At 33.8% G+C, this 57671-nt stretch carries 46 protein-coding genes, 15 tRNA genes, 1 rRNA gene and 4 pseudogenes (1 of these 66 running past the window's edge); 52 read left to right on the top strand and 14 right to left on the bottom strand.

The features are described 5' to 3' along the window. Nucleotides 1–160 precede the first annotated feature (160 nt). From rrf to GHC26_RS13560, 15 genes are all read left to right on the top strand, one after another. A 5S ribosomal RNA gene (gene rrf, locus GHC26_RS13490) occupies nucleotides 161–276 on the top strand. Between the two features lie 82 nt (nucleotides 277–358). Beyond that, a tRNA-Asn gene (locus GHC26_RS13495) sits at nucleotides 359–433 on the top strand. 1 nt (nucleotide 434) lies between these two features. Next, nucleotides 435–526 (top strand) — tRNA-Ser (locus GHC26_RS13500). A gap of 14 nt (nucleotides 527–540) precedes the next feature. Continuing rightward, nucleotides 541–615 (top strand) — tRNA-Glu (locus tag GHC26_RS13505). 4 nt (nucleotides 616–619) lie between these two features. Beyond that, nucleotides 620–695: transfer RNA gene (locus GHC26_RS13510), tRNA-Val, on the top strand. Between the two features lie 100 nt (nucleotides 696–795). Further along, nucleotides 796–872 (top strand) — tRNA-Met (locus GHC26_RS13515). An 84-nt stretch (nucleotides 873–956) separates the two neighbouring features. Further along, nucleotides 957–1033, top strand: a tRNA-Asp gene (locus GHC26_RS13520). Between the two features lie 16 nt (nucleotides 1034–1049). Then, nucleotides 1050–1125, top strand: a tRNA-Phe gene (locus tag GHC26_RS13525). Nucleotides 1126–1179: 54 nt separating this feature from the next. After that, nucleotides 1180–1264 (top strand) — tRNA-Tyr (locus tag GHC26_RS13530). 10 nt (nucleotides 1265–1274) lie between these two features. After that, nucleotides 1275–1348, top strand: a tRNA-Trp gene (locus tag GHC26_RS13535). A 12-nt stretch (nucleotides 1349–1360) separates the two neighbouring features. Continuing rightward, nucleotides 1361–1436: transfer RNA gene (locus GHC26_RS13540), tRNA-His, on the top strand. A 12-nt stretch (nucleotides 1437–1448) separates the two neighbouring features. After that, nucleotides 1449–1523: transfer RNA gene (locus GHC26_RS13545), tRNA-Gln, on the top strand. Between the two features lie 4 nt (nucleotides 1524–1527). Further along, nucleotides 1528–1602: transfer RNA gene (locus GHC26_RS13550), tRNA-Gly, on the top strand. Nucleotides 1603–1614: 12 nt separating this feature from the next. Beyond that, nucleotides 1615–1688 (top strand) — tRNA-Cys (locus GHC26_RS13555). A gap of 7 nt (nucleotides 1689–1695) precedes the next feature. Further along, a tRNA-Leu gene (locus tag GHC26_RS13560) sits at nucleotides 1696–1777 on the top strand. 667 nt (nucleotides 1778–2444) lie between these two features. Here the strand turns inward: GHC26_RS13560 and GHC26_RS13565 are convergent. After that, nucleotides 2445–2951, bottom strand: a complete 507-nt coding sequence (locus GHC26_RS13565) for a hypothetical protein (protein ID WP_163971797.1) — start codon at nucleotides 2949–2951, stop codon at nucleotides 2445–2447. 212 nt (nucleotides 2952–3163) lie between these two features. On the opposite strand from GHC26_RS13565, the gene GHC26_RS13570 reads away from it, so the two are divergent. From GHC26_RS13570 to GHC26_RS13610, 9 genes are all read left to right on the top strand, one after another. Continuing rightward, a complete protein-coding gene (locus tag GHC26_RS13570; protein ID WP_163971798.1) occupies nucleotides 3164–3373 on the top strand; it encodes a hypothetical protein in 210 nt (69 codons plus the stop codon). Nucleotides 3374–3875: 502 nt separating this feature from the next. Further along, a complete protein-coding gene (locus GHC26_RS13575) occupies nucleotides 3876–4235 on the top strand; it encodes a uracil-DNA glycosylase family protein (RefSeq protein WP_226376942.1) in 360 nt (119 codons plus the stop codon). A gap of 526 nt (nucleotides 4236–4761) precedes the next feature. Beyond that, nucleotides 4762–5181, top strand: a complete 420-nt coding sequence (locus GHC26_RS13580; protein ID WP_163971799.1) for a DUF6997 domain-containing protein — start codon at nucleotides 4762–4764, stop codon at nucleotides 5179–5181. A gap of 467 nt (nucleotides 5182–5648) precedes the next feature. After that, nucleotides 5649–7337, top strand: a complete 1689-nt coding sequence (locus GHC26_RS13585) for an ATP-binding protein (RefSeq protein ID WP_163971800.1) — start codon at nucleotides 5649–5651, stop codon at nucleotides 7335–7337. Between the two features lie 10 nt (nucleotides 7338–7347). Further along, the gene (locus GHC26_RS13590; RefSeq protein ID WP_163971801.1) at nucleotides 7348–8919 is read left to right on the top strand and encodes a hypothetical protein; all 1572 of its coding nucleotides are present in this window, start codon (nucleotides 7348–7350) and stop codon (nucleotides 8917–8919) included. A 4-nt stretch (nucleotides 8920–8923) separates the two neighbouring features. Continuing rightward, nucleotides 8924–14038, top strand: coding sequence for an FtsK/SpoIIIE domain-containing protein (locus GHC26_RS13595; RefSeq protein ID WP_226376943.1), 5115 nt, complete (start codon nucleotides 8924–8926; stop codon nucleotides 14036–14038). Nucleotides 14039–14152: 114 nt separating this feature from the next. Further along, a complete protein-coding gene (locus GHC26_RS13600; protein ID WP_163971802.1) occupies nucleotides 14153–15031 on the top strand; it encodes a DUF4007 family protein in 879 nt (292 codons plus the stop codon). Then, complete coding sequence (locus GHC26_RS13605; RefSeq protein ID WP_163971803.1) at nucleotides 15028–18471, top strand: hypothetical protein; 3444 nt, start codon at nucleotides 15028–15030, stop codon at nucleotides 18469–18471. The genes GHC26_RS13600 and GHC26_RS13605 overlap by 4 nt, the downstream gene beginning before the upstream one ends. 10 nt (nucleotides 18472–18481) lie before the next feature. Further along, nucleotides 18482–19282, top strand: coding sequence for a hypothetical protein (locus GHC26_RS13610; protein ID WP_226376944.1), 801 nt, complete (start codon nucleotides 18482–18484; stop codon nucleotides 19280–19282). A 140-nt stretch (nucleotides 19283–19422) separates the two neighbouring features. Here the strand turns inward: GHC26_RS13610 and GHC26_RS13615 are convergent. The 4 genes and pseudogenes from GHC26_RS13615 to GHC26_RS13630 form a co-directional block, all read right to left on the bottom strand. Beyond that, nucleotides 19423–19701: pseudogene (locus GHC26_RS13615) on the bottom strand (transposase domain-containing protein); the annotation flags it as partial. Nucleotides 19702–19755: 54 nt separating this feature from the next. After that, nucleotides 19756–19920: pseudogene (locus tag GHC26_RS13620) on the bottom strand (transposase domain-containing protein); the annotation flags it as partial. A 246-nt stretch (nucleotides 19921–20166) separates the two neighbouring features. Continuing rightward, nucleotides 20167–20400, bottom strand: coding sequence for a hypothetical protein (locus GHC26_RS13625; RefSeq protein ID WP_163971805.1), 234 nt, complete (start codon nucleotides 20398–20400; stop codon nucleotides 20167–20169). 107 nt (nucleotides 20401–20507) lie between these two features. After that, nucleotides 20508–21011: pseudogene (locus GHC26_RS13630) on the bottom strand (ATP-binding protein); the annotation flags it as partial. A gap of 395 nt (nucleotides 21012–21406) precedes the next feature. On the opposite strand from GHC26_RS13630, the gene GHC26_RS15965 reads away from it, so the two are divergent. The 8 genes from GHC26_RS15965 to GHC26_RS13665 all read left to right on the top strand — a co-directional run bounded on the left by GHC26_RS15965 (nucleotide 21407) and on the right by GHC26_RS13665 (nucleotide 28118). Further along, nucleotides 21407–21874, top strand: coding sequence for a hypothetical protein (locus tag GHC26_RS15965; RefSeq protein WP_264175961.1), 468 nt, complete (start codon nucleotides 21407–21409; stop codon nucleotides 21872–21874). A gap of 98 nt (nucleotides 21875–21972) precedes the next feature. Further along, the gene (locus GHC26_RS15970; protein WP_226376947.1) at nucleotides 21973–23010 is read left to right on the top strand and encodes an ATP-dependent nuclease; all 1038 of its coding nucleotides are present in this window, start codon (nucleotides 21973–21975) and stop codon (nucleotides 23008–23010) included. Nucleotides 23011–23300: 290 nt separating this feature from the next. Further along, complete coding sequence (locus GHC26_RS13640) at nucleotides 23301–23915, top strand: DUF1643 domain-containing protein (protein ID WP_163971806.1); 615 nt, start codon at nucleotides 23301–23303, stop codon at nucleotides 23913–23915. Between the two features lie 116 nt (nucleotides 23916–24031). Further along, nucleotides 24032–24110, top strand: a tRNA-Leu gene (locus tag GHC26_RS13645). Nucleotides 24111–24275: 165 nt separating this feature from the next. Further along, nucleotides 24276–25265, top strand: coding sequence for a tyrosine-type recombinase/integrase (locus tag GHC26_RS13650; protein WP_163971807.1), 990 nt, complete (start codon nucleotides 24276–24278; stop codon nucleotides 25263–25265). Nucleotides 25266–25278: 13 nt separating this feature from the next. Further along, nucleotides 25279–25527: a hypothetical protein gene (locus GHC26_RS13655; RefSeq protein WP_163971808.1), complete on the top strand. Its 249-nt coding sequence runs from the start codon at nucleotides 25279–25281 to the stop codon at nucleotides 25525–25527. A 182-nt stretch (nucleotides 25528–25709) separates the two neighbouring features. After that, nucleotides 25710–26513, top strand: a complete 804-nt coding sequence (locus GHC26_RS13660; protein ID WP_163971809.1) for a hypothetical protein — start codon at nucleotides 25710–25712, stop codon at nucleotides 26511–26513. Nucleotides 26514–26648: 135 nt separating this feature from the next. Next, nucleotides 26649–28118 (top strand): ApeA N-terminal domain 1-containing protein, encoded by a 1470-nt coding sequence (locus tag GHC26_RS13665; RefSeq protein WP_163971810.1) that lies wholly within the window; start codon nucleotides 26649–26651, stop codon nucleotides 28116–28118. A 62-nt stretch (nucleotides 28119–28180) separates the two neighbouring features. On the opposite strand, the gene GHC26_RS13670 is transcribed toward GHC26_RS13665, so the two are convergent. Then, the gene (locus GHC26_RS13670; RefSeq protein WP_163971811.1) at nucleotides 28181–29107 is read right to left on the bottom strand and encodes a hypothetical protein; all 927 of its coding nucleotides are present in this window, start codon (nucleotides 29105–29107) and stop codon (nucleotides 28181–28183) included. Nucleotides 29108–29614: 507 nt separating this feature from the next. Here GHC26_RS13670 and GHC26_RS13675 point away from each other — a divergent pair. Continuing rightward, on the top strand, nucleotides 29615–30352 hold the full coding sequence (locus GHC26_RS13675) for a hypothetical protein (protein WP_163971812.1): 738 nt from the start codon (nucleotides 29615–29617) through the stop codon (nucleotides 30350–30352). A gap of 427 nt (nucleotides 30353–30779) precedes the next feature. On the opposite strand, the gene GHC26_RS13680 is transcribed toward GHC26_RS13675, so the two are convergent. Next, a complete protein-coding gene (locus tag GHC26_RS13680; RefSeq protein ID WP_163971813.1) occupies nucleotides 30780–31349 on the bottom strand; it encodes a recombinase family protein in 570 nt (189 codons plus the stop codon). A 1065-nt stretch (nucleotides 31350–32414) separates the two neighbouring features. Here GHC26_RS13680 and GHC26_RS13685 point away from each other — a divergent pair. The 8 genes and pseudogenes from GHC26_RS13685 (at nucleotide 32415) to GHC26_RS13720 (ending at nucleotide 36749) form a co-directional block, all read left to right on the top strand. Then, nucleotides 32415–32663 (top strand): helix-turn-helix domain-containing protein, encoded by a 249-nt coding sequence (locus GHC26_RS13685; RefSeq protein ID WP_163971814.1) that lies wholly within the window; start codon nucleotides 32415–32417, stop codon nucleotides 32661–32663. A 17-nt stretch (nucleotides 32664–32680) separates the two neighbouring features. Continuing rightward, the gene (locus tag GHC26_RS13690; protein ID WP_163971815.1) at nucleotides 32681–33082 is read left to right on the top strand and encodes a hypothetical protein; all 402 of its coding nucleotides are present in this window, start codon (nucleotides 32681–32683) and stop codon (nucleotides 33080–33082) included. Nucleotides 33083–33096: 14 nt separating this feature from the next. Further along, complete coding sequence (locus GHC26_RS13695; protein WP_163971816.1) at nucleotides 33097–33555, top strand: phBC6A51 family helix-turn-helix protein; 459 nt, start codon at nucleotides 33097–33099, stop codon at nucleotides 33553–33555. A 25-nt stretch (nucleotides 33556–33580) separates the two neighbouring features. Then, on the top strand, nucleotides 33581–34156 hold the full coding sequence (locus tag GHC26_RS13700; RefSeq protein ID WP_163971817.1) for a hypothetical protein: 576 nt from the start codon (nucleotides 33581–33583) through the stop codon (nucleotides 34154–34156). Nucleotides 34157–34341: 185 nt separating this feature from the next. Then, nucleotides 34342–35148: pseudogene (locus tag GHC26_RS13705) on the top strand (major capsid protein); the annotation flags it as partial. A 156-nt stretch (nucleotides 35149–35304) separates the two neighbouring features. Then, the gene (locus tag GHC26_RS13710; RefSeq protein ID WP_163971818.1) at nucleotides 35305–35514 is read left to right on the top strand and encodes a hypothetical protein; all 210 of its coding nucleotides are present in this window, start codon (nucleotides 35305–35307) and stop codon (nucleotides 35512–35514) included. A 117-nt stretch (nucleotides 35515–35631) separates the two neighbouring features. Continuing rightward, entirely contained in the window at nucleotides 35632–35991 is a 360-nt protein-coding gene (locus GHC26_RS13715) for a hypothetical protein (protein ID WP_163971819.1), read from the top strand. A gap of 119 nt (nucleotides 35992–36110) precedes the next feature. Continuing rightward, the gene (locus GHC26_RS13720) at nucleotides 36111–36749 is read left to right on the top strand and encodes an HNH endonuclease (protein WP_163971820.1); all 639 of its coding nucleotides are present in this window, start codon (nucleotides 36111–36113) and stop codon (nucleotides 36747–36749) included. A gap of 41 nt (nucleotides 36750–36790) precedes the next feature. On the opposite strand, the gene GHC26_RS13725 is transcribed toward GHC26_RS13720, so the two are convergent. Continuing rightward, nucleotides 36791–37483: a hypothetical protein gene (locus tag GHC26_RS13725; RefSeq protein WP_163971821.1), complete on the bottom strand. Its 693-nt coding sequence runs from the start codon at nucleotides 37481–37483 to the stop codon at nucleotides 36791–36793. Between the two features lie 906 nt (nucleotides 37484–38389). Here GHC26_RS13725 and GHC26_RS13730 point away from each other — a divergent pair. Then, a complete protein-coding gene (locus GHC26_RS13730; protein WP_163971822.1) occupies nucleotides 38390–38866 on the top strand; it encodes a PAS domain-containing protein in 477 nt (158 codons plus the stop codon). Nucleotides 38867–39007: 141 nt separating this feature from the next. Here GHC26_RS13730 and GHC26_RS15800 read toward each other — a convergent pair whose 3' ends face one another. From GHC26_RS15800 to GHC26_RS13740, 3 genes are read right to left on the bottom strand one after another with little or no spacing between them, the layout of a single operon-like run. Continuing rightward, nucleotides 39008–39364: a hypothetical protein gene (locus tag GHC26_RS15800; protein WP_205599227.1), complete on the bottom strand. Its 357-nt coding sequence runs from the start codon at nucleotides 39362–39364 to the stop codon at nucleotides 39008–39010. A 20-nt stretch (nucleotides 39365–39384) separates the two neighbouring features. Then, nucleotides 39385–40359, bottom strand: a complete 975-nt coding sequence (locus GHC26_RS13735; protein WP_205599228.1) for a hypothetical protein — start codon at nucleotides 40357–40359, stop codon at nucleotides 39385–39387. After that, entirely contained in the window at nucleotides 40360–40875 is a 516-nt protein-coding gene (locus tag GHC26_RS13740; protein WP_226376945.1) for a coiled-coil domain-containing protein, read from the bottom strand. It abuts the gene before it with no gap. 254 nt (nucleotides 40876–41129) lie between these two features. On the opposite strand from GHC26_RS13740, the gene GHC26_RS13745 reads away from it, so the two are divergent. Together GHC26_RS13745 and GHC26_RS13750 are read left to right on the top strand one after the other, a co-directional pair. Then, nucleotides 41130–41741 carry a DUF1795 domain-containing protein gene (locus GHC26_RS13745; protein ID WP_163971824.1) on the top strand — a complete coding sequence of 204 codons (612 nt, stop codon included), beginning with the start codon at nucleotides 41130–41132 and terminating at the stop codon, nucleotides 41739–41741. Between the two features lie 1061 nt (nucleotides 41742–42802). Continuing rightward, nucleotides 42803–43351, top strand: a complete 549-nt coding sequence (locus tag GHC26_RS13750) for a DUF6155 family protein (protein ID WP_163971825.1) — start codon at nucleotides 42803–42805, stop codon at nucleotides 43349–43351. A gap of 80 nt (nucleotides 43352–43431) precedes the next feature. On the opposite strand, the gene GHC26_RS13755 is transcribed toward GHC26_RS13750, so the two are convergent. Further along, on the bottom strand, nucleotides 43432–44055 hold the full coding sequence (locus tag GHC26_RS13755) for a TetR/AcrR family transcriptional regulator (protein WP_163971826.1): 624 nt from the start codon (nucleotides 44053–44055) through the stop codon (nucleotides 43432–43434). 184 nt (nucleotides 44056–44239) lie between these two features. Here GHC26_RS13755 and GHC26_RS13760 point away from each other — a divergent pair, with 184 nt between their 5' ends. Continuing rightward, nucleotides 44240–44995: an SDR family NAD(P)-dependent oxidoreductase gene (locus tag GHC26_RS13760; RefSeq protein ID WP_163971827.1), complete on the top strand. Its 756-nt coding sequence runs from the start codon at nucleotides 44240–44242 to the stop codon at nucleotides 44993–44995. Nucleotides 44996–45153: 158 nt separating this feature from the next. Here GHC26_RS13760 and GHC26_RS13765 read toward each other — a convergent pair whose 3' ends face one another. Then, entirely contained in the window at nucleotides 45154–46536 is a 1383-nt protein-coding gene (locus GHC26_RS13765) for a DHA2 family efflux MFS transporter permease subunit (protein WP_163971828.1), read from the bottom strand. Nucleotides 46537–46921: 385 nt separating this feature from the next. Here GHC26_RS13765 and GHC26_RS13770 point away from each other — a divergent pair, with 385 nt between their 5' ends. Further along, nucleotides 46922–47272 carry a DUF2200 domain-containing protein gene (locus GHC26_RS13770; protein ID WP_163971829.1) on the top strand — a complete coding sequence of 117 codons (351 nt, stop codon included), beginning with the start codon at nucleotides 46922–46924 and terminating at the stop codon, nucleotides 47270–47272. A 299-nt stretch (nucleotides 47273–47571) separates the two neighbouring features. On the opposite strand, the gene pheA is transcribed toward GHC26_RS13770, so the two are convergent. After that, the gene (gene pheA / locus GHC26_RS13775) at nucleotides 47572–48405 is read right to left on the bottom strand and encodes a prephenate dehydratase (protein WP_163971830.1); all 834 of its coding nucleotides are present in this window, start codon (nucleotides 48403–48405) and stop codon (nucleotides 47572–47574) included. Nucleotides 48406–48952: 547 nt separating this feature from the next. Here pheA and GHC26_RS13780 point away from each other — a divergent pair. The 6 genes from GHC26_RS13780 to GHC26_RS13805 form a co-directional block, all read left to right on the top strand. Next, complete coding sequence (locus GHC26_RS13780) at nucleotides 48953–49975, top strand: ATP-grasp domain-containing protein (protein ID WP_163971831.1); 1023 nt, start codon at nucleotides 48953–48955, stop codon at nucleotides 49973–49975. A gap of 47 nt (nucleotides 49976–50022) precedes the next feature. Further along, a complete protein-coding gene (gene murJ, locus GHC26_RS13785) occupies nucleotides 50023–51540 on the top strand; it encodes a murein biosynthesis integral membrane protein MurJ (protein WP_163971832.1) in 1518 nt (505 codons plus the stop codon). A gap of 267 nt (nucleotides 51541–51807) precedes the next feature. Then, a complete protein-coding gene (sfsA, locus tag GHC26_RS13790) occupies nucleotides 51808–52509 on the top strand; it encodes a DNA/RNA nuclease SfsA (RefSeq protein WP_163971833.1) in 702 nt (233 codons plus the stop codon). A 373-nt stretch (nucleotides 52510–52882) separates the two neighbouring features. Further along, nucleotides 52883–54556: a thiamine pyrophosphate-binding protein gene (locus tag GHC26_RS13795; RefSeq protein WP_163971834.1), complete on the top strand. Its 1674-nt coding sequence runs from the start codon at nucleotides 52883–52885 to the stop codon at nucleotides 54554–54556. A 789-nt stretch (nucleotides 54557–55345) separates the two neighbouring features. After that, complete coding sequence (locus GHC26_RS13800) at nucleotides 55346–56518, top strand: Glu/Leu/Phe/Val family dehydrogenase (RefSeq protein WP_163971835.1); 1173 nt, start codon at nucleotides 55346–55348, stop codon at nucleotides 56516–56518. A gap of 605 nt (nucleotides 56519–57123) precedes the next feature. Beyond that, a protein-coding gene (locus GHC26_RS13805; RefSeq protein WP_163971836.1) for an ABC transporter substrate-binding protein crosses the window boundary here: on the top strand, nucleotides 57124–57671 show its 5' portion. The gene runs 442 nt beyond the window's last position; the window shows 548 of its 990 coding nt (coding positions 1–548); the start codon lies at nucleotides 57124–57126; the stop codon falls past the right edge of the window.

Genomic DNA, 57671 nt, shown 5'->3' on the forward strand with positions numbered 1-57671 from the left:
CGAGGACTTAACTATCTATTTAGTTGTTTCGTTGATACAAGACTCTTATTTAGTTTTTAGGGTATAAATTAAATACATATATTTAATTTATACTTGATTTCTCCTTGAAATTGTATATACTATTTCTTGGTAAGAAAATCAAGATGATTTAAATAAAATGCCTGGTAGCAATAGCGGAGAGGTCACACCTGTTCCCATTCCGAACACAGAAGTTAAGCTCTCCAGCGCCGATGGTAGTTGGGACTTTGTCCCTGCAAGAGTAGGACGCCGCCAGGCTTAATTACTTTCTTTCATTCCAATAACAAGGTGAGCACAAAAGTATTAGAACATAACATAATTATATACTCATTATGACTATTCCACAGTAGCTCAGTGGTAGAGCAATCGGCTGTTAACCGATCGGTCGTAGGTTCGAATCCTACCTGTGGAGCCATGGAGAGCTGTCCGAGTGGTCGAAGGAGCACGATTGGAAATCGTGTAGGCCGCTACCGCGGCCTCGAGGGTTCGAATCCCTCGCTCTCCGCCATCTTTTAAGTGTTTGGCCCGTTGGTCAAGTGGTTAAGACACCGCCCTTTCACGGCGGTAACACGGGTTCGAATCCCGTACGGGTCACCAATATGGAGGATTAGCTCAGCTGGGAGAGCACTTGCCTTACAAGCAAGGGGTCGCAGGTTCGAGCCCTGCATCCTCCACCATTAGTTATTTATAATAATTTGATAAAAATCCTTGCATCATGAAGGGAAATATCATAAAATAGTAAATGTCGCACTCACTAGTTAGCGATCTGAATTATATCGCGGGGTGGAGCAGTCTGGTAGCTCGTCGGGCTCATAACCCGAAGGTCGCAAGTTCAAATCTTGCCCCCGCAACCAATTTTAGTTCAATTAACAACATCGATATCATTTCCTTGCTAATTGAGGGTTAGTAATACTTGTAGAGTGCAACCAATTTATATTGGTCTGGTAGTTCAGTTGGTTAGAATGCCTGCCTGTCACGCAGGAGGTCGCGGGTTCGAGTCCCGTCCAGACCGCCACTTTAAATAACTTTACGGCTCGGTAGCTCAGTCGGTAGAGCAACGGACTGAAAATCCGTGTGTCGGCGGTTCGATTCCGTCCCGAGCCACCATTTATCGGAACGAAAAAGTGTTTTAATGAATATACTAATTTAGTAATTTTATATGGAGGGGTAGCGAAGTGGCTAAACGCGGCGGACTGTAAATCCGCTCCCTCAGGGTTCGGGAGTTCGAATCTCTCCCCCTCCACCATATATTAAGTAGGGGTATAGTTTAATGGTAAAACGAAGGTCTCCAAAACCTTTGATGTGGGTTCGATTCCTACTACCCCTGCCATTTTCTATTATGGCGGTCGTGGCGAAGTGGTTAACGCACCGGATTGTGGCTCCGGCATTCGTGGGTTCGATCCCCACCGGTCGCCCCATATATTATATATTGGGCTATAGCCAAGCGGTAAGGCATCGGGTTTTGATCCCGTGTATCCCAGGTTCGAATCCTGGTAGCCCAGCCATTACGCGGAAGTAGTTCAGTGGTAGAACACCACCTTGCCAAGGTGGGGGTCGCGGGTTCGAATCCCGTCTTCCGCTCCATTTTATTTGTGCGGCGGTATAGCCAAGTGGTAAGGCAGAGGTCTGCAAAACCTTTATCACCGGTTCGAATCCGGTTACCGCCTCCAACTATCTGCCGGTGTGGCGGAATTGGCAGACGCGCACGACTCAAAATCGTGTTCCTTCGGGAGTGTCGGTTCGACCCCGACCACCGGTATCTTTAGATGAAAACGAGTTTATTTTAAAAACGATAAAACACTCACAAATGTTGATACATCAATGTTTGTGGGTGTTTTTTGATTTCGTAGGAAAAAGGGTGGAAAAGGTAGGATTTGAATTTGTTTTGCACATTTTTTACACAATATAGTTTGATTTGCAAATGGATCAGATTGAAGTGAGAATTTCAGAATTAAAAAACCTCACAATCAAAGATATATGTTTATAGCAGTCACTTATATCGAGTTAGGATTAGACAAAAATATGGAGTTATATAGGATCTATTTATTGTTTGTCATACGTTAGTCCACGTTAATACTGCTTTTCAGGTAAAATCATGTTGTGGACCATAGCCAGGAGAGGAGCGCTTCATATATCCCGAAGTCGTGCTAGTGTCGTTTGGATTTTGTTACCTACCCCACAGTGTAGTGAAGCATTAGTGAAGCAGGGGACTGACACCGATAACCAGATTAATAATACTTATCCAAGTTTTTCTTGAAATTTGGCTAGTTAGCCTGCCCTATACTCTATATGTCTAATTGACTGGGGTATGCTTTGCGCCTCATAGTCATCCGTTATCGGAAGTCTAAAAAGGTGCAGACAGTTACAGTCCACAACCACTAAAAATACTTGATTAATTTCATTATATATAATTCAACATTACCTCTCTATTCATTATAATCGCATAAGCACGATCCACAATCACACTTTATACCTTTACATTTCTTGCAAATATTATGAGTCTCCGTATTAATCGGTGCCTTACAATTATGACATCCAGTTCTCCTGTATTTAATTTTTATTTGGTCTTCTGATTTATAGTAATCTTTGTAAGTTATATCTATCCATTGTTTTAAAATAGAATCATTGACTTCTTTCAGCACATAATCAAATAATTCTTCTTTTGGCATACTACTGACCTTAATTTTATATTCATTTGTAGAGCCCGGATAAATATCACTAACAAACGCAAATAAACTACTCTTATTGTTAAAATACTTCTGCATAACTGTATTATTAGTTATATGACCAATTACTTCTTCATTATGAATAATATCGTATTCATTGTTATTAGTATTTAGCTTTAGTTCTAAGTAATCTACTAAATTTAATTTTTCGGCTACATCTACGTTGAAGTCTCTTGTAATAATTATATAACTGTCAGATTGAGTCATTTTACTGCTCCTTTATAATAGATTTATGTTGCACCTTAGACGATGCAACTATTCAACCAGGAAATACCGGAAACTTCATTTTTTATGTTCTAATACATTACCATCCATAACAAATATTAAATGATTATTCAATAATTAATCAATCAATATATTACATTAATTTTATTGTGATAGAATAATAAAAAAGATGGTTAATAAAAGGTGGTCTTGTTATGGCGTTATTGAAATTAGGTCAAGATGTCTATGTTGTACATCTAATGTATGTATTAAAAGGAAAGCTAGTTAAACACCATGAAGGCAAAAGGTGGTACTTATCTGTTAAATATAGTTCCTTAAATGAATATATTCAACCTAAAGAGTGTATAGGAGAATTTGGAAGGCATATCTTTTTATCTTTGGAAGCCGCTGCTAATGTTACGTGACAATAGTATGTACCGTGGAAAGGAAATTCCATTATATTGTAGCAAGTGTGGCGGTGTTATAAGCGATTGGTTTGATTGTAGGGTGTTCGAGCAACCAAGTGACTATTTTAGAGTTGATACTTTGTGTTAGCTAAGATTTTAAGGGTTAATACTCGGGCTATTTATAGAAATCATATTTATTATTATCTCTCGATGATTCTCCTATCTTTATTTACTGAAAATTTTCTGGGTTGTAACATCCTTGATGGATCATATTAAGTTCATCAAGAATCAACCACTCTTTATTCTTATATTACTTCCTGTATGCCTGACTTCCAGTTTTGTTATTTCGATTGTTATCGTGTTAGATTAAAAATAAATTTATTTTTCACGAGTGGTAGCCAACAATTTCTTATACTCGATCGACCATTTAAGGTAAGGGTTTCGTCTTTAAATTATGCTATCATATAATCACGCATCTAGATTATTCTTCCTAGAATTCAGTACAAAGGGAGTTTTTTATATGAATAAGATGGTTCCAATAGTTGAACAAAAATTAGCTTTTTATCAAAATATTACTACCGGTGCTGATAAGTGGCTTAGTGATTATTTAAAGGCTAACAATCTACACATCCTAACTAGGTTCCTCAAAAACAAAGAACTTGTAACCAACTTCTTTAAACAAGTTTATTCCGAATTGCAACCTCGAATAGTATTGTGTGGCATTAATCCCGGAAGATATGGTGCAGGTAAAACAGGTGTGCCGTTTCTTGATTATCTTTCCCTTTCTGAGTTTTTCCAAAATATAAAAAGTACGGATCATGAACGAAGTGCTCAGTTTGTCTATAAGGTAATTCAAACCTATGGTAAGCGGGTAGAATAGATTATAATAGGATTTCAAAGAGAATCATGGAAAGATATAATCCCTAAAAGTTTTATAAAACTAAGAAATTGTGATTAGTCCTCCGTCGTGGGCTGACCATATTAGTTAATTTACACCATATACTACCAGCAATTGAACTTAAAGAAATAATGATAATAAGTGTGAGGTGGTGGAACAAATGGCGACTAAAATAGACGTTTTTGATAACGCAATTAAACAGTTAAAAAAGTAGCGTTCTGGCCTATATGGTCCGTTATCTTTTCAAGACTATTTAACAGAAAATGGTATAGAAAAATTAAGAGCTCCTGATTATATATCTGTGGATGGATGGGAAAGGTTACATTCTAGTTTGAAGAGTAATAACTGTATGGTGTTAAGATTAGGTAAATCTCCAACCGGAAAAGGTACACAATTTGCATTAGTTAAAGTAGAGGGGAAATGAAAAGATTTCTTTTTATTTGATAGGGATATTTTTAAAGAAGACCCTATTAAGTACAAACCAGGATCTAACATTGTAAATAAACTTTTGCCGTATAAAATAATACCCTCACTAACAGAAAGTTCCTTAGTAAATTTAGGTTTATCGTCAGGGTTATTAAGTGCTGCATTAAGTCTAGATACAAACAAAAGTATTTCAGCACCAGCAACTTCTAATTCAACATTTACCTTTCATTTTAAGCCGCACTCGACTATACAAAAGGAAGTCATACATAATAATGGGCAAGTTGAGATTGATGCTTTGTTTGTCGAAAAAAGATTGGGGAAAGACATATTATTTGTTTTAGAAGCTAAAATTGACCGTAACTCTAATTCACTATCCTCATTATCAAAGCATAAGTTGCTATACCCTATCCTAGCACTAGCACCAAATACTCCTGAACATATTGAGATTGTTCCTGTTTATCTGAAAATAAATCATAAAAAAGAAAGATTCTATACTCTATAATGTTGTGGAGTGTGAAGTACCAGACCCTAGGAAAATAACATTGAGCTATGATGATTTAAAAGTGAAAAATTATTCAGCATATATTCTTGAAAAATAACGGAAATGTAGGAAGAGGTGTGAAAGTACCGTTAAAAACCCTCATATTAGCATAGGACATGATTTGTTTCTCTTTTTTTCATAAATGAAATATATTGAATTTACATTGCTATTGTAATAAGTGCTCAGATGAAATATGTGTAGCTCGCTTTGATTAGATTATATTTTGTGGATAGGTAAGAGGGACAATATTTTTTTAGTGCAAGGTATCTAAAACTTAATGATTATAATTATTACATATTGAAAATCTCTACTTAAGCAAAAAATTCCTGTTTTATAGGTGTAAATGTAATAGTCTAGTGTGTATAATGAAAATAACAACAATACTGGTATAATCTGAATTTTTAAATAATAATTAAGGGAGAGTTTTTATGAGTGAGAATCCGTTTGTTACTTATCTAGATCAATTTAATGTTTTATCACCGAACCATGCGAAAATATATGATGAGTATACGCATGATGATTCTTCTCAAGAATATAACTTTAACTTCACCATTCCTACTAAAGTTGAACAATTTTTATTAGATGTTTTTACAAATAGTCCAAGAAGTATCATTCTAACTGGTAATGCAGGTGATGGAAAGACTAGATTATGCAGGAGGGTTCATGATGCTTTCTCAAGTGAACCACTTAAAGATTGGCCAAATGAAGGTATTGTAGAAGTTCCATTCTCTCATGGCAGAATTAGAATATTGAAAGATTTATCTGAATTAAAAGATGACATAATTTTCCGTGAGTTATCAAGATTGCAAAATTATATAAATACTAATCATACTGAAAATACATATTATTTAATTGCAGCAAACGAAGGGAAACTTACAAAGTTTCTTTCTAGAAATAATGAATTTCAGGAATTAGGTAAGGAAGTGAAATTGCGCTTTGAATCACATCTAAATAATACAGATGATTTTAGTATTATTAACTTATTAGATGTTACTTCCTCTGTTTATGTTGAACGTGTGTTAGAAGAGTGGAATAAAGAAGAGAATTGGACCCCATGTAATGGCTGTGCAAAAAAGAACCGTTGTGTTATATACCATAACCATATTAAGACATCGAGAAAAGATGTACAGAAAAAACTAGTTGAACAATATAGACTATTAGATTTTCTAGAAACTCATATCACGATGCGTGAAATGTTAATTCATATTAGTTATATGCTTACTGGCGGATATACTTGCAAAGATATTCGTGATGCAGATTGGAGAGAACTTGAAGACCAGACTAAGAAAGTTTACTATCAAAACTTTTATGGTCTTGAAGCTCATAAAGATGCTTTTAATGAAATGTATGCTTTAAAGGTATTCAAAACTTTAGATCCTGGAAATTACTCTCATTCAAGAATCGATGACTTTATTATAAATGGGGATATCTCTGGTGATTCCTCCTTAGCAAAAACACATGAAGAATTATTTAATAATGAATTAGATTTGCAATTTGGCTTCTTTAGTAAAAGGTTAAGAATCTACCGTGATCATAATAAGGATAATTCGGACACTTTTATTTCCGAATGGATTCATAAATTGCGAAGAAAAGTATTTTTTGAAGTGACAGATGGAGAACTAATTGATACGAATCAATTACTACCATTTGAGTATGTAAGTGAATATAGTTCTATGTTTAATAATCAACAAAAACAAACGCATATAAAAAGGGGTTTAATTAACGGACTTAATAGAGCATTTTCTAATCGTTTAGTTAAAAATGGCAAAAGTTTATATGCGACAACAGAAAATCTTATGATCTATGATTCCTATAGGAATAAACAGGTGAAAATAGAAGAAGAGGAAGAACGTAAAGACATTGATTATATACCGTCAAGATTTGTTTTAAATGTAGATGAAAAAAAGTTGACTTTGAATTTATCTTTATTTGAGTATTTAATTCGGTTAAACGGTGGCGGAACGCATAATATTTTACAGCAAGAAGTGGACATCCTTATTGAGACATTTAAGAATGAACTAATAAAGGATAGTGAACCTGAAGAGTATACATTGAATTTATTAAGATTGGATAAGCGTTTAGGACTATTTATAGAAGATGAAATCGATTTACCATAGGGGGATAAAAATGGCGAAAAAGGCTACAGAAAATAATGTTGAAAAGTTTTCCTCGCAGCTTTCGGCAAAAATATGGGGACATCGTTTTACTGATGGCCAAAGAGGTCCTGAATATGTTCTAGAATTCTTAAATGTATTAGTAGGAGCTGATTATAATTTAGGATCTGAAAAGTACTTAAGAAATAAGTCACTAGGTTTACGTAGGTTCATTTTTGAGGGAGTTAAGGAAGGTAGTAAAAGAAGTATAGTTAAATTAGAGACTGATGAAAGACAAAAGCTAATCGAAACTATACAAGATGAAAATAGTCTAGATGCAATTCAAGAATTCTTGAGAAATCTTGAAGTACCCTTATATGATGGGAGAGGGAAAGCTGCAGATCGGTCTTGGTATGCTAGAACATTGTATCCACTACACGAAGCATTGTTATATTTTGAAGTGAGAAAAAAAGGCGATGATACGGCATACGAAAGAAATTTCTTTGCACGTGGTGGCGAATTATATTTTTTGATGCTTTACTATGGGACAGAAAAAAACTTAGAAACTAGAGAAAAGATAGAAAGAAGGTTTCGAAAGTTACTCACAAAAAATGTCCCTATTGAAAAAATAGTGACTTCTATAAATGAAGCATTAGATTATAATAGCACAATAACTTCAGAAAGACCTGCTTATTTGTATCAAACTGAAGAGGCAAAGGGTGAAACACCTTATTTACCAGTATTAGACCACCCCTTTTATAAACAATTTGCAGAGGAGTTAGCAACTTTAATTGATAACGACATTGATATTTATGAATTATTTCCTTTACTAACGAGCCTTATTACATTCCAATTAATGAGATACATGTATGATCGCGCAAAGGTTTCGAATGAACAGAAAATCGATTTCTTCTTTGATTGTATTGATGGACAAGAACAACAAATTTTAAAGTTGGCTTCTAGCTCATTCCAAAAAAATGATTTGCTTATTAAAGATAAATTTGAAAAATCATTTAAAAGTAATTTTGAGGAAAAATTGAGTGATATAAACGATATTGAAGAAGAACTGACAAAGTGGAAGGAGAAACCTCACGATTTTTTATCACTAATGGGATTAACTAGGCTACAGAGCAGGAAAAAAACCGTAGAAAGAGCATTACAACAATGCAATAGCCAAGAGGATATAAGAGGTAAGCTATATAATACGGTTAAAGATGTTGTATCGGATCAACTTAAAAGACACCAATTAAGTATCATTAAAATACTTGTTAGAGATGGTGGTTTAGGTGGATATAGAACCGGAACAAAATATCGTTATTTTATGTCGGATAATTTCCTGCAAACACTGGTCTATATTAATGTAGGACCAGGTGAAACGAAAGAATTTAGCGATTTTCTAGAAAGTTTGTATCAAAAGTATAATATTATAATCGGTGAAAAGGCTGCTCGTGACAACGGCCTTTACGAAAAGTCAAGTATAAATATCAGTTATTATCAAAAAAATGAACAAGCGTTAAGAGAGAAGCTCAAGAAAAATGGACTTTTAATCGAATATTCAGATGCAACCGCAATGATTAGAAATCCTTACGGTGCTTCGGAGGTGTAATGCTTTGAATAGTGACAAGTTATTAAGTGAATGGTTAATAAGTTTAATTGAAGATCATTTAGCAACACAAAGTAAAGACAATGCTGAAAAGGTCTTTATGAAAATAAGTGGACTTACTAATGAAAATATAAGTGAACTACTAACAAACATTGCTCAAAATTTTAGTAAGCTAGATGATTACTATAAAGTTAAAATAAGAACTATTACTCAAATGGATGGATATGAGGAATTTTCATATCAAGAACATGAGACAAGTACTTGGTTAAGAAATAACACTAAGCATGGGGAAGCGCTTATATTAATTATAAATGAGATGACACCTGAGGCTCAGAGCCTAGATAATCTGTTCACTATCGATGAATCATATTTGTTAAAGAAACAAAGTTTAGAGATATTGTACAATGTAATATCAGAGCTTGGTAGTATAGCAAGTCAAGAGATAGAAAATATTCAGACTTTTTTAGAAATGACTAATAAGGTTTTCGAACCTCAATTAAGAAATATCTTAAATTTTGTTACTAAAATACTTGAAGATGAATCTCCATCAGTAATTGATAGGATTCAACAAAACTTACCATCTCTAAATTTATTTGTTGATAAGAAATTAATGATTAATAAATCGAGTTTAAAACGTTTGAGAGATAATTTTGATCTTGCTAATTTGCAAAATAATGACCCGGAAAAATTACTAAATAACCTATACCAATTCCTAGAAGAAGAAGAAAAAGGTGATTTTTATAGTGAGATATGGCAGAAGACAAATCCAGATAAACTAAGGTCGCAGGTTATTTCATTTATTAACCAACAAGATAAAGAGTTACTAAATTATGATTATGAGGATATAATTAATATCTTTAAGTTTAAAAAGAAAGTTAAATTAACAGACCAAGTGAAAGAGGTTTATGATCAATCTGAAAATTTAACAGAAGAACAAGATAACAAATTTCAAGCTGGCATGGAAGAAATTGAAGCTCAAGAAGACCCCGATGCTATGCAAGAATTTTTAGAGGAGTTTGAACCAATGTTAAACCAAACTCCGGGGCTCACCAGAAAAATTTCGAGACTTATTGAGAAAAAAAGACATCCATCAGAATATGAAGACATAACCTATGCTTTGTTATATGAGTCGTTTACTTTAATAGATGACAATTTAGAGATTGAAGAGAACCTGGCAAATTCACTTTTTAAAGTTAGTGTTGTAAATTCAAAAATAACTGAAACTGCTTGGCAACTTATCGTACTCTACATGAAAAATATAAATAAAGTAGTATCAAATATATCATTTGATGAAACTTCTTTACCAAATCCAGATACGTCAGTAAGGAACTCAGAGGTAACCTTTAATATTGAATTAATTGTTAACGAGGATGTAATCGATAGTAAAAAGTTTAAAATAAACTCTTTGGAGACATTACAAACAATTGATTTAATTGATACGGTAAAAGATAAAGGTGTAGTTCCATATATTAAAACACTAGATGAAAATGAAGTTGAAATTGAGGATATAAGGCAGTTTGTGCTTACTAATGTGCGCTATTATTTTGAAAATGATGAGTATCAGATGAAAGATCACTACGAAAAATTTAAATCTTTTATTGATTACTATAAGAATATATTAGTGAGTATTATTGAGGATGGTATATTCTCGATTAATGTGCAGGAATATGAGGGAAAACTTAAAGAACTATTAGGTAATATATATGAATCAGTATCTATAAACAAACATATATATTTTGCATTTAACTTAATAGGTTCTATAGATGAATTTAGTGATAGCGAACTGCAGAATGATTTGCCTGTAGGAAGAATATTAACCGTTTTAAACCCTATAAGGCTTTTAGCTTATATTAAAAGGTTTGAAAAAGTCTCCGATCAAATTGAGGACTGGTTTAAGAGAGCTACTAAAAACAATTTGGATGTTGAAAAAGTAGAGGAATATTTACTTTACACGAATAATGCTACAGAAAAGTTAGCACCTAGATATTTTAGCATAGATGGTGATCCGTCGTTTTTATTGGAAAATAGTGAGCTTATGGGTGAAGGGGAATTTGTATTAAGTTCACGTCCTCCTGAAAATGTAGATCACTTATCAAAAGAACTTTCCAAAGAATTAGTTAAAGTGGTTAGAAATTATTTGGAAGTATATCCCTATTCTAAAGACGGGCTAGATATTTTATTCTTACACTGTCAAAGTGCCGATATTATAACTGAAGCCATAAAAAATTTATTTAGACAGACGAAAATAAATAAATTGAAAATAACCATTCACTCTGAACAGGCAGCAGTTATTCATAATAAGATTAACAAATGGATTGTTCATCAAGAAGAATATACCAAACCAGAGCACCTTAAATTGTTTCCAAAACTAGAAATAAACGTTATATCAGGTAGTAGAGTTAGTGAAATTAAAGAAGAGTCAGAACGACATATGATGGATGCAGATTTGGTAATTCTACTTGATTATTTTGGTCAAACAAATCAAATAAATTATCAGCTTGAAAAAATCAAACCAAATGTATCACAAGATTGGTTGGCAACTACATATAAGGAACCCTTAAAACAAGATGAAATGGTTAAACGGATCCCATATGTTAGTGAACATCTACCAGATATCTTACAAAACTTTTATCAGCTTCAATATACGGTGAATTCTAATGCTATGCCTGCTCCAGAAGAATTACATGTTTTACAAAACTTAATTTCAATAAACAAAAAATCTAATGAACAAATTATTGATTTTATGCATGATAACTTCAATTGGGCAATGATTATGGACCGATATTTAGATAAATCTTTATTACAAAAGACCTCGTCTAAAGCGCAAATTATTCAATATAAATCAAAAGCTGGATATAATAAAGAATTTAAACTAATTCTTTCTTCATCAAAATATATTAGAAAGTTAAGCGAGAAATCAGAGGACTATGAGTATTACGATAGGTTTACAAGAAAGTTAACATCAATTTTGATGAATGAAGATATTAAGAAAGACAAAATTGTTGATGCAGTAAATAATGTTAAAGAGATTTCCGGGGGATTGGTTTTAAAAGTTTTAGGAGCTGGTAAATTTTCGCATGAAATGTTAGCGACTCACTTATCTACTGTACGAAGAACAAAAGACGAATCGTCCCAATTACAAGCCTGGTCAGCTTGTGATGAGTTACCATGGTTTAGCGGGAATAAGCGTCGCCCTGATCTTGTTTTGACTACATTATTTGAAAAAGATAATAATTTAACAATTAATTTTGATTTGATTGAATTGAAATTTATTACTCACAGTATTTTAGAAAAAGAAAGATTTGATGCTGTCAAACAAATTAAGGCTGGAGAAAGCCTATATAACAAGTTATTTAAGTTTGATTCTCATCATACTGATGCTGAATTTTGGCGGGAAGAGTTAGTACACTACTTTGTAGAAAGGGGAGCCTATACCCCAGAGCATGCTAACCTACTAAAGAAATTGCAGCATGTTAATGTAGAAGATATAAAAGTGAAAATTTCAGCCTCTATAGATGTTTATTGTTATACTTCTAATCTAACCGACACATCTATTGAAAAGATTGCTGATGGTGTATATTTAGATATACTTGATGAAAGATACAATAACTATATTTTTAATCGCTCATTTATACTTGAACGCTTAGGTGCTAAAGAGGAGCATACTCCTGATTATGAAGAAGTTATATTAGACGATAAGAAGGCGAAACAGAATATTTTAGAACAAATGGTTACTGCCGACGCTCAAACAGAGAATTCTTCTACATATAAAGAAGAAAATAATGTTCATAGTGGTGAAGAAACAAAGAAAACAACCAGTGAGAAAGATATACAGAATTCCAAAAAGGAAATGGAACCTGGTAGTACAGATATGGAAAAAGATGATGTAGATAACTACTCAAAAGGCCAGGAGAGTTCTGGTGACAAGGAAGAAGATAAGAAAGACAAAGAACTAGAGGCTCATTTAGAAAACTTTAGTGAATATCCAGAAAAAATTGCACTAAAAGAATTGTTATTAGAGTACGAAGGCAATGATGACGATATAAGGTCTGTTATAAATGAATATATTAGAAAGTTAAAACACAACTTTAACCAAAACGGAATTCATTTGCGAATACCGGAACACAATGCTATTGCTGGTTCAAGTGTCATTAGGCTTTACTTAGATTATCCAAGTGATGTTCCTTTTAAGAAAATCACATCAAAAATTAAAGATATACAAGTTTGGCTAGGGTTAAATGAAACTCCAATCATTAACATTGATAAAAAAGGTAGCTACATCGATATAAGTAGAGAAAAGCCTGACACTATATATTTTGAGAAATTTATGGAAATGGTAAGAGAGCAAAAGAATGAGGAAATTAAAGAAACAAACTTGATTGCTCCTTTAGGGCTAGACCCTTTAAATCAAGTAATCAGTGTTGATTTAGCAGATTCAATTACCCCTCACCTACTTGTTGGGGGTACTACTGGTAGTGGTAAAAGTGTTACTTTAAATTCAATTATCTTAGGTATAATGTGCTTATATCAACCAGAATATGTTAATTTTATTTTCATTGACCCGAAACAAGTAGAGTTTAATTTTTATCAAAATAAATCACATACTACAAAAGTCGTAAATGAAATTGAAGCTGCTGTAGAGGAGTTAGAAAACACTGTTGAAGAAATGGAACGTCGCTATACAATAATGAATGAAGAATATGTTAGTAACTTATCAGACTATATTAAATTAACAAAGAATGTATTACCTAGGATTGTTATTGTTTTCGATGAGTTTGCTGATTTTATGTCTCAGGATAAGGAAACAGCCAAAAGGGTAGAGACAGCTATTCAGCGCCTAGGTCAAAAAGCAAGAGCTGCAGGTATACATTTGATTATTTGTACTCAAAATCCTAAAGCTGAGATTATCAATACCAAAATTAGAAGTAATCTCCCTGCTCGTCTAGCATTAAGGGCCACTGATGCAACAGCCTCAACCATTATTTTAGATGAAAATGGTGCAGAAAAGTTAGGTGGCAAGGGTGACTTTTTAGCGAAATTAGGTACCTCACCTATTCGGGGTAAAAGTCCATTTTTAACATTAGATGTAAAAAGGGCTTTATTAAAGTATTTTGAGAAATAATATAAAAGCCACCTAGGTTGTCTTATCTAGGTGGCTTATTTTATGCTATACTATTACTGGAGAACTTCTTCCAGTAATAAATTGAAATTCAATAGTTTCGGAAGGATGAATGAAATGGGTTATGGTCAACATCAAAGCTTTTATTTGCGAGATCGTTGGTTAAGTAAAGCAATAAAACCGTTAAAAACAGATGAGAGATTCTTTTATGATAAAGATGCTTTTGAGAAGATTGGATTAGGTAAAAACATGGTTCAATCATTAAGATTTTGGGTCGTTGCAACAGGAATTATTGAAGAAAAATTTAATGATAAACGAAAAAAAGTTCATCACCTTACAAGATTTGGGAAAATATTGGATACATATGATAAATTTATCCAATTTAATGAAACAGCTTCTATTATTCATTATCATCTAGTTAAGGAAAAGGAACCAAGTACAGTTTGGTATTGGTTTTTTAATGAATTAACAGAAAAGAGTATTTCTAAAGAAGAATTATTTGATTTATTTGTTAACTGGGTTAACTCTAAAGAGGAGAAAACTATTTCAGAGAGGTCATTAAAAAGAGATATTGACTGTCTTATTAAGTTATATACTTCAGGACAAAAAACTGATGATCCAGAGGAAGTTATTCAAAGTCCAATTAATAAAATACAATTACTTAAAGAAAATAAAGGAATTGTGTTCAAAACACATCCAGAAGTTGAACAGATTGGGCTGCCAGCTTTAATGTACTCTCTATTAGATTACAAAAAAAATAATAATGTTGATAGTATAACAGTTTCAGAAATCACTTACCAAAAAGGGTTATGGGGTAAAGTATTTAATATGAAGAGAAGTGAAATAATTGATGCTTTAACCATATTGTCAACCCACTCTAAGTATCCAATTAAATTCGTGCGCACAAACAACCTTGATACAGTACATTTACCTAACGTTTCGCCATTAGACTTTATAGAATTTGAATATAAGAGAAAGTTGGAGGCCTTAGTATGATTACATTAGAAGATAATTCTTTTACTTCTAGTATTAATATTAAATTTGATTTAGGAAAAAAGGAATTTATAGATAGATACTTACCAACTCCTTCACATGCTGAATCGTTATACGGACTATTAAAAGGCTTTAATAGTGAAGTGGAAAGTCACTCTCACATTATAATTGGGGCATATGGTACAGGAAAGTCCTTGTTAGGTACATTGATAGGTGGAATTGTTTCGAAAAACATAGATTCAAAAACACTATCGGTCTTATCTAAGAAGTTTAAAAATGTAGATGATAACATTTATAATGAACTTCAGAAAGTAAAGGAAAATAATAAAAAGTATATTCCTGTAGTGTTAAATGGTCACGAAGGTACTTTTAGGCAAGCGATCATATCTGCAATAATACGAGCCTTACAAAAAAACGGGATTAACATCACTGTTCCCGGTATGATAACAAATATCTTAGGTACAGTGGAAACATGGAGAAGGGATTTCCCAGAAACGTTTAAAAACTTCAATTTTAAATTACAACAAAGCAATAAAGAATTTGACGTATGGAAATCCAATATCCTTGCTCATAGTAATAAAGAAATAGAATGGTTTAAAGATATCTTTCCAAGTTTAACTTCCGGAGCCCAGTTTGTTATTGATTATAATGAGGATTTTGTTGGGCAAATTATTCATGTTTTAGACGAATTAAATAAAAAGAACATAGGGTTATTTATTATTTACGATGAATTTGGTAGATTTCTACAAAGTATGGGGTCAAATGAAATTTATCGAACAATGCAAGATCTTCAAGATATTGCTGAATTGTCTAATCATTACTCTGGTATGTTCCAACAGTTGTTTATTACGCATAAAAATTTAAGACACTATTTTACTAGGCATAATGAAGAATACCAAAGTGAGTTTCAAAGGATTGAGAAAAGATTTAAACTTTATCATATTGATAGTGACAGGAATACCTTTGTTAGGTTAACCGAATCATTACTATCGAAACAAAACATGAACTATAGATCTTTGGATTATGAGCATACAGTAACAATGATCAGGAAGTATCCTTTATTCCCCGATTTAAATCAAGTAGAAATAGAGGAATTGGTAATAAAAGGAGCTTACCCAATTCACCCTGTAACAGTATACCTATTACCACATTTGTCAAACATGTTTGCACAAAATGAAAGAACATTATTTACATTTTTAGAGAGTAACGAAGAAGGCGGGTTAAAGCATCATTTAGAAAATTCGAAAAGATACTATCTACCATACAAATTGTTTGACTACTTCTTTTCGGATTCACATCACGAAGATTTCAATAAAGATTCTATTAAAATAATGGAAGTCTACAATCGATTGATCCGTAAAGTTCCAATGTTAGCAACAAACAACCCTGACTCTATACCAAGAAATATAGTGAAATTTATTACGTTATGGAGTTTGTCTGGACTAAATTCTCAATTCAAATTGACTAGTGACTTTTTATCATTTGCTTTTGGGATGGGTTTACTCGAATTAGAAGTTATTTTAGATGAAATGAGTAAAGTGAAAATTATAAGATTTAACAGAAGGCTTGGTTATTGGGAGTTATATGAAGGTAGCTCTCTAAATTTAGATGAAGTAATTGAAAATGATGTAGAGAATTCCACTGACTCAAGAACAGCCAAATTGAGAATACTTGAAAAAAATTTGAATAATAAGTTCTACCTACCCAATAATTACAATGACGAAAAAAGTATGACAAGGTTTGCGTCTGTAAACTTTGTCTTTAGTGGAGAAATTATTGATAACTCTTTCGATAGTGATGAAACTAGAAAAAGAAAAGGTGCAGATGCGCTCATTAACTATGTTTTACTTGAGGATCCACTTCAATACGAAGATGTAATTAAGAGGGTTCAAAACTGGGAGGACAGTAATTCTCTTTTTTGTATTTCTACAAAATCACTTGAAAATATAAATTGGTATTTATTAGCGCATAAAGAAATTAATAATAGGCTAAATGATATAGAGTTTTTAAGCCAGGACCCTTTATTAAAAGAAGAATTATTAACAAAACTTGAAGATATAGAATATGAGATTCAAAAATTTATTGAAGTCTTTACTAAATTTGATGAAAGCCTAACTTGGTATCATAGTACCCGAGTGTATAAGATAAATAATAGCATAGTTCTTGAGCGGTACCTTTCTGATTTAATGTATAACATTTATCCTAAAACTCCTGAAATAAAAAATGATTCTTTTAATAGACGAAAAATTAATAACGTTCAATTAACTGCTGGACAAAAGGTAATTAGCCATTTAATAGAATATCCATTTGATGACGTTATTGGAATAGACGGTAAAGGACCTGAGTATCTTGTTTTTGCAACAGTTTTCAAGAATAATGGTGTTAATATACAGAACTTAGATAGTATTAAATCTAAGAATTTGTCTAATTTGAGAAATGAATTAGTAACCTATATTAATAAAAATACTACAGGGACACTAAAAGAATTAGTAGATATATTATCGGAGTCTCCCTATGGGATAAGGAAGCCTCTAATTCCTGTTTTATTAGTAGGTTTGTTAAGAGATAAATGGGATAGTTTAATGTTTTATAGAAATAAAATTTATGTATCAGGTATTGATGGAAAAACCTTTTACAAAATGGTTGATGAAGCAAGCGAATATGAGTTTAAGTTTTATAATTTTAGTGACATGTACTTGGATTTCTTTATTGCCCTAGAAGACATATTTGGGGAACATGCTCATGAGAAATCGATCAATAAACCAAAACCAATTATGTTGAGTAGTGCTATGTTGGGGTGGTTAAGAAATTTACCAAGATTTACTCAAACGACAACCTTAATTGATAAAGAATTGCAGGATTTGAGAGATAATATTAGAAAGAGTGAGATTGATCCACAAAACTTTATAGAAGAATTGGGTAAATATTATACTAATAATATTGATTTACTTAGAAAGCAGAAGAGGTATTTGGAAGCCTTTCTTGGGGAATTTAAGGAATCTTTAAGGAAACAAGTTTTATCTGTGCTTGAGAAATCTAGTTTCTCAGACTTAAAAAGGTGGGCTCAAACTGTAAAGGCGCCTCAACAAAAGAGTAATCAACTAATAAAAAGTATTTTAAATGCTAATGCAGATAACTGGATTGATGATTTAGCCACTACTATTGTAGGTGTACCTATAGAAGACTGGACGGATACAACTAATAATATGTTTAAAAAACATATTCTAGACTACTATAAATTGTTAAGTACGGACACTTCTCAGGATTATATTACATTCTCAATAAATGGAAATGATAAAGCTGTTCTTAAAGCAGATTTATCGACAAAGTCTAAGACAATATATAATAATGTTTATAGAATGATAAATAATGCTGGTAGGAATGTATCAAAAGATGAAATAGAATACTTAGTGCTAAGTCTTGTCGAAGAATTTGTTGAATGAGGTGATGTTAATGGATAGAAAACCAGTACATGTTGCGATGTTTAGCGGTGGTGCAGCAAGCGCATACGTAGCGTATCAAATGGTACAAGCTCATGGGAAAGAAAATTGTATTTTATTCTTTACGAATACTTTATGGGAAGATGAAGATAATTATAGATTTATGGAAGAAGTAGCAGACTATATAGGAATTGAAATAACTGAACGTATTGATGGTCGTACACCAGAAGAGGTTTTCTATGATTATAAGTTTTTAGGGAATTCTCGGCTAGCCAAATGCTCAGAAGAGTTGAAAGTTTATCAGACTGTTACTTTTTTAGAAGAATTACGTGATAATGATAATCTTGAACCAATTCTTTATTTTGGCATTGGACCTCATGAATCTCACCGTGCAGACAATTTACGTGAATTCTATTCTCATCGTCCAATTGAACCTATTGAAACAAGATTCCCAATGATAGAAACCTTCCGTGAAGACATAGATGCTAAGGGAATTATTCAAAATGAATGGGGGATAAAACTCCCTCGCATGTATGAGTTAGGCTTTTCTCATGCAAATTGTGGAGGAAGATGTGTAAGAGGTGGTTTTGGGCACTATGCTCAATTATATAAAGTTTGGCCTAATCGATACAAAGAACAAGAAGAAATGGAAGAAAACTTTAGAAAGCATTTTGAAAAAAACGTGTCAATTTTAAAAAAAGATGGGAAGCCTTATACATTAAAAGAGTATAGAGAAAGAATGGACAGGGAAGGTATTGAAAAATTCTTAAATGAACCTGATGATACTGTACCTTGTGTTTGCTCGTTTTCATAGATGAAGAGATAGGTTTATCACTCAAGTAGAGCTAGGATGGATAATAGATTCTAGCTCTATTTTTTCGTTAATTAAATTCTGAAATTTAGTAAGCGTCAAATAATCCCCACCTATTTCTAGATGGGGATTTCATGTATCCTTTATTTAGATTTATTTGGTACATGGCATTCCTGTGGGAGTGTTAATGACCATGGCAGGAATTGCGCCAATTGCTCTTTATCTGTCGTATCTATATTGAGAAGTTCCTCAAACAGATAGTTAAGATAGTTAAATGGATTCAATCCATTTTCCTTAGCTGTCTCCACAATACTATAGATGATTGCACTAGATTTAGCTCCTTTTGCAGTATTGCTAAAAAGCCAGGCTTTGCGTCCAATTACAAAAGGCTTGATGGATCGTTCTGCACGGTTGTTATCAATGTAAGCGTCAAATAGTCCCCCACCTATTTTTTAGATGGGGACTTCGTGTATACTTTATTTAGATTTATTTGGTATGCGGCATTCCTCTGGAAGTGCCGAGGACCATGGCAATAATTGCGCCAGCTTATCTTTATTAGTCGTATCCATATTGGGAAGCTGTTCAAACAGGTACTTGAGATAATTAAATGGGTTTAACCCGTTCCCCTTGGCAGTCTCCACTGATTACGGCCAATAGATTTTACCACCCTTGACATGTTATTTACCAATACTCGCCAAAGAATTTACCACACAACGCCAATGTGTTTACCAGTAAATAAAAATGCCCTACAGATTACTATTTAATAAACTGTAGGACTTTTTATAAATTAGTTGTTTTCTTTTAAAGAATACTTATGCAAACAAGAGGGAAGTTCACTGCCTTGTTCATGATTTTTATAAATCTTCCATGTCAAAGTACATCTCAATCTATTTTCGATACTTAATGAAAGCTGGATGATCAAAGAAATTTTCATAAATATCACTATGAAGTTCAATATAGGGAATGGTCTTCTCTTCTGGTGTTAATTCATTTACTTCTTTTCTAAGTTTAACAACCATTTCTTCCAGCTTCTTTGAATAACTTAATAGATTAATGATGAACTCGATATCATCCATTTTATCTCTACTCATCGCATCTCCGTCGTAAATAGATTCACACATAATTTCAACTCCTTTTTTAATAGTTTAAAGGTGTCGTTTTTTAACCCAGGTGTTCTCGTTGTTGTATTTACTAGCCTTCTTTAAGTTCATTTTGATAATTGTTATATTTAAGCTTCTCCAGCTATCCCATGGCGCTCTCGCATAGAAACGTCCCCGTCTATTAGGATTTGGTAGGAGTCATGGATAATACGGTCTAAAATAGCCTCCGCAATTGTTTCATTCCCTAGTTTCAAATGCCAACCGCTAGGGTCGATTTGTGAACAGAAAATAGTTGAAGCTACTTTATGGCGGGCTTCGGTGATTTCCAATAGGATTGCTGCTTCATCTGTTGTTAAATCTGTAAGAAGCCATTCATCAAGTATGAGTAAATCTACTTTCGTATATTTTTTAATACATTTCCGATAGCTTCCGTCTGCAGCTAATTTTGCGAGTGAGAGTTCATCTAGTAATTCTGGTAAGCGAATATACTTTACTTTATAGAATTGGCGACATGCTGAGACACCGAATGCACTAGCTAAGAATGATTTACCAGAACCAGTGGGTCCCTTCAATATGATATTGTGATTGTCGTGGATATAGGAACCGCTAGCCAGTTTCAAGATCAACCCCTTTCCTACGTGTGCTTTATTTGACGCTTACCTTAGAATGGAGCCCGTTATAGTATTTCTTATGCTTTTCTTTTCTATAGGAACCGTTTGGCAACCTATTATATTCTTTGTTGAGAAGCAGCTTAATAAAGCCCCTTTCCTTAAGATCTACGCTTTGTTGTATTTACAAGAATTAAGTAAAAATTTGTAAAATAAACTATACCAGTATCACCAAAAAAGGCGATATATGTTAACATTAAACTAGTATATATAAGGGGGATTGTATTATGAGATTACAAAGGTTTAGTGTTACAAATTATAAGGTTTTTAAGGAAACTTTTAGTATTGATTTTTAAAATGACTCCATTGCTATTTTAACTGGTAGAAATAATACTGGTAAATCAACAATATTAGAAGCTATCAACTGTTTTTTTAAAAAAGAAACTAAAGCAAAAACTATCCCAACTGATTGCTTTTCTAAACGTGGTGAGAAAATTATACTAAGTGCTGTATTTGAGTTTGGTGAAGAATCACTTACAATTGTGAAGAAATATCAAGAGGAAACAGCCCCAAAATTTTATGATGAAAATGATGATGAAATCAAAGCCACTCACGAATTGAAAGATACATTAGATGAAATTCTAAACAATCAACCTTTTTATATAACCCCATCTATGTTACCTGATGATATTAATGAGCTAATTCAGAATATATATTCAGAGATTATTAAAAACGATTTACAAAAGCTTGAGAACTATCAAGGTGATTCAGAGGAAGAAAATGAGCTAGTGGAACTAGCTAAAGAATATGCTGAAATTAAAAGTTCGTACCCTGAGTTTTTAAGGAAGCTTAAATTAAGTACAGATTTCGACTCCTTGAAAGAGTAAGTACTGAAGTCTCTGAAAGTCTACAAAGTTTATTTTCAAACGAGCACTTATCTTTAAATGTTGTAGGTGGTGAGAGTGAAGGTTTTTCATCAAGTGACATTTTAAATTCCACAAAATCTAGTGTAAATATTGATAGTAATAATCAGTCTGAGATGCCATTAGCCAATCAAGGAACTGGCTTACAGCGAATGAGTTTAATATATCTAATTCAGAACATGATACAAAATAAGCTTATGGGTGAAAGTGATGATAAGTTATTGTTAATAGATGAACCAGAAGCTTTTTTACATCCAGAAGCAGTACGAGCATTGAGTCATTCTCTATATAAAATTGGTGAAAGGATGCCCCTCATGATTTCGACTCATTCTCCAGTCCTTATAGACTTATCAGAAAGACACACTTCTATACAAGTCTTTCGTGTTGGTGAAAAGAAAGCAATTCAGTTATATAAGTCTATTGACGATCAATTTGATGATGACGACATTCAAAATATGAAGATATTAAACTATGTGGACTCTTATGTGAATGAATTTTTCTTTGCAGATAAGGTATTGATTGTTGAAGGTGATACAGAGTATATTGCTTTTAAACATCTTGCAAAATCAGAGAATGAGAACGTACATATAATTCGTGCTAGGGGTAAATCTACAATCGCTACATTGATGAAAATTTTAAATCAGTTTAATACAAATTATGATGTTTTACATGACGTTGATAATCATACTAGGTATAGTTATACAACCTTAAAAGCTCAGAAAACAAATTGTATAAATATATACAAACTAAAAGGAGATAGTGAAGTAAGAATTTTTTGTTCAATCTCCAATTTTGAAAATGCCATTGGTATTGGAGACGTACCAAACGATAAAAAAACACAAACTATTCATCAAATAATAAATGAACTTGATGATGATGATGAATATTGTGAAGCAAGGTTGTTAATAAAAGACTTATTTAAACATATTGTTCAACGAGATGAAGAGACGACTATAGGCGGTGGATTTTGTAGAATACTCCTAGAAGAAAATTTTAATGATTTGTTTGATGAGCTGATAAATCAAAAGATTAAAGAGGAACAAGAGGAAGATCAGAAAAAAGAAGATGATAATGAAAAAGTAGGTTCTACTGTACAATAATTGCTTAATCTCATATATAAGGGGTCGCTGATAAGCGCATCTTGAATATGCACGAGGAATGGATACATACAGATAGGGAGTTTCCAACTGGGAAGTTAACCACTACTGGTACATCCTTCGCTTTTGACATTCATTTGGCACAACTAAAAATAACTACTAACAATATAAAATTATAGTTTTATTGAATTGTAAAACTGTAAGGCGGCACTTACTTGTATAAATGCGCCTTTTGAAGTAATTATCCAAATTAAATATAAGTCATAAAAAAATGATAAAAAAGGGATGGTAATATGGCTGAAAGAAAAGCTGTATATTTTTCAAAATACATTCAGGAAGATGGTATTGTAACAGTACCTTATAATATAAATGAAGAAGGTTTATATAGGTATTCTATGACTATCCCCTTTAAAGGACGTGATAATTCAAAAAAGGCAATAGTTATTATGAAGAATCCTAGTAAAGCAGGGAAGTTTGATTCCCAAGCTCAAAGGAAAATTTCAGATGAAACTATATACCGTGTAACTGATTATTTATATAAACACGAGCAAAATTACTCTGAAGTAATAATTCTCAACCTATTTGCAATTTATTCATCTATTTTTGATGAGGGGGTTGAGGAAGAACTCATTTATGGAAATGATAATATGGAGAAAAATAATAGAATTATTTTGTCTACTCTAGAAGACTTAGAAGACGGTGATAGAGTAATTGTAGGTTGGGGAAGATATCCTAAACGAACTGGATTTAGAGATAATTATCGTGAAAGAATAGAAGAAGTTTTGACCTTATTAAATGGCGTTACGTTGTGGAGGGTAGGTAATTTTGTTAAAGTTGATAGTTGGCATTTTCCGCAACACGGTCTTAACTGGTATGATTATGAAGTAATGAAGGAATTTTGGAATTAACAAATTGATTTTCGTTTTACAACTAATATGGTAAAATTTTAATAAGGTATTTTAATAATCGTATGGACAACTACAGTTTTAGCATTGTAATAAATAGGCTTTACCCCTTTTATATCAAAGGTGTGGCGGAATTGGCAGACGCGCACGACTCAAAATCGTGTTCCTTATGGAGTGTCGGTTCGACCCCGACCACCGGTACTTGTTTATATCAGTAATTTAAGTGAATATACCGTAATATCAACCGTTCTTCACATTTGTGGGGAACGGTTTTTTGTGTTTTCTAACATTAAATTGTCTTTACTAAATAACTTCAAATCGTGTGAACTAATCGTGTTCATATTGATAGGGGGTGTATAAGTATTGGCAAGGCGTAACAATGTTTTAAATGATGCTGAACTTTCAATTGTACGTCAAAAGAAAAAATCGTATGTAGAAAGCTTTAAGGAAGCTTTAGAACTCTTTGAAAGAGATTGTGATTTACGGAATTTAAGACCATATACCATTAAGTATTATCGTAATGAAATATCAGCGTTTCTTACTTATTTATCTGAACAAGGTTTTGATTTAACTGTATTAAGACCAACAAATATTACAGAAGAATTGATACAAGATAATCTGATATTGTACATGCGAAACTATAAAGGTTCTAAAGTTGTAACTGTAAATACACGTTTACGTGCATTACGTGCATTTTTCAACTTCCTTCATAAGCATAAACATATACCTAAAAATCCAATGGAAAATATTCAGTTATTGAAGGATAGAAAGCATGTTATACCTACATTTACTAAAACACAATTAAACAAATTGTTCAGACAACCTGACTTAAATACTTTTGTAGGTGTACGTGATTATACAATTATGATGCTTTTTTTGGAAACTGGAATACGTGTAAATGAACTAACTGGTTTAACATTGGCTGATATACGGTGGGAAGATAATTTAATATGTGTACGAAATGCTAAAAGCTATCGTGAACGGTTAGTGCCAATTCAGAAGGATATGAGGAACCAACTTAAAAAGTATATTGCAATACGTGGTTCAGTTTCATGTGATGCACTTTTTATTACAATTGATGAAACACCTTTATCAAGACGTGGCATACAACAAAGAATTGATAGGTATGGTGTATTAGCTGATATAAAAGGTGTTAGATGTAGTTGTCATACATTCAGGCATACTTTTGCTAAATTAAGTGTCCAGCAAGGTGCTAACATCTTTGAATTACAAGCTATTCTTGGTCATACCAGTATGGAAATAGTTAAAACTTATGTAAATCTATTTGGCACAGATGTAAGGGATAGTCATAGAAACTTTTCACCATTAAAGATGTTAGATAAACGAATATAAGTAGGTGTATAGAATGGATTTTAAATATAGAACTTTTGATACAGAAAATGAACACTTATATGTTGGTGTTTGTAATCATTACTTCAATTTAACTGATGCAAAAGAAGTATATAGAAATAAAGAGGAAAAAGATAATTCTATAATGATTGAAGTTGGAAGAAAGGACACCAAAGAAATTGAAGCTGTAGTTACTTGTGGTGTTGATGAAGCTGAACAAATAGCTTTAACCCTACTAAACCTTTGTAATTCAATAAAAAGATAAAGACAAAAAGAAAAACCACCTACTGCAATAGGTGGCCTCAAAAATCAAACTATAAAATTATACGGAACACCGTACAACTAACCTTATTATACTGAAAAAATTCAGGTAATGCAAAGGCTTCTTCAGTGTACCTAAATTTAGATGAAGTTGTGTGGTTTCCGTTACATAAGGGGAAAACTCAAATGCAAATAGGAAACATAGATAGCTTTATGCACTTATCACAATTTACTGACATAAACGATTTTAACAATAATATAGAACAATGGATGTTGGATGGTAAATCATCTTTTACAAAATCAGAACTAGTAGCTTTAAAGCGTTTAATACGTTTTTCAGCTAAAGTTGCTGGTGTATGTTCAGCAAAGATTGGAACAATCGTTTCAGCAACACATGAAAAAGATGGTGCTGGCATTTCAAGAAGTACGTTTAAACGTATGGTTATTAAAGCTAAAAATTTAGGACTGCTGCAAACACATGAAACAACACGTCAAAACGGTAGTAAATCAAGTAATTTGTATGTGTTCAATCGTTTTTGTGGCCAAGCTGAACCATCTAAAGTTGAAAAATTGGACCAACCAAAAACAAGCATTATTTCTAAAACTAACAACCAAAATAATAATAAACGTAATATGGATGTACCAACTGAACAAAAAGCTGATACTGATACAAAAAAGAACCAAGTATTGGATGCTTCTTTCACCAGTGAAAAAGTTCCAATGCAGTTCACTAACTTGGTTAGGAACTTCTATGATGATGCACGGATTATCGAAGAACACTGGAAGCTTGTTAATATTTCAGCTTACAAGAACCAAGTAACTGAAGGTATTACTGATACTGCAATAGAAGCATTTAAAGCACTTGTGAGAAAGATTAAGTTTAATAATGTAAATAATACTTATGGCTTCTTTTATGGCATTCTAAACAAGAAATTTAGGAAGAAGTACACCATAGATTTATTTAATGATGTGTGGGAAGCGTGTTGTTAGTTAATTAGTATTAAATAGTTATATCAATCCATTTTCATCCAAAACTCAATAAATCTTAAAGGATTAGCCATTATTTTGTCGAAATATTTTAATAGTTCGGTTTCTAAAAAATACTAAGTTAGGATGGATGAATATATGGCATTAACTAAAGCTATGAAAAAGTCTATGTTTGATGAATTTCAAATCAAAGGTTACTGGTGGCTTCCAAATAAAGAAAAAGAAGTAGCGGGTATCTTATACTATAAGCATGATGAAATTGAACTAGAGTTGTTAGGTTCCTTAAATGATGCTGAAAGCATGTTCGATAGTTTTGGGAGTAATAAGACCAAAAGTGACACATCAATTATTTTAGGTATTTCAGATGCAGGAGAGAAATTCACTTTACTTGATTCTATGAATATTAAATCAAATGTATCTTCAGGATTTAGTACTGAGACATATGCTGTACACTTATTTTTAGTGGGTGCTAACTTCACTTCAAAGGATGACTTATTATTTCATTCGTTTGCAATATATCCTACGTATTACAATAAGTGGAATGCTGAAGCAAAATATAAACCTACACACCATCTAGTTGATGGAAGGTTAGGACGAATAAAGGGTATTGATTTTAGTGAATCTGAAATGTTCTCAGAGTATGTCCATTCAATTAGCACTAAGTTAGAAGAAACAAATAAGACTAATATGTCAGGAGATATTCATGAAGAAGTAAACTGGGAATATAAGGGTGGAATTATGGTGACACCTGATGAATGGCAAGATATAGAGTGGGGAAAGGATATGATGTCCAAGATTAAAGACCTATTTACATTATTTATAGGGTTTCCCATTTACTATGAGAGTATTACGTTTTATGGGAAAAATAAAGATGTTGGAAACAGTACTTTTAGAGAAAAATGTCAATTATTCATTGAACAAAAAAACGTGAAAATTAGAAGTAAATTTAATTGGTATGATGTGACTGTTAGGTACGGTGATATTAAAGACAATTTAGGACAGGTGTTTAATTTATGGTTTGAGAAAGAAGAAATGCTAAAGACAGTCGTAAATCTGTATATTAGTGATTTTTATCGAGATTCTTATCTTGAGACAAAATTTCTCAATGCAGTTCAAACTTTAGAGATATACCATAGAAAAGTCTATGATGGGAAATTATTTGATGAAGATGATTTTGAAGAATATACTTCAAAAGTACTTAGTTATGTTCAAGAAGAAATGCCAGATGAATTTATAAAGAAAATGAAAGGCATGTTGCAACATGCTAATGAATATTCACTAAGCAAGAGGTTAAGAGAATTAATAAATCAGAATCTTGAAAAAGAAACAAAAAGTTACTTATTTGGTAATAGTGATAATAGAGGTAAATTTGTACAACAATTAGTAGATACCAGAAATTATTTAACACATTATGATGAAGGTGAAAAGAAAAACATTCTGAAGGATGGTATTCAGATATACTATGCTGTTCAAAGGTTAAAGGCACTAATAACTTTAATCTTATTTAAAGAAGTGGGTGTTGATGAAACAATAATTCTTGATAAATTTAAAGAGAATAGACATTACACACATTCAATTTTAACTGCAAAAGAACAACTTAACAATTAATTCTATTCCCACCAAATCCACAATTAAGTTTGAAAAATTCATTGGTGGGAAATAAAATATAATCACTTATTCAACAACCTTTTTGCAGTATCTTCAAAGTGCATCATAAGTGCATCATTCGGTGCTTTATTACTTCTATAAACTACAAAAGGATTTACTAGTATATGTGTGTAGTTTGCATTAGAAACCACTGCAAATACTGGTAAATCCTTAAATTTAACTTTGAATAGTTTTCTTTTTAAGTCATTAGTACGGTTATATCCAAACATCTTTGCAATTTCAGCTATTGTTAAAGGTTGGCAATCAGTACTATCTTCAGGATGTAAACAAAGCATGTTACTTTCAGGATGCACATATGGAAGTAGCATGAACAAGGTGTACAAATTATTAGGTGTGTGTACTTTTTTACCTTTATTATCTTTTTCCTGATACAACTCACGTACTTGTTTATCAAAAGTTTTTATGAGATTCTTTGCTTTTAATTCTGATGATGGTGCAGTGCCACGAAAGTTATATGTGTTTGACCACTTTATCTTAACAGTTGATTTGTTTATTACTTCTTCCCGAACAATACCAGCTTCCAACATCTTATTATAGAACTTATAGAACTCTTTCTTGTTTGTCATTTCTAACAGTGCCTGTAATTTATTCTTATAAATCAAATTCCCATTATCATGTGTAAGATAGCTTCCTTTTTCCTGATATGAAACAAATGTACCTAGAAATATAATTCTTGTTTTTTCTGTTTGGCTAAACCTTTCATCTTGGTTTATATTTTTAATAGTGCTTGATAGTGTCCAAGTAAACCTTCCAGCAAGTTCTTCAAATTCACTTTTCTTTTGTTTACCACGTAAGTATTCAATTCTTTTTGCTTTGCTTTCTTTATTTACAAACTCATATGCTTCTTCATTTATAAGTAAACTACCACTTTCTTTTTCACCAGTTTCTAAATTAACCCATTCTCCATGAATAAAATCTGTGTTTATCATTCTTAATCATTCCTTTTCAAGTTGTCAAAAGTCGTAATCTATAAACTTTTGCAACCATAGGTACTTCAAAAAGGTCAAAAGTACGACAAGATTTTTTAGATTTATTAAAAGTAATTTAATTGTAGATAAAGCTAAATGCGGTGAGAGTGTACCTGAAATAGATGAATTTGCGGTGAGAGTGTACCTGAAATGATGTGGGTTGAAGTGTTGATACTAAAGGGTTTATTGGGGTTCTTTATGAATTTGTCCTTCTAGTCTTATTAGTATAATCCTAGACAAGTTCAAAAGATATGTTGCTTCGCAACGGGGAAGAAAACCACTTCCCCACAAATTAATAAAGAAAAAGATTAATCTGAAAAGGAGATGCTGAAAAATAGTAGTTTATATGTTCAGCAACATTTATTTAAGCTTTGTTTTTATCATCTTGGAAGGTGGTGCTTTTCCACCTTTCAAGGCGTAAGCATAAATCTATTATGGTAAAATATATAGCAAAGGTGGCTGATTAAATTGAATTTAAAAGGATATACATTCAATTCAAAAGAAGACTTTGTTTATTATATTCATCAACTGATTATCGGAATTACAAATACTCTAAAGAGATATGAAAGGCAAATTAATGAGTTAGGTAAGTACATTGAAGAAAAGGATTTAATTGCTAGACCAAAAAGAGTAGTATCAACTGATATTTGTGAGAATTATGAAAGTATGCTTAATTACACTTCCAGTTATTTAATGAATTTATTTGGAGACCAAGCTAATTTCGGAATGTCATATCAAAACTATCGAAGGCATGTTGTAAAAAAAAGTAAAGAGTTGAATTTAGACTTTGTTACACTCACAGAAGAACAAAAAGAAGAACTCAATGAAATAACAACTAGCAGGGATTGGGGAAGTCATGTTCCAGTTTCTTTACTTCATTCAACTAGTCATAAAGCTTTAAATTTAACTGTAGATGCTAATAATCCGATTAAGGTTGCTGAATTTGAAAAGTATCAAGGGTTGTGGTTAGTAAGTTTGTATGATGTAAACTTTAGGAGTTTAGAAGGTCTTAAAGGTATGTTCGAATTGGTGAAACAAGACTATGAAAAACTAACTGGTAACCCTTGCAGAATAGTTATACAAAAATATCCAATTCGTAATATTAATGATTTAATGATTCCGATAATTTCAAGTGGAATACAAAGAAAAGAAATTAAGTCTATTGAAGATATTCAAAATATATATAAAGGTGAAAGAGAAGTATAAAAAAATTACAGTGCGTTCTTTTAGTGAAACTTAAAGTTGGTTATAATCTAGTTAAAATAAAATGATACTTAAAATAAGAATCTGCTTCAGGTAAAATGATTTTTAAAAGGAATAGGTGGAACTACACTGCATAACCGTTAAATGTGTCCAAATATAGGGGTTCTGTAAGTTTTTTTAATGAATGGTATTGTGGTCATCATTACAGTAATATCAGTTGTTCTAGCATCTTTTAGTGTGGTTCCGTTGTATGTATAAATGTGAATGACTGTTCATGTGTTAAGTGCAGAAGGTGCTAGTATTTCTTACGTGAATCGAACCTATCAGAAGCACCTTAAAATGACTTATTTAAATTTTTTTAACGTGTCTTTATCAGTGCTATTGTTTTGAACATTAATATTCAATTCCAAAACAAAAAAGAAACCAGTTGTTATGCTAGTTCCCTTTTTAAATTTCTCTTTTGTAATTCCCTATATAAAATTGATTTACTAACACCAGTTGCACTTTCAATTTGTTTAATAGTTTTATCATTCTGTTTCCACAAATCAATAGCATGTTCAACTTGTTTTTTGGATTTACCTTTCCTTCCTAGCTTAATTCCTTTTTCTTTAGCATTCTTAATACCAGCAGTTCTTTTTTCTGCAAGTAATTCACGTTCATTTTCTGCAAGTGCTGAAAGAATAGTTAAAAATAGTTTTCCGTTACGGTGTGTTGCTTCCATTCCTAGTTCAATTATATACAGTGTTATATCCCTTTCTTGCAGTTCTTCCACTAATGACAATAATTGTTGTGTATTTCTTCCTAAACGGTCAACACGTGTAATTATAAGCTTGTCACCAGCTTTTAGTTCTTGAAGTAATGCTTCTAGTTTTGGTCGCTTCATAGTGCTTCCAGTGTGCTTTTCTTCTATAATCACATCACATTTAAAAGATTCCAATTGTACAAGTTGCGTTTCAAGGTTCTGTTCTTTTGTTGAAACTCTAGCATAACCATAAATCATTTTTATCAGTTCCCTTTTATGTAGTAAGTTAGGGTAATTATACCATTTAATTTAGGGAATGAAAATAGGGAATTATAGAAACCAGTAAAATCAAGGGGTGGGTACATGTTCCCGATTATTATACTTTTAGGGAATTACGTGTTCCATCAGGGAACCAGAAGTTATTACAAATCTATTTATTAGAATAAGCTTTAAAAGTTCGTGTTCCATTTAATTAAGTAGGGTGTTTTTTATTCGTGTTCCCTATGCTGAATTTAAAATAGGGTGTACCAGTGTTAGATTTAAAGGTGTGTACCAAGCTTATTTTTAACTGGTGTATGTGGTTTAAATAAAGCTTGTGCAGTTGTACTAAAGCTTATCAGGTGTATTTGAACCAGTAGAAGCTTCTTAGAATGGCTATATGTGCTTTATATGGTTATGTGGTTAATGGCTTGGTTATTCAATAGCTGATAGTTGTATTTAAAGTTGGTGCTGGTGTGTACTGTATGCACTGATTGATAGCACTGAATAATAGATGAATAGAAAGGATTGCTAAACAATTGAACAAATAAATGAAATTAAATCAAAAAGAAAAGTTTAAAAAGAATTGATTGAAATAAAGATGAACTGAAATTGATTATTAATATTCAAAAGACAATATGAAAAAGAAGCATACCCACCATAAGGGGTAGCACTATACCCAAGTTGTTAGGGTTTAGGCTTATATAATACACACTATATATTCAGCTTCCCAAGTTTCAGAAGGTGTGTTTCAGCTAGTAGGGGGGGTATCAAGGTTTTACATATTCCATTTATCAGATTTTGCTATAAAAAATTACGCCACAAATTTTGGTTATTAAAATTTTTATAAAAACTTTTAAATTCTTGTCATACTTTTGATGGTTCTGTAAGACCTATATATAGAAATTAATGTTTCATTTATGCTTTATTTTTGGTTACTGTTTAGGGTTGATTAGAAGAAGCAACTTTAAAAATGTGTAAATCGGTGCTGATAGTTAATTCTATCAGTGCTTTTTTATTTGGAGTTTATTTATATTTTATAAATTTACTAATGGGGGGATTTAATTGAATGGAAAGTTATTGAAGCAAGTACGTATTATCGCTGGATTCAGTCAAACAGAACTAGCTGAAAAAATTGGATGCACACAAGCATTAATTGCCTATATGGAATCAGGAAGAACAAAAGTTCAACCATTAACTGAACAAAGAATTTTACAAGCTATATCAGATAAAGGGATTCGGCAAGAAGAGTTGTTTTTAATTTCATCAGTATTAAAAGCAAGTAAGTCAAATATAACAGCAGCGATTAAATAAAAGGGGATGTGAAGGGGATGCAACCATTACAGAAGGAATTAGACGAATTAAATGTAATTAAACATGCACTGAACGCTGAAAAAAATAAGCATGAAGTTCATTTACTAACTATTCTAGTTAAAAGGCTGGAACAATCACTCAGAAACAAAGAAATTAAATTCTATGCACTTTACAGTTCCAAGAACCAGTTAGAACATATAAACACATATAAAGAACGTGCCAAAATGTACAAGAATAAAGCAATAGCAAAGCTTCAGGATTTAACAGAAGCATTAACAAGAAAAGAAATTACACGTGCAAATGCGATTTTAGATGAATTACTAGATACAGATTTTTTCACAAAAGATACTGAAAAGCACCTTAGTAAATGGAAAAATAGTACTAGAACTAACTTTCAGCGAAATTACTTCACTGTTTAGAAGGGGGTTAAACAATGGATGCTAACAAAATTAATGATGTGAAAGTTCCACCACAATTAACGGAACGACAAGCACACATAGCACGTGAATGGGTGGACAATGAAATGAATACTGGATTAACTATAAATCAGTTTTGTTCCAAGCATTCACTTTCTAGTGCAACATTTACAAAATGGAAGAATACGAATATAGATTTTCAAACATACTGCCAAGCACTGAAGGGTGAACTGATTAGTTCAGATGAATTACGTGCTTATGAAGTTGTGAAACGTCATATTTTAGAACGTGTAAACAGTGCAAATCCAACCGAAAAAGATATAAACATGTTTATTGAAAATTTTGACTATGTTGTGAAATTTCAACAAGCAAAAGCAATGCAAAAACTTGGGATAAATAATAAGGGTGAAGCTTCAACTGATACTAGAACAGTTGAAGAAAAGAAAGCTTCTCTATTATCAAGATTAAAAGGTTAATTAATTAAAAGGGGATGAATACAAGATGAAAAACATAAAAGAAATGGTAAATGAACTATTAAACAAGGTTAATAAAACCACTAATAATTATGAAGATGCACTTGAAGCAAAACATACTGAATTGATGCAACTACAAACTAAACTTGCTGAAGAACAAGACAAAGAAAAGCATTATTTGAAAATGTATATTCAAAAAGATATTACAGATGAAACTTACAAAGAACAAAAGCTAGTAGTATCTGAAATTAAAAATACTATTACTTCTATTCAGCAAGAAATGGAACTGATAGAAAAATATAAAACTGAAGATGTTGAAGCAGTACTTGAAGAATTAACTGCAAGCAAAAGCAAGTTAAACCAAAAACAACAAGAAGAAATTCAACAAGTAAAAGTACAACTAGCTGAAGCAAAACAAGCATATCTGAACCAGTTAAAACAAGTTGGTGAAGCTTATGATAAAACTGTATCTGAAAATAGAAAGCTGGAAGATGTACTTGTTCAATTTGGTAAGCAGAAACAACACTATACACCTGATAAATTTGAAATTATCGGTGCTGGTGCAGTAGTTGGAATTGAAGAAGCAAGAAAATATTTAGGCTAAAAATACAAACAAATTACAAATAAAAATATAAGCATTTTCAAGCATTGGAATTAAGTTTCCAGTGCTTTTTTTAATGCAAAAAATTAATGAAATGGAGTTGTTTTAATAATGGCTGGATTAACACTAGCACAAAGTAACAATATGATTAATACACCTTTAAAAAGTGGTATTATTCAAACAATAATACACCTTTAAAAAGTGGTATTATTCAAACAATCGTAAAGGAATCAGCAGTACTGGAAGTTTTACCATTTGAAAATATAAAAGGTAATGCTTATACATTTGTGCAAGAAACTGATAGTGGTGCAGTATCTTTTCGTGCAGTAAATGAACAGTATGCAAAAGATAATCCTTCTTACTTGCAGAAAAGTGAAGTACTAACACGTTTAGGAAGCATTGTTGAAATAGATAGGTTTATTGAAATGACACAAAGCATACATGATGTACGTGCAGAAGCGACACAAGCAAAAGCAAAGGCAATCGCAAACGAGTTTACACGCACTTTCTTTAAAGGTGATACTTCAGTAAATCCTTTAGCATTTGATGGACTGGACAAGCGTTTAATTCCTGAACAAGTAGCAGATGCACAAGGTTTTGAATTGCACACTGGATTAATTCATCAAGTAATTGATTTAGTACAAGGTGGTGCAGATGCTATCTTTATGAATAAACGTACTAGAAGAAAGTTAAATCAATTATTCATGGCACAACGTGCTTTTATTCAACATGACCAAGATGCATTCGGCAGACCAATTCAATTTTTTGGTGATGTAAGAATCGGTGTAGTAGAAGATGCTTTCATTCCTGATAATAGTATCTATGCAGTAGCTTTTGGTGCTGATAAAGGTATTACAGGAATACAAGCTGGTGAATTAATTGCTGAAGACAATGGCTTACGTGGTAATCTTTATGAAACACTAATTGAATGGTATGTTTCAATTGTAGATGCAAATCCAAAAGGTATTGCAAAATTAAATAACTTCAGCTTGTAAGAATAGTGAACTAGTCATATATTTTCCCTTAAAAATGTATGCTTATTTTATCCTTTATTCAGTTTGGTTTTTTAACTTTTCTGTTTAAGGGATGTTTTTTTTATTTATTGACTAATTAACATTGAAAATTATTATTCAAAAAAGGATGTGAAAACAATGGCTAAAGCTAAACACGCTAAAGAAACAAGGCTTTCAGTTATAAAAACACTTGCTGAAGCAACAACCGATAAACCTACACCAGTATTAAACATATCTATTACAGACGGAAATGAAACAAAGAATATAACTAGGTACTTCAGTAGTGAGAAAGACAAGCAAAAATATATAGATGGCTTCAATAATCTTAGTAAAAATTTAAACGTCTAAAAGCCCCTTTTCTAGTTGGTTAATTCCTGCTGGTTTAAAGGTGCTTTCTTTTTTTTGTTTAAAATTAAGCAACTTTGTTTACAGTTTTTTCCTGTATGATAGAAGTGAGGTGGTTATATGGATATCAAAACAATAGAAAAATTAAACAACATATCTAATATGGATTCAGAATTATTACCAAGAATGCTATTGCAATTTTATAATGCATCTTTTAATTTGTATTGTGCTTTGCCTGATGGTACGGAAAGGGAATGGGAAGAAATTTTAGATGAATTAGACTTAAAGGATAGTACTTTCTTTATAAAGCGTTTATTAGACTATTTAGGATTTTCAAGAGATGATGAAGTTACTGAAGATATCATAACTGATTACTGTGTGGATGCAGACGGTGATAAGGATATAAACGCATTAAAGAAAGAATTGATTGAAAGGGCACTTAAACTAGAAGAAATTGATAGGAAGAATGATATGCAATAATAGTTTGTTGATTTGGTAATGTTTAGGATTTTTTTGTGCATTTTTACTTATCTAACTGTTATTATATATTTAAGAATTATGATTTCTTATTAAATATCTAATGTATAGGGGTGTACAAGATGGTACAACCAAGACCGTGGTTAGATGAAGTAATTGATGCATTAAAAGAACTTGGTGGACATGGAACTTTAAATGACATTGCAGATAGAATTTACGACAGAGGTATAATGGATTTTGAAGCAAATCCTTACTATAAGGATAGAATACGTGGTACTATTTACAACCATTCGAGTGATGGAACATATTATAAAGGTGAAAAGGGTGGAGAGAAAGATATATTCTTCTCACTACATGGTATAGGTAAAGGTCACTGGGGATTAAGAAATTTTGAACCTGATGGTAACAATGTAGATTTTACAGAAGATGATATAGGTTTTAAAGAAGGTAAAAAGCAACTGAAACAACACATAATCAGAGAACGTAATCAAGAAGTCGTAAAAAAAGCAAAAGAACGATTTAAACAAAAAAACGGAAGATTGTTTTGTGAAGTTTGTAAATTTGATTTCTTTAAGACATATGGAGAATTAGGTGAAGATTTTATTGAAGGTCATCATACTGTTCCAGTATCTGAACTGAAAGAAGGAAATAAAACAAAAATTGAAGATATTGCTATGGTTTGTTCCAATTGCCACAGAATGTTACATAGAAAAAGACCGTGGTTAACCAAAGAACAGTTAAGCGATTTAATTAGGACTTAAACAAACGATGTTGGATTTAAAAGGGTGAATAGAAACTAAGTCTATTCACCTTTACTTATAGTTGTTGGAGTTTTTCTATTTATTATTTGTATAAGGCTATCAATCGCTACAAAGGTAACAAATACTTCTTTAATAACATTCAGTAAATCTTTTGAAAATATAACAATTTGTATATTGGAAAATTCAACAAAATTAAAAATGACATATATTAGTATCATAATAGTGTATGTGGTAATTCGTGTGAAAATTGTGATTGAATACCTTTGAAGTAATTCTCTATATAATTTTGGTTTATGTATGTCTATTATAAACTTCATTACACTATTTCCTTTATAAGCGAATAAAAGTACAGAAACTATACTTATTAGATAAACAAATCCTTCACTAAAGGGCTTTAATGCAGGATAAATATTTACAATTATTAAGATTATCTGTGCTGGAAAAATGTAAATGATTAGAAATGACAAAATAGTTAAAATCGGTGCAATGAAGTATTGGATTTTTACAAACAATATAACTGGAATAATTAAGACTTTAGAAAAAATGAAAGAAACAAATCTGTTTTTATCAATAATATTTGGGATGGTAAATGCAATTCCCCAATAACCTATTAAATAACTTATCCAGTAACCAAATATACTATTAAACATTACTTCATCTTGATAAGCATTTTTTGCAAGTAAGTAACTAAATAATAAGAATATAATGCCAATTATTTTTCCAAATATCTTCATAAGATAACTTATACCATCCTACTAATAGATTTTATTTGTAATAAGTTTACCATATTATGAGTATTAGTGATTTATTTTAATCGAATGTATGAATGAATTTAAGTTTGATTTTCTGATATAAAACTAATATAATGATTTTAGTTCACTAATCGTATGTACTATTTAAGTAAAGACCACAATTTATTGTTGAATGACTGTTAATATCTCGGTACTTCACTGACATATTACTGATTAATAAAATTGGAAACTCGACTCAAAATCGTGTTCCTTCGGGAGTGTCGGTTCGACCCCGACCGCCGGTATCACAAACATTGATATATAGCGGTATCTACTAACGTAGGTATCGCTATTTTTGTTATATGTAGCGAAAAATAGTCGGACACCCTTTACGCCTCTTTCCGAATTAAACGGAAGGAGGCTTTTTCGCGTTGGCGAGGAGAAAAAGAATTAGTAGGCGAAGAATTAGACCTTGTAAAAAAGTTGTTGTCTAGCGATGTAATGTCATTCGATAGCATTATGTGGCATTCCTAAAGGACGCTAATCACTTTCACCGGTGTGTACCAATACTAGCGAAACCCGCCATTTTAGAAAAGGAGTCTAAGGTCAATGGGTCTACCCCCACTAAATACTATTTTTAGAGTAGCGGGTAATCTACCCTAAGTTTGAAAAAATTGACCTATGTCAAAGAAACTTTCTAGAAAATGGTGGATACTTGATAGTGAGAGATGGTTACAATGCATGAACCAAAAAACAGTCATGGTGGAGAGTCTAGTGAACTGTACGATGAATGGTAGTTGGATGATCTCTCTGGGGACAACCCGTTAAGCACTTAAGGTTAAGGTGCTAGATTCGATTGGGGCTTTTGAAAGGGAACCAATCAAGCTAACTCATAAAGGAGGATGACAAATGTCTGAAGAAAAATTGTTAGATTTAATTAGTCCGGAAGCTGTCATAAATTTTGAAACTGGTGCGATTAAAGCAAGCACGTTGGATGCAATCATCAACCTCTTGCCATTTGAAATGGGCTTTTGCGACGCTAATGATATATTCCGCTGGTATTCCAATAATCCAAACCGCGTACATGGTCGCCGAAAAGAAGCAATTGGTCGTCATGTGCTTGAGCTTCACCCAAGAGTGGAACACCACGTTGAAAAATTGTTGAATGATTTCCATTCAGGAACACGTGACGAATGGGAGTTCTGGTTCCCAAAACGTTCTGGTGAAACGGGGCAAATCTACCAAAAGTTCATGGCAGTACGGGATGAAAACGGAAAATACCTCGGCTGTATGGATGTGACCGTTAATATGGATATTTTCCAAGGAAAAGAAGGTAAAAATACCCCTGAAACGATTGAAGAGTTTAAAGCAGTTATACCTAAATAATGAAAAATACCTTTCTCATTTGAGAATCTAAGAAAAAACACATTTAATACACCAATTCATTGTGTTTTTCTTTAGGTGAATCAACAAAATAACGATCTATTCAAGTATCTGAAAAGGATAGTTTTTTAGATCAAAAACTTATTAAATAACAATATAATCTCTTTCCATGGAAGCCCATGTGTCATTGAGTATCGAGTGAAGACGTTCCCATTCTTCATTTAGTTTTCCATCTACATAATCATTTCGAAGGGTGGGTTTTTCATAGAGGGTCCATTTAAGCTGGGAAATAGAATATCTTGTAAAAGCCATCCATTCGGTATAATTAATTGCTAAAGGATTTTGTGTAAAGGATACTTTTCCTCCATTGACAGCCGAACTTATGGTATGAGAAATAAAAAGCATGGTTTGAAGCTTCGGTTTTTTTCGACGAATACCATTAATTGGAATGGATTCTTGTAGGCTATGTCCGTCTTTGAATCGTTTACTACAATAGGACACCCTAACAATGACCTCAATTATCATAGTAGGAAGTGACATGGAACAGAATGTTTAAAATCATAGCCTTCTGCATACATCCCCCTTGCTATTTCTGCGATTGATAGTTTCTCTTCACCAATGGATCCGAATTGTAGCTTATTCAATAACGTCATCATTGGTGCAGGTAGGCCCATTGAAGTGTTCACATCGGATTTCATATGTCCAAAAACTTGCCCGATTGCCTTAAAAATGGTCATTCCTTCAGGGACATCTCCAACCACTTGAGAAATGATTTTTCCATTCTTGTCTATTGCTGTAAATCTTCCTTTCATCATATCGAAGACTCCAAAAATAAAACCAAGTATTGGGTCATGGCCCAATGAATGATAGCGATGAAACCAGCTACTTAAGCCATCTACGTATTCATTTAAGTTATAATTCGTTGAAGCATCATAAGGGACTTTAAACTGTCTCTCCAATTGCTTGATTTTATCTGAAGGAATTGCCTCATCGAACTTTTGCCTCATATAATTCGAAAGTGGACCTGCACTTATGCCGTTCTTTGTTTTTTCAGGGATTCCAACTAAAAAAATATCTACTGCTGCAGCCAATACTCCTGCAGCGATACAGATGGAGTAATCGATTGCATCTAATCGATGAATACTATTCACGTCTTCTCTTAAATGTTTTAAGTATCGTTCATTCGATACTAATTCTTCTTCTGTAAACAGGCATCGTAAATCAACCTCATCTTGGACATACATACTGGCATCTTTACGTACATCTTCCCATGAGGGGATTTGGATAGCTTTCTTTTGTTTTTGCGATGAACCGCTTTTTTGTGCTATCTTATTACCCAATCCTAGATCCTTTAGAAGAGCTTCACTCGAAGAAATAGATTCATTCATACTTGCATAATCTGCATCAAGGGAAGGGATACTTTTTAACGTATCATCATGATGTTTTAAGACCTTATTAACTTCTTTTTCAGTTTCTGAGTATTTATCTTTTCTCATCTACTCTACTCCTAAATCTACTTTTAATTCCCTAATCGCTTGCTGTAATAAAATATTTAATCCATTCAGGTGGTCTGCTCTTTCTTTCGTTGTATCTACTTCTTCTTTTAATGCTTTAATAATCGCATCATGCTTCCTTAGTGCTTCCTGATATAGCCGTTCTTTTTCTTGCTTCAATTTTTTCTTTCTTCGTTTAGCATTCAACGCAACGCCACCACCTGCAAGAATAGCTACTGGAGCTGCAAGTACAAATACCCCTGCTACCATTCCACCCCCAACGATACCGCCAGCTGAGGCTAATCCTGACGTAATTCCGACTGCACTAAGTCCAGCAGTTCCCAAACCATAAAGAGCGGCAAAAGAACCAGCACCACCCAACCCAGCACCTAATGCCCCAGATATAACGTCGCCTAAAGGACTATTTACACTTGTTCTAGTCTTATCATGTAACGCAATTCCGGCCTCGTTTACTACATTAACAATTGGTTGAAGCGAATCCATTGACTTAAAATTCATATATTGGTTCCCCTTTTTACTGATCAACTTTATCAAGCTAAAACGATGTTTATGTAATTTTATTATAGCAGAGTAGTTCGTGATGGCTACTGAATTTTTCGTTACATTGTGTAGATACACGTTAAAGTGTGCGGATATCTTTTATTCCTAGCCTTCTTAATAAACATCTTCCCTGTTTCCTATTATTTCGCTATAATAGACTTTGTTGTTTATGCTACTAGAATAAAACATCGTAGAAAGGTTGAATTTTTTATATGAAAAAGTCATATATTCTATTAATGCTTTTATCCATTTCTTTCTTTTTAGTTGCTTGTTCTACAGAAACTGATTCTTCCGAAGATGTTTCTGAAAAAGACGCTTCATCTACTAATGAAGAAATGGCAGAAAAAGAAACGGCGACTGATACGAATGAAGAAAGTAATCAGGATACAGAAACGGAAACACAAGCTGGACAAGTTATTGAATTTGAAGGAATTACTTTCGAAGTCCCTTCATTTGCTGTTTCCAATGAGTTGGAAGAATCAGAATACCCAACAAAAAGTTTTATATTAGATGCAAATTCTGGCGTTAATTTTAATGTCATCGTAGAAGAACTTCCTGAATCAAAGTCTATAAATGATTATATCGAAGCAGCAACGTCACAAACCGGTTTTGAATATCTAAGTAAAGAATATTATACAACGAACGGTATTGAATGGAATGAATCTGTTTCTTTAAATCACACGGAAAATGGCACCGTTAAGCTGAACCAACGAACTTTCATCGATGACAGTAAGGCTTACATCTTTACGTACGGAAGTGTGCAAGAGATTTATGAGGACCAACTATCAACTTTTAAAACCATCACCAATTCCGTTCAAAACTAAATGTTGATGTTGAATTTTAGTTCCCATTTTAGCTTGAAATTTCATAAATGAAGTAGTGTATCACCCCCCCTAAATGGTACCAACCCATGAGGGGGTTTTTTATGCTTTCATGCTTTAACAAGAGTCAAATGGTTTTTGGCTAATAGAAGATGTGAATGTTGAAATTAATTGCGTTTGAAACGGAGTGATGTTGCGTGAATAAAACGGAAGAACCCTCCCTTTGTTTATCGATAGATAGTTCCAAATAAACCCAAATCCTTTAAATAAAGATTGCGAATACTAGTTCTACAAGTGGTCCCGATTTGCTCCACATCTCCTTTTTGAAATGATAATAGGCGTAGTTTCATCTAAATTATGAATCCCGTGCAAATGATAAACTTTCATACTAAAATAGAATGATAGTCTGTAAAAAAAGACCTGAAAATAGATGAATAGTGAATGGTAGATTGGACGGGGTAAGATGGCTAAATGTAAAAAGAAAAAGTCCGTATTCCTCGTCGTTTATGAATGTACCGCACAAGACGACTACAAGCTGCACCACATTGGATACCGAAATATACTGGGAAGAATCTTGTTAGAGGTTATAGCAAACACTTTGGTGTTGACCATTTATCCCGCATGTAACGGGCAGTAAGACCCCCACTTCAAGATTTCGAGAGATCCAAAAAAGATAAGTGGGGGATTAAACTGCCCGTAAATGTCCGATTCGTTCAACTAACAATCAGTGGGGGAGGAAAGGAATCCCCCATTGACTGAAGTTTCACTTTATGTGCGGTATTCGAACTGGAGCAACTAGGCTATGAGATAAGTAGCGAATACAAGCAGCAGTTAAGGCAAGTTCAAATCCAAAAACAGCGGGATGCTGAGAAGCGAAAAGCGAAGAAAAAACAAGAATTGGAAGAAAGTTTAAGCTTAGACAGTGATGAAAATTTTGCCTTTATAGCCGGCTATACGGATGGCGGAGCTCCATTTGGACTTAAATGGGAAGATTGGGATGATACGACCTGAAAAGCGTGTAGGATGGGAACTTATGACAATAATTGATGAAGGGGTGACGGTTTATGACTAAGAAGGATTACATATCGGTTACAGAATTAAAAAAAGCGTTACGAGATTTAGATGAAAAAGAGTTAACCACAATCATAGTAGAAGCGTATAAGAAATCAGATGATGTAAAGCAGTTATTATCTGTTAAGTTTAACCGCGAACAGATGGTTCAAACTCTTTTTGAGACTTATAAAAAGCAAATAGAAGATGAATTTTTCCCTACTAGAGGGAAGCCAAAATTGCGATTATCCTATGCTCAAAAGGCAATCTCCAACTTCCGTAAAATGGCAGAAGATGAAGAACGAACGTTTGAATTAATGATGATATATGTTGAGAATGGTGTGAAGTTTACAAATACATTTGGCGATATTAATGCACCATTTTACGGAAGTATGGTTACGATGTACAGCAAATTAATGGATAAATGTCTCAGATATCCAGCGTTTTACACTAAATATAAAAAACGACTGGAAGCAATTGTTGATGATGCGGAAGGGACTGGATGGGGATTTCCAGAAGCTTTAGAGGATGAGCTTGATTTAATACTTGAGGAAGAGGACTGATGGGGTGGACTAAGAATAGAGGACGGTTTTCGCATTTCATTAGGGTAGTAATGTTCTACAAATGATTCGAGAAAACCGCCTTATGGTTCATTAGACTTTTGATTTTTGAAATTCATCGCAATAACCTTATCAGAGTAAAAAGAGGTTAGTTGTTCACTCATATAATTAGTAGGGAAAATAAAATTCTTTTTAATCCAATATTTTATGACACCAACTGTAGCGTGAATTTGAAAACTAAGAAAGACTTCATAATCTGTTTCCAAAGCATCAGTTTCACGTTCAATTTCAATTTCTTTTGTAAATAAATTCCATAAAAATTGCTCGAGACGATGATATATATCTGTATTATTCTCTATAAGGTCTAGAGATTTATACAGTCTTTTGTGTTCTTCAATATGTTCAAAAATAAGCTTGATAGAAGGAATAGCCCCATTAAAAACCACTTTATCAGTATTTCGATATGGTTTCATGATGCACTCGTGTATCCCTTCGATAGCATCTTGGTATAAATCTTCTAAGAGGTCGATTTTATCTAGGTAATGGATATAAAATGTACCTCTATTAAAATCAGCTCGATCGGTAATTTCACTAATTGTAATAGAGTTTACGTCGTTGTTTTCCAAGATAAGATCTATGAACGCATCTTTTAATAACTTTCTTGTTAATTGTTTCTTTTTAAATTGTCGATTTGAATTAGTTAACATAACATAACCTCTTGTTCTGTTCTTTAAATAGGTATAATGAACAAATTTATTTAGTTTGTTGAGTCCTCATCATATTCATTATACTTGTTTATTGAATATTACGTCTATTGATTTTATCCTATAAATGAAGGCGCCTTTATATACTTCTATTGAATTAACTATATCACATTTAGGAGGTAAATTAATGGGACTATTAGAAGGAAAAATTGCTATTGTTACTGGTGGAGCGAAGGGTATGGGAGAAACTCATGCTAGAAAACTTGCTGATGAAGGAGCGAAAGTTGTAATTGGAGATGTTGATGTTGAGAATGGAGAAAAACTAGCAGAGTCCATAGGGGATAATGCTAGTTTTATAGAATTAGATGTAACCAATTCTACAAGTTGGGATCAGTTAGTGAAAAAGACTAAAGAAACATTTGGTTCTATCGATATCCTAGTTAATAATGCTGGACTTGCAGGGGGTATGCCAGGACTTTTGGAGATAGAGGAAGATTTGTATAAAAAGATCATTGATATTAATCAATTAGGAGTTTTTAACGGCATGAGAGCGGTTTTGCCTACAATGATAGAAAATAACAAAGGATCTATCATTAATATTTCTTCCCTTGCTGGGTTGCGGCACGATACTACAGTCAATCCGGCTTATACAGCTTCAAAATTTGCAGTTAGAGGTCTTACGAAACAAGCAGCATATGAGTTTGCTGATAAGAACATAAGAATTAATGCTGTTCTTCCTGGTGCAGTACTAACTCCTATGGCAGAAGCAACATTAACTAAAGAACAAATTGATGAAGTTTCTCAAACGCTCCTACCAATGAAACGCTTTGCAAATCCAGAAGAAGTTTCTGAGTTAATAGCATTTTTGGCATCCGATAAAGCTAGCTATATTAGTGGAGGAGATTTCGTGGTTGATGGAGCAAGAGCAACCATTAATAAGTAACTTAAAAAGAATGAGTTAAAAGCTCAGGGACGTGTCTTTGCTTCTGATTACAAAATTGAAGTAAAAATAACGTCCCTATGCTTCTAATAGCCCTTTTCTAGGATCTTCCAGTTTGGATCAATTAGGTAATACTTCTTCCTTCTTCAATCCCAACCATATCAACTTTTTCTCTCTTCATCATTCATCAACCCTGTAAAAATAAGACCAATTAAGGCTAACGCAGCCATCACGATAAATGCATATGTTATCCCCCAGTAGGTACCAACCTTGTAGGAAGTATCCATGATGGAAGTCGTAAAACTAATAATCGTGGTGAGAATGATCACGCCGAATGTCATTGCAAATTGGCGTACCGTATTTACAATCGCAGATCCGTGTGGAATATCGGCATCATCCAATGCATTCATACTAATGGTTACAAGTGTCATCAGCGTTAAGCCAAAACCGATCATAAAGAAGCAAAAATAGACCATAATCCAATAAGGAGAACTATCCATCCCGACTGTGTTTAATAGGATTAAGGAAACAAATGTAAAGGCAAAGCCAAGAATACTAATTTTCTTCCCTCCAAAGCGATCATATAGGTTTCCCGAAATAATCGTTACAACCGATAGGAGGATTGTGCCTGGTACTAAAAGGAATCCAGATAGAAATGCGCTGGTTTCGAGAACATCTTGTGCAAACATTGGTAGGATGGTCTCAGTAGATAAGAGCAGCATCATGTTAATAAAGATAAGCACCATTAGCAATCGAAATGACGAATTGCGGAACAGTTTTACATTAAGGACTGGTATCGTCAAGGATAATTGGCGACGGATGAACAAGGTAATCGATAGAATGCCAATTCCTAGTGGTAAGATAACCAGTATGTCTGTAAATCCGGTTACGCTGATCGTGCTTAAGCCAAAAATAAAAAAAGAAAACCCAACTCCTGAAAGTATAATCGACAGGAAATCTATCTTCGTTTCTTGCTTTTCTAACACATTTCTCATCACAAATATGGCTAGAACTAAAGTACTTATGATGAGTGGGAGCAATATCCAATGGAGCGAACGCCAACTGAAAAAATCAATGATCATCCCAGAGATGGATGGTGCAGTAGCGGGTGCGACATTGACAACAGATCCTAATAATCCCATGGCAAATCCTCTTCGTTTATATGGGAACACATTCAATAATATCGTTTGTACTAATGGCAGAATAATGCCAGCACCAATCGCCTGAATGACTCTAGACAAAATTAAGGTACCAAAGTTCGGCGATACCCCTCCAATTACTGTACCAACAGCCAAAAATGAAAGAGAAAAAACGACAAGGGTTTTCGCTGTAAACGTATTGGATAAATAACCTGTTAGTGGGATGAAGATAATGGTTGTAAGTAAGAAGGTGGTAGTCAACCATTGTACCTGCGTTGCGTTCAAATCAAATTCGTTCATAATCGTTGGATACGCTGTAATTAATAGAAATTGACTAAATGTAAATAAAAAAGCTGTTGCTAATATGACAACAACGAGACCTTTGTGCGCTACTTTTTCTCCCAATCACATTCAGACTCCTTTCCATCATCTATGATTTCCTTTAATGATACGATGTAACGTATGTAAGTAGATCTATTGTTTCATAGTTTAGTTGATTGGTAAACAAAAGCTGTTTTCTAAAAGATTGTTGCTTTTTCAAGTATAAATCATAATGAACAGTTGATGTAATAATGAAGCCAATTATTTTAGAGTGGGTAGACAATATGTATAGTATGGTAAAATACAACATAATTCCCAATGGTACGATGGAATTCACACGTAAGTAAGTGGATACATTAATTGAATTAAAAATGGACCTACTATGGAAGAGCACTTGTGCTTGTCAGTCTTGGTCGGCAGACAAGTCTCTAAAATGTAGGAAGTGGAAGTAATAGAAAGGAAGGGTACCATGGCCAAACATAAAATTTTCACCATGAGTGTCGCAAAAGTCTACCCCCATTATATTACGAAGGCAGAGAATAAAGGACGTACGAAAGAAGAAGTAGATGAGATCATTCGTTGGTTGACAGGGTATAGCCAGGAAGCATTAGAGGCGCAACTGGAAAAACAGACAGACTTTGAGATCTTTTTTACGGAAGCTCCCCAATTGAATCCTTCACGTACGTTGATCAAAGGTGTGATCTGTGGTGTCCGAGTAGAAGATATTGAAGAACCAACCATGCAGGAAATTCGTTATTTGGACAAGCTCATTGATGAGTTAGCAAAGGGAAAAGTGATGGAGAAGATTTTGCGGAAGTAATTATATGTTCGTGCTTGAACTAGTGCGGACAGTGAATATGAAATGAGTGAGGCACTGATGCAATAGAAATTCCTCCCTAGTATCGTATTTTACGACCAAGATGGAAATGAATATATGTTGAGAGAAGATAGCTAATGTGGTGACTAGGCTATAAGTTGGCACGCCAAAACAGATCAAGAAGCAGGTTGAGGACCTGAACTATTGAGCAGTCTCCGTTATGGTAAAAGTATTCTTCCATCTAGGAGGGAATAGGACGTCTAGTTACGATCACGATTTAAAAAAAGGTTTGACGACATTGGTCAAACCTTTTTATCATATAGCTTCGTTCTGTCATAGGTTCCTAACACACGAACATCATGTCCAAATGCTTCAAAAATGGTAATCGCTTTTTTTATTTCCGCTTCATCTAATCCAGCTTCTGCTTCGATAAAGAAGTGGTAGTTCCCTAGCTTTTTCTTCGTTGGACGTGATTCAATCCAAGTGAGGTTAATGGTAAGAGCGGTAAAGACATTCAAAATAGAAGCTAACATACCTGGATAATCCTCACATGGTGTTATGACGAGCATCGTTTTACTTTTGTGTTGTTGGGTATTTTCTCTGCTAATAACGAAAAAGCGAGTATGATTTTCGCCATTATCTTGGATACCACTTTTGGCAATATGTAATTGAAATAGATCGGCAGCTGACTTAGAGGCGATAGCTGCAACATCGCGTCTTCCTTCCTGTTTGATAGCCCGAGCAGCTGATGATGTACTGTCATAGCGAACACTTTTTACTTCAGACTTTCTAATGTATTCTCTACATTGTGCTAAGGCTGGTGGGACAGACCATACTTCCCGGATATCTTGTAAGTCAGTTTCTTCTAAAGTAAGGAGGTGCATCGTTACTGGAAAGATGACTTCCGCCTCAATGAATAAATCGTTTGCCAGCAACCCATCTGCTGTAATATTGATCGTTCCTTCAATTGAGTTTTCAATTGGAACAATCCCTTTATCTGCTTTGTGTTCACCAACAGCTTCTAGAACATCTAGGATGGTATCACACCTATGCCATTCTTTCGTATTTGGAGTGAAATATCGTAACGCAGCTTCCTCTGAAAAACTTCCTTGTGGACCCAAATAGGCTATTTTCATGAATAACACGCCTTTCTTTTATAGCTAGTATACAGGCGGGACTTCTCCCATTTACTCTTTTTAAGAATCGGATAAAATGCAATTTCGACCAGGAATGCCTGTTGTTCATATAGAATGATATAATTATGATTATTCGGTAAATCGTCATTCATGTTTCGTATTATACAGGAATGGTCCACTATTAAAAAGAGTTTGTTTTCATAATGTTTCGGAAATTCCGCTAACGTTTTCAAAACTTGTAGTGACCAATGTGATGATCCTGGGCCTTCATGTAGTACATGACTGGAGTAGGACTCGTGTCGCTGTTATGAATTTGACGCCATATTCACCACCAATAGGCTGGACCCAATAATGATTCAGTCTTTTCTGTTGGTTCAATTATCCATTAATTTCTAATATTAACATAAAAAAATCCTATTAATGGTTTAAAGAATAATAGAAAAGGGTATATGTTTAGGTGATTTGTATTTATTTTTCAATTTTCATCATTTTAATTAGTGAAAATTTGATGGTGAAACGGTTAAAATCACACTAAAGGAGATCGCCTATGGAAAACATTAATGTTTTGGTAACTGGAATCGGCGGGCCCACGGCTCAAGGGATCATAAATGGATTGAGAAAGATAGATAATATTAACATTATCGGGGTTGATCGGCGGAGCATGACCTCAGGCCATCAATTTTGTGACAAAACCTATCAGGTTCCAAGGTATACCCAAAAAGACCAATACCGCAAAGCGATCATAGATATTATCCATACCGAACAGGTACATGCGATATTTCCGTCCCTACATGAAGAAATTAGTCTCTATCAAGAAACTAGGGAAGATTGGGGAGCCATTGTGGCACTACCAAAAAGCGATAACTTTCCCATCCTTCTTAATAAAGAGAATACCTATGAATTCTTAATCAAAATGGGTCTTGGTTCGTTTGTTCCAAGATACTATGGTTTCAATGGCCCGGATGAACTTCGTCAAATTAAATATGTTTTTTTCCCTGATGAGCGTTTTGTGGTGACAAAAATTGTTGATGGCCACGGTTCTCTAGGGTTTGCTATATTAGCGAGTGAAGAGGATTATTTGAAAGCATTAAAAGAGGGTCGGAGAAAAATTTATAATATCAATGATTATTGCAAGATTATAGATCAGGAAGAACGAAAAATTGTAATGGAATACATAGAAGGGATAGAATATAGTGTAGACGTTTTTATGCATGAGGGACAAGTTGTAGTAGCTGTGCCTCGAGAACGTTCTGGTGTTTCCAACGGTATTGTTTTAGATGGTACAGTTATCTACCATGAAGAACTAATCCATGCATCATCCGAAATAGCAAAAGCAATCGCAACAGATGGCTTCCTTAATCTTCAATTTATGAAGTCAAAAGATGGATTTAAACTAACAGATGTGAATCCTCGATTCTGCGGGAGTCAAATTATGAGTTTAGGAGCTAGGGTGAATTTTCCGTATTTATTTTTACAATATAACCTACTTCAAGAGTTTGTTTCTGTAACACCGAGATGGAATACACGAATGCTGCGATATAGAGAACATTTCTTTGTTTATCAAGATTAGATTATGCTACTCTTAAATGAAAAGCTACATATAATTGGAGAATATTTATGAAAAAAGCTGTTATCCTCGTAATGCTTGTTACCATTATTTCTAAAATAATAGGTTTTCTACGGGATATTACATTATCCTACTTCTATGGTGCATCTAATATTAGTGATGCCTTTTTCATATCCCTTACTATTCCAAGTGTTATATTCGGTGTGATTGCAGCTGGAATATCTACAAGTTATATTCCGATTTATAGCAAGATTGAAACGCATCATAGCCTAAGGAAAGGGAAGCATTATACAAATAATCTAATTAATATCCTGTTTGTGTTTTGCTCTATTATCATTATACTAGGACTAATCTTCACCGAACCTTTAGTTAAGTTATTCGCTAGTGGATTTGAAGGGGAAACCTTACGACTAGCAGTAGTATTCACTAGAATAAGTATGGTAGGAATCTACTTTACTATTATTATTCGAATTTTGAGTGCCTATCTTAATTACAAAAAATTATTTATCGTCCCTGCCTTGATTGGACTACCGATGAATATCATTCTTATAGCTGCAATAATACTGAGTCGGAAATTGGATTTCGTCATACTACTTGCTATTGGGAATGTAATAGCCTTATTTGTGCAATTGGCTATCTTAGTATATTTTGCCTATCAAAAACAATATAAATACCAACTTATTTTCAATATAAAAGACCCTTATATCAGAAATATGGTAACCCTTTCCTTACCAGTGATATTAGGTTCAAGTGTGACACAAATAAATAAACTAGTGGACCGGACACTGGCTTCCCAAAGTTCTACGGGAGGTATTTCAGCACTTAATTACGCACACACATTAAATAATGCATTGTTAGGAATCTTTGTCGCATCCATTTCAACAGTCATGTATCCACTCATCTCTAAAATGGCTACGAAAGGAAATATTGATGGGCTTAAAAGAACGTTACATCAATCTATTATTGGTGTATCCCTTTTTTTAATTCCAGCTACAGTATTCGCTTTATTATTTGCAGAGCCTATTATCCAATTGTTATATGGAAGAGGGGCTTTTGATCAACATGCCTCTACCATGACATCACAGGCTTTTTTCTTTTATTCCGTTGGTATGCTAGGTTTTGGGTTAAGGGTTTTGCTATCAAGAGCGTTTTATTCATTAGAGGATACAAGAACACCAATGATTAACGCAACGATCGCTATGGTCTTAAATATCATATTAAATTTCACCTTAGCAGGATTCCTCGGTATTGGTGGCCTTGCTTTAGCAACGAGCTTGTCTGTTATATTCTGTACAATTTTATTATTCTTTAGTCTACGAAGGAAAATTGGACAACTACATCTAAGGGAAACATTAGTTTCGTTTATAAAAATAAGTATAGCCGCCTTTATAATGGGCTTCATTTCGAAGTTTTTATATCAGTACTTATTAAGTATAATGAATAACACCTTTTCTTTATTTGCTACTTTACTCGTTTCCTTAGGGGTATACGTTATTTGTATCATGTTTGCTAAAATTAAAGATGCGGATAATTTTATTCAAGAAATTAGGAGGAAAATTAAAAAATAGTAATTCAACTAATTCCAAGCCCTTTTCAACCTCGAGCACCGCTATCATATATTAACAAAACTGTTAGCAACCATTTCTATCGTTAAAAAAAGTCGGACTAATAAATCCGACTTTTTTGCACGTTAGGAATGTATAAAATTTTAGCTATGAAGTGGACTCGACGTGGCTTAAATTTTAATGTCCCAAGTATAAGAAAAAAGAAGCTTGGCAGGGTGCGTGTGTAATAGGTAGAAGGAAGGTAAAGGTAATGAATGGAAGTGACATAAATTGAGATACGGAAAAATAGAATATGGCACATTACATCGAAAAGTAAATCGGTTTATAGCCGAAGTTTTCATTGATGGGGAGCTGGAGAAAGTGCATATTAAGAACACTGGACGGTTGAAGGAGCTGCTTGTACCAGGTGCAAGGGTAGTACTTGAAATCAGTACTAATCCAAAGCGGAAAACAAGATACTCTATTATAGCTGTATGGAAGAATGGAAAGCTAGTTAACATTGATTCCCAAGCACCAAATGTGGTTGCCTTTGATGCTATGAAGAATGGAAATTTGCGAGAAGTGGGGGAAGTGGCTGTCGTGAAACGGGAGGTAACATTTGGAGACTCTCGCTTTGACTTGTATTATGAACAGAATGATGTCCAGGGATTTGTTGAGGTAAAGGGAGTGACCTTAGAACGTAATGGCGTCGCAATGTTTCCAGATGCACCAACTACAAGAGGAACGAAACATGTCCAGGAATTAGCGAATGCTATCAAGCGTGGGTATAAGGCTGCGATTCTATTTGTTGTTCAGATGAAAGGCTGTCATCGTTTTGTGCCATATACAGAAATGGATCAAGATTTTGCAAAGGCGTTGCAAGAAGTATCAGAACTAGGAGTACAGGTTATAGCTTATGATACAGTGGTCACAGAGGATACGTTACTACTCGATGAACCGATTCCAGTTGATCTTTCCGAGATAGATGTGTAGACGTCATGCAGTCCAAATATATCAAAACCCCCCATCAAAATTGAAGACTAAACTCAAATACTACTACTAGATGCACCACCCAACTAACCATTCTTGTATTCTCAAGTTTCAAGCCAATTAATTTAAAAAATTCAAAAAAGGGAGGATTTAGCCTTTATTGTGTACTTTTCCTAGTTTGTCTCTATTTATTAGCGCTATAGTCCATCTTTCTTTTAAATTCGATACTAGAATTTTATGGGTAATCTGCTAAACTAGTATATTGTGAAAATAAATAAATTTTTTCTTACATATTGGTTGATGTTAGGTAGGATAGGGAAGCATTGGAACTTCCCTACGCTTCATAGAAATATAGTACATAGTTGGAGGTTATTTCATGAATAATCAAACAGAATTTACAGTAGCAGAAGCAATTGTAAAAGAACTGGTACGAAGTGAAGTAGAAGTAGTATATGGTATCGTTAGTATTCATAATATGCCAATTTACGATGCAATTTTGCGTGAAGGAAATATCCGTATCGTGACTGCTCGCGGTGAAAGTGGAGCGGTAAACATGGCGGATGCATATGCACGTACTACAGGTAAATTGGGAGTTGTCATCACAAGTACTGGTGCTGGAGCAGGTAACGGTGCAGGTTCATTGACAGAGACATGGAATTCAGGAACGCCGCTATTGCACATTACCGGGGAAGCGGATTCTCATTATATTGGAACCGATCAGCGATATATCCACGAAGCAAAAGATCAGTTAAAAATGATGGAAGGTGCCAATAAATCTGCTTATTTATTGAAGCGTCCAAAGCAAACGACACCATTTGTGCGTAATGCGATCAAAGAAGCATTGACGGTGCCGACTGGTCCTGTAACCATTTCGATTCCAACGAATTTCCAAGCACAAATTATTCCTGAAAATCAGTTAATCGAAGTAGAAAAGGATGAGAATCAAGCAACACAACTCACCATTCCGCAAGATGTAATAGAAAAGATCACTGCAGCAAAAAGACCAGTCATCTGGGCTGGAAATGGTGTGATTGCTTCCAATGCATCAGAGGAGCTTCAGGTGCTAGTTGATAAAATGCAACCTGCAGTCATTACAAGTGAGGCTGGAAAAGGGTCTATTCCGGAAAATAATCCACTTTGTATCGGCAATTTTGCTGCTACACCACAAGTGGAGGAACTATTGAAAAAATCGGATCTCCTTATTAGTATTGGGGTTCGTTTCCGTGGTGGGGAAACATTGGACTGGACACTACCAGTTCCTGAAAATCATATTAATATTGATTTGAACCCAAATGCATTTAACCGTAATTTTGATACCATGTGCACCTTGGTAGGGGATGCAAAAGCAGTGTTACAAACGATCAACAGTGACCTATCCTCTAAGGAGTTGAACCCAGATACAGCTTATGTGGATGAAGTGAAGTCAGTCCGTCAAGCGGTTCGTCATGACCTTCGCAGTCAAGTTGAACCTTATGGAGAAGTTGCAGCTATCATGCAGGAACATATGCCTGAGAATTCTATCTTGGTAACAGATGTCACGATTCCTGGCTACACGTGGGGAAATAAATTGATCAACATTAATGAACCAAGAAATTACCTTCACATGACTGGCGGAGGAATTGGACAAGGGTTGCCAATGGCAATTGGTGCGAAGATTGCTCAACCAGAAAAGCCTGTTGTTCTTATTGCAGGAGATGGTGGGTTTATGGTGAATGCTGGTGAGATGATCTCTGCCATTCAAGAAGAAACGCCAATTACTGTTGTGTTATTTGATGATGGTGGATATGGCATCTTAAGATACTACCAAGAAGCAGCCTATAATAGACGTACATCTGTCGACTTACAAAACCCAGATTTTGTCATGATGGCAACATCCATGGGCTTTGAAGCAGAAAAGGTGAGTTCAGTCGAGGAATTTAAGGAAGGATTTGCGAATGCAATCGCAAGTAAAAAACCTTCTCTAGTGGTCGTGGATGTTGAAGCAGTAGGCGTATTAGAATACGAGGATTCGGATGAATACCTCGCATCCTTCCGTCCAAAACAAGGCTAAGTTGTTACAGAATTCACCATTCATTCCTATTTTAAAAGTAGAGTAGCGTGTAGGATATATTGGAGTTTTTTTGTTTGTTGCTTTTCGACGTATAATCTATATTGTGCGCAATAAAGTTAAGGCGATGTTTAGGGTGTTTACCCGTTCCGGAAATACACTTCGCTTTCCGCAGGCGGCTGTTGAGCCTCCTCGTGCTACTCGTCTTTAGGGGTCTCACCTAGGCCTCTTTTCCTGCAGGAGTCTACGTGTTTTTCCTCCACTGATATGATCAACATTTCCTATTATTGTTAATACACTAGTTGATTGGAGCGGAGGACAGTCGACTCCTGCAGGAACAGCACGTGTCCAGACCTGAGCAGGAAGTGGTTTTCTTCCGATGTCTAGCTACAGCGCCTACACCCTCTAGGTCTTAAGTCAATCCTCTTTGTGGCAAAAACCGCCACACGAGGCTTGGCTTAAGCTTGTCGGGTGTGACCAAGGCGCTTACGCTTTTCTTCCGAGGAGGCTGAGGCCGTGCCTGCGGTAAAGAAGACACTGTGAAAACGAATAGTTTGAACAGATGTCGCACTTATGCCCGTGGTGAAAGCGACTGTCCGAAGCGGAAATCAATGCTGTTACTTTACTGAACATAATCCATCTCATATACAAAACGGTTCATTCTAGAAAGCAACAATCTTTTAGAAAACAGGTTAAATATAGGAAAGATTAGTAAACTAGTAGCTTTTCCTTTTTATAAATCATGAAAGTTACGTAATAGTAGTGAATATTAAATTTCCCGGAGGTATTAATATGACGAAACCATATTTAGTTGTAGAGTGGAATGATACAGAAACAGATGCACAAGGATGGCTTGTTGTACATAACTTCGTAAACGGGTATACAGGTGGCGGTACAAGAATGCACCCAACCGTAACGAAAGAAGAAGTCATGCGATTAGCCGAAGCCATGGCATATAAATATATGGCCAGTGATAGTGGAACAACTGGTGGATGTAAAGCAGGTATTGCTTATGATTATAAAGCTCCAGACGCATATGACGTTTTAAGGAGATTTTTAATTGCCATGATGCCTTATGTTGATATCGGGGTATCATTAGGTAGTGATTTAGGTACAAAATATGAAGATGTGCTCCAAATCTTTAGTGAGTTTGGCATTGATATTCCGCTAACACCATCCATGAAAGAGGATCCCGCTGTCCATCAACGGATCAATGACTTTAATAACCTAATGAAATCAAGAATTGACGGATTCCTTTTAAATGATGCAGTTACAGGATATGGTGTTGCCTTTGCAGCAGATGAAGCTTGGAACTATAAAAATGGAAAAGACGGAGCGAGTGTAGTCATTCAAGGCTTTGGTACAGTTGGTGCAAGTGCTGCGTATAAATTGTCTGAATTAGGTTATAAAATCGTTGGGATCTCAGATGCGAACTTGTTAGTTACGTGTGAAGATGGATTAGATATCCAGAAGCTTATCAAACATAAAAATGTATACGGCGAAATGGATAAAGAGTACTTTGAATCAAACTATACGGTACGACCAAACTCAGATTGGCTTGATGTAGACTGTGATATTCTCATCCCATGTGCATTAGAGGATGTAATTAATGCATCAAATGCTGATACGGTAAATGCAAGTTTGATCGTGGAAGCAGCCAACATTCCAATCTCTTCTGAAGGAGACAAGATCATCAAAGAAAAAGGAATTGACATTGTAAATGATTTTGTGGCAAACCTTGGTGCCATCCGTTTTTATGATGCCATTGTCTTTGGTTTAGTAGAACCAGAACCACAGGCTATAATGGATGATATTGAAATGCTTTGCCGGAAAAATACACAACAACTATTCAGAGAAGCAACGAAACAAAATAAATATCAGCGAGATGTTGCCTATGACGTGTTCGAACCAGAAGTAAGTGATTTACTAGAGTTTAAGGCTCCTTCTACAAAAGTAGAGGCTTAATAAAAATGAATTGGGGAGAAAAGCAACTACCTAACTGGATGGCTCATCGTTAGGTAGTTGCTTTTTGGTTAGGGGAAAATAGATTGGAAGCTAGTGAAATCCAAGCATGATGGTGCATCGACTCGACATGTTTTCCTAAAAACGGACATATGCATGTATCTATTTTTGTGAAAATTGTCCTATAACGTGGTATCGAATCGAATTTTGCGAATTATGTATAAAAGCTGTAAAAATATATAAATTACCTCCGTTATAATACCGATACCTCCTTATTTCTTACCTGTTGCCCGTTTGATTATAGTGGTAATTAACCCTATCATTATAATGAGTGAGGATAGAAAGGAGCTATCATTATGTCAATTGCAGCTAGATCTAGTAATTCGTGTTAAAGGAGATTTGAAAACTAGTTTGTTATGAAAATTCCCTTCATATTTTTTTCTGGATCATACGTTAGGCATAATTAGTTGAGTCTTATTCAGAAAGTGAATTGGAAAAAAATCCCCCTACATAATGGATACAGGAATGAAACCGACATTGGATATGTTGTGTTTCAACTTACTTATTAAAAAAGCTTATTAGAAATCATTAAAGAGGAGATTATGAATATGAAAAAGTTTAATGTTTTAATGATGGCCATGGCCTTTCTTGCACTATTAGTAACAGTTGGCTGTGGTGATGAAGCAAGTGGAGATTCAGATTCTAAAGAACCAATTGTTTTTGCGGATGATGGTTGGGATAGCCTTCGCTTTCACAATGAAGTTGCAGGAACAATCGTTGAAGAAGGATATGGCTATGAAACCGAACAAGTAACAGGTTCAACTGCAGCAATTTATACAGCACTTGAAGAAGATGATGCTGACGTTCATATGGAAATATGGACTGAAAATGATAAAGACGTTTATACAAAAGGAATAGATGAAGGATATTATGTAAAGTTATCAACAAACTTTGATGACAACCACCAAGGATTTTATGTACCAACTTATGTGATCGAAGGGGATCCAGAACGTGGAATCGAACCAATGGCACCTGATCTACAATATGTAACAGATCTACCCGAGTATTGGGAACTCTTTGAGGACCCTGAAGATCCAGAAAAAGGACGTATTATTGGAGCTATTTCAGGTTGGAACGTAGATGAAGTATTACATGA

Origin of the sequence: Oceanobacillus halotolerans (assembly GCF_010993955.1) — a bacterium.
In the GTDB taxonomy this organism is placed as follows: domain Bacteria; phylum Bacillota; class Bacilli; order Bacillales; family Amphibacillaceae; genus Oceanibacillus_A; species Oceanibacillus_A halotolerans.

Coding starts and splice junctions, on each gene's coding strand:
- GHC26_RS13565 (WP_163971797.1), bottom strand. CDS start 2,951: ATGACTCAATCTGACAGTTATATAATTATTACAAGAGACTTCAACGTA.
- GHC26_RS13570 (WP_163971798.1), top strand. CDS start 3,164: ATGGCGTTATTGAAATTAGGTCAAGATGTCTATGTTGTACATCTAATG.
- GHC26_RS13575 (WP_226376942.1), top strand. CDS start 3,876: ATGAATAAGATGGTTCCAATAGTTGAACAAAAATTAGCTTTTTATCAA.
- GHC26_RS13585 (WP_163971800.1), top strand. CDS start 5,649: ATGAGTGAGAATCCGTTTGTTACTTATCTAGATCAATTTAATGTTTTA.
- GHC26_RS13590 (WP_163971801.1), top strand. CDS start 7,348: ATGGCGAAAAAGGCTACAGAAAATAATGTTGAAAAGTTTTCCTCGCAG.
- GHC26_RS13600 (WP_163971802.1), top strand. CDS start 14,153: ATGGGTTATGGTCAACATCAAAGCTTTTATTTGCGAGATCGTTGGTTA.
- GHC26_RS13605 (WP_163971803.1), top strand. CDS start 15,028: ATGATTACATTAGAAGATAATTCTTTTACTTCTAGTATTAATATTAAA.
- GHC26_RS13610 (WP_226376944.1), top strand. CDS start 18,482: ATGGATAGAAAACCAGTACATGTTGCGATGTTTAGCGGTGGTGCAGCA.
- GHC26_RS13625 (WP_163971805.1), bottom strand. CDS start 20,400: ATGTGTGAATCTATTTACGACGGAGATGCGATGAGTAGAGATAAAATG.
- GHC26_RS13640 (WP_163971806.1), top strand. CDS start 23,301: ATGGCTGAAAGAAAAGCTGTATATTTTTCAAAATACATTCAGGAAGAT.
- GHC26_RS13655 (WP_163971808.1), top strand. CDS start 25,279: ATGGATTTTAAATATAGAACTTTTGATACAGAAAATGAACACTTATAT.
- GHC26_RS13660 (WP_163971809.1), top strand. CDS start 25,710: ATGCAAATAGGAAACATAGATAGCTTTATGCACTTATCACAATTTACT.
- GHC26_RS13665 (WP_163971810.1), top strand. CDS start 26,649: ATGGCATTAACTAAAGCTATGAAAAAGTCTATGTTTGATGAATTTCAA.
- GHC26_RS13670 (WP_163971811.1), bottom strand. CDS start 29,107: ATGATAAACACAGATTTTATTCATGGAGAATGGGTTAATTTAGAAACT.
- GHC26_RS13680 (WP_163971813.1), bottom strand. CDS start 31,349: ATGATTTATGGTTATGCTAGAGTTTCAACAAAAGAACAGAACCTTGAA.
- GHC26_RS13690 (WP_163971815.1), top strand. CDS start 32,681: ATGCAACCATTACAGAAGGAATTAGACGAATTAAATGTAATTAAACAT.
- GHC26_RS13695 (WP_163971816.1), top strand. CDS start 33,097: ATGGATGCTAACAAAATTAATGATGTGAAAGTTCCACCACAATTAACG.
- GHC26_RS13700 (WP_163971817.1), top strand. CDS start 33,581: ATGAAAAACATAAAAGAAATGGTAAATGAACTATTAAACAAGGTTAAT.
- GHC26_RS13710 (WP_163971818.1), top strand. CDS start 35,305: ATGGCTAAAGCTAAACACGCTAAAGAAACAAGGCTTTCAGTTATAAAA.
- GHC26_RS13715 (WP_163971819.1), top strand. CDS start 35,632: ATGGATATCAAAACAATAGAAAAATTAAACAACATATCTAATATGGAT.
- GHC26_RS13720 (WP_163971820.1), top strand. CDS start 36,111: ATGGTACAACCAAGACCGTGGTTAGATGAAGTAATTGATGCATTAAAA.
- GHC26_RS13725 (WP_163971821.1), bottom strand. CDS start 37,483: ATGAAGATATTTGGAAAAATAATTGGCATTATATTCTTATTATTTAGT.
- GHC26_RS13730 (WP_163971822.1), top strand. CDS start 38,390: ATGTCTGAAGAAAAATTGTTAGATTTAATTAGTCCGGAAGCTGTCATA.
- GHC26_RS13735 (WP_205599228.1), bottom strand. CDS start 40,359: ATGAGAAAAGATAAATACTCAGAAACTGAAAAAGAAGTTAATAAGGTC.
- GHC26_RS13740 (WP_226376945.1), bottom strand. CDS start 40,875: ATGAATTTTAAGTCAATGGATTCGCTTCAACCAATTGTTAATGTAGTA.
- GHC26_RS13745 (WP_163971824.1), top strand. CDS start 41,130: ATGAAAAAGTCATATATTCTATTAATGCTTTTATCCATTTCTTTCTTT.
- GHC26_RS13750 (WP_163971825.1), top strand. CDS start 42,803: ATGACTAAGAAGGATTACATATCGGTTACAGAATTAAAAAAAGCGTTA.
- GHC26_RS13755 (WP_163971826.1), bottom strand. CDS start 44,055: ATGTTAACTAATTCAAATCGACAATTTAAAAAGAAACAATTAACAAGA.
- GHC26_RS13760 (WP_163971827.1), top strand. CDS start 44,240: ATGGGACTATTAGAAGGAAAAATTGCTATTGTTACTGGTGGAGCGAAG.
- GHC26_RS13770 (WP_163971829.1), top strand. CDS start 46,922: ATGGCCAAACATAAAATTTTCACCATGAGTGTCGCAAAAGTCTACCCC.
- pheA (WP_163971830.1), bottom strand. CDS start 48,405: ATGAAAATAGCCTATTTGGGTCCACAAGGAAGTTTTTCAGAGGAAGCT.
- GHC26_RS13780 (WP_163971831.1), top strand. CDS start 48,953: ATGGAAAACATTAATGTTTTGGTAACTGGAATCGGCGGGCCCACGGCT.
- murJ (WP_163971832.1), top strand. CDS start 50,023: ATGAAAAAAGCTGTTATCCTCGTAATGCTTGTTACCATTATTTCTAAA.
- GHC26_RS13795 (WP_163971834.1), top strand. CDS start 52,883: ATGAATAATCAAACAGAATTTACAGTAGCAGAAGCAATTGTAAAAGAA.
- GHC26_RS13800 (WP_163971835.1), top strand. CDS start 55,346: ATGACGAAACCATATTTAGTTGTAGAGTGGAATGATACAGAAACAGAT.